The 56261-nt window shown below is 63.0% G+C and carries 62 protein-coding genes (1 of these 62 only partly in view); 56 read left to right on the forward strand and 6 right to left on the reverse strand.

The genetic code is table 11. The features are described 5' to 3' along the window. Positions 1-87: 87 nt before the first annotated feature. A complete protein-coding gene (locus IE116_RS22160) occupies positions 88-1041 on the reverse strand; it encodes an XRE family transcriptional regulator (protein WP_189615467.1) in 954 nt (317 codons plus the stop codon). Positions 1042-1080: 39 nt separating this feature from the next. Here IE116_RS22160 and IE116_RS22165 point away from each other — a divergent pair, with 39 nt between their 5' ends. Further along, positions 1081-1332, forward strand: a complete 252-nt coding sequence (locus IE116_RS22165; protein ID WP_189615470.1) for a transcriptional regulator — start codon at positions 1081-1083, stop codon at positions 1330-1332. Between the two features lie 113 nt (positions 1333-1445). Here the strand turns inward: IE116_RS22165 and IE116_RS22170 are convergent, their stop codons facing one another. Together IE116_RS22170 and IE116_RS22175 are read right to left on the reverse strand one after the other, a co-directional pair. Next, on the reverse strand, positions 1446-1763 hold the full coding sequence (locus IE116_RS22170) for a hypothetical protein (protein ID WP_189615471.1): 318 nt from the start codon (positions 1761-1763) through the stop codon (positions 1446-1448). Between the two features lie 82 nt (positions 1764-1845). Further along, complete coding sequence (locus tag IE116_RS22175) at positions 1846-2076, reverse strand: hypothetical protein (protein ID WP_189615472.1); 231 nt, start codon at positions 2074-2076, stop codon at positions 1846-1848. A gap of 104 nt (positions 2077-2180) precedes the next feature. Here IE116_RS22175 and IE116_RS22180 point away from each other — a divergent pair, with 104 nt between their 5' ends. The 40 genes from IE116_RS22180 to IE116_RS22375 all read left to right on the forward strand — a co-directional run bounded on the left by IE116_RS22180 (position 2181) and on the right by IE116_RS22375 (position 37798). Further along, entirely contained in the window at positions 2181-2486 is a 306-nt protein-coding gene (locus IE116_RS22180) for a DNA-binding protein (RefSeq protein ID WP_189615473.1), read from the forward strand. Further along, on the forward strand, positions 2483-2689 hold the full coding sequence (locus IE116_RS22185; protein ID WP_189615474.1) for a hypothetical protein: 207 nt from the start codon (positions 2483-2485) through the stop codon (positions 2687-2689). The genes IE116_RS22180 and IE116_RS22185 overlap by 4 nt, the downstream gene beginning before the upstream one ends. After that, positions 2683-3153 carry a nuclease domain-containing protein gene (locus tag IE116_RS22190; protein WP_229828700.1) on the forward strand — a complete coding sequence of 157 codons (471 nt, stop codon included), beginning with the start codon at positions 2683-2685 and terminating at the stop codon, positions 3151-3153. The genes IE116_RS22185 and IE116_RS22190 overlap by 7 nt, the downstream gene beginning before the upstream one ends. After that, a complete protein-coding gene (locus tag IE116_RS22195) occupies positions 3150-3503 on the forward strand; it encodes a helix-turn-helix domain-containing protein (protein WP_189615475.1) in 354 nt (117 codons plus the stop codon). The genes IE116_RS22190 and IE116_RS22195 overlap by 4 nt, the downstream gene beginning before the upstream one ends. 1 nt (position 3504) lies before the next feature. Further along, positions 3505-4314 carry a phage replication initiator YdaU family protein gene (locus IE116_RS22200; RefSeq protein ID WP_189615476.1) on the forward strand — a complete coding sequence of 270 codons (810 nt, stop codon included), beginning with the start codon at positions 3505-3507 and terminating at the stop codon, positions 4312-4314. After that, the gene (locus IE116_RS22205; RefSeq protein WP_229828703.1) at positions 4295-5026 is read left to right on the forward strand and encodes a hypothetical protein; all 732 of its coding nucleotides are present in this window, start codon (positions 4295-4297) and stop codon (positions 5024-5026) included. The genes IE116_RS22200 and IE116_RS22205 overlap by 20 nt, the downstream gene beginning before the upstream one ends. Then, entirely contained in the window at positions 5019-5456 is a 438-nt protein-coding gene (locus IE116_RS22210) for a RusA family crossover junction endodeoxyribonuclease (RefSeq protein WP_189615477.1), read from the forward strand. The genes IE116_RS22205 and IE116_RS22210 overlap by 8 nt, the downstream gene beginning before the upstream one ends. After that, positions 5450-5698 carry a hypothetical protein gene (locus IE116_RS22215; protein WP_189615479.1) on the forward strand — a complete coding sequence of 83 codons (249 nt, stop codon included), beginning with the start codon at positions 5450-5452 and terminating at the stop codon, positions 5696-5698. Before IE116_RS22210 ends, IE116_RS22215 begins: the two co-directional genes overlap by 7 nt. A 154-nt stretch (positions 5699-5852) precedes the next feature. Then, positions 5853-6233 carry a hypothetical protein gene (locus IE116_RS22220; protein WP_189615481.1) on the forward strand — a complete coding sequence of 127 codons (381 nt, stop codon included), beginning with the start codon at positions 5853-5855 and terminating at the stop codon, positions 6231-6233. Continuing rightward, positions 6233-6763: a hypothetical protein gene (locus tag IE116_RS22225; protein ID WP_189615483.1), complete on the forward strand. Its 531-nt coding sequence runs from the start codon at positions 6233-6235 to the stop codon at positions 6761-6763. Before IE116_RS22220 ends, IE116_RS22225 begins: the two co-directional genes overlap by 1 nt. A gap of 125 nt (positions 6764-6888) precedes the next feature. Then, on the forward strand, positions 6889-7500 hold the full coding sequence (locus tag IE116_RS22230) for a hypothetical protein (protein WP_189615485.1): 612 nt from the start codon (positions 6889-6891) through the stop codon (positions 7498-7500). Between the two features lie 191 nt (positions 7501-7691). Then, positions 7692-8171, forward strand: coding sequence for a hypothetical protein (locus IE116_RS22235; protein WP_189615486.1), 480 nt, complete (start codon positions 7692-7694; stop codon positions 8169-8171). Positions 8172-8246: 75 nt separating this feature from the next. Beyond that, positions 8247-8633, forward strand: a complete 387-nt coding sequence (locus IE116_RS22240; protein ID WP_189615488.1) for a cupin domain-containing protein — start codon at positions 8247-8249, stop codon at positions 8631-8633. Continuing rightward, positions 8626-8958 (forward strand): HNH endonuclease, encoded by a 333-nt coding sequence (locus IE116_RS22245; protein ID WP_189615490.1) that lies wholly within the window; start codon positions 8626-8628, stop codon positions 8956-8958. Before IE116_RS22240 ends, IE116_RS22245 begins: the two co-directional genes overlap by 8 nt. A 211-nt stretch (positions 8959-9169) precedes the next feature. Beyond that, a complete protein-coding gene (locus IE116_RS22250) occupies positions 9170-9730 on the forward strand; it encodes a terminase small subunit (RefSeq protein ID WP_189615492.1) in 561 nt (186 codons plus the stop codon). Positions 9731-9798: 68 nt separating this feature from the next. Then, the gene (locus tag IE116_RS22255; protein WP_229828708.1) at positions 9799-11433 is read left to right on the forward strand and encodes a terminase large subunit; all 1635 of its coding nucleotides are present in this window, start codon (positions 9799-9801) and stop codon (positions 11431-11433) included. 7 nt (positions 11434-11440) lie between these two features. Beyond that, positions 11441-12718: a phage portal protein gene (locus IE116_RS22260; RefSeq protein WP_189615497.1), complete on the forward strand. Its 1278-nt coding sequence runs from the start codon at positions 11441-11443 to the stop codon at positions 12716-12718. Next, entirely contained in the window at positions 12696-13538 is an 843-nt protein-coding gene (locus tag IE116_RS22265) for a head maturation protease, ClpP-related (RefSeq protein WP_189615498.1), read from the forward strand. Before IE116_RS22260 ends, IE116_RS22265 begins: the two co-directional genes overlap by 23 nt. A 2-nt stretch (positions 13539-13540) precedes the next feature. Next, a complete protein-coding gene (locus IE116_RS22270) occupies positions 13541-14776 on the forward strand; it encodes a phage major capsid protein (RefSeq protein WP_229828712.1) in 1236 nt (411 codons plus the stop codon). Between the two features lie 43 nt (positions 14777-14819). Beyond that, positions 14820-15068 carry a HeH/LEM domain-containing protein gene (locus IE116_RS26010; RefSeq protein ID WP_229828715.1) on the forward strand — a complete coding sequence of 83 codons (249 nt, stop codon included), beginning with the start codon at positions 14820-14822 and terminating at the stop codon, positions 15066-15068. 2 nt (positions 15069-15070) lie between these two features. Continuing rightward, entirely contained in the window at positions 15071-15415 is a 345-nt protein-coding gene (locus IE116_RS22280; protein ID WP_189615502.1) for a head-tail connector protein, read from the forward strand. Further along, on the forward strand, positions 15416-15748 hold the full coding sequence (locus IE116_RS22285) for a phage head closure protein (RefSeq protein WP_189615504.1): 333 nt from the start codon (positions 15416-15418) through the stop codon (positions 15746-15748). A 3-nt stretch (positions 15749-15751) separates the two neighbouring features. Then, the gene (locus tag IE116_RS22290; RefSeq protein WP_189615506.1) at positions 15752-16237 is read left to right on the forward strand and encodes an HK97-gp10 family putative phage morphogenesis protein; all 486 of its coding nucleotides are present in this window, start codon (positions 15752-15754) and stop codon (positions 16235-16237) included. Then, a complete protein-coding gene (locus IE116_RS22295; RefSeq protein WP_189615508.1) occupies positions 16227-16583 on the forward strand; it encodes a DUF3168 domain-containing protein in 357 nt (118 codons plus the stop codon). The genes IE116_RS22290 and IE116_RS22295 overlap by 11 nt, the downstream gene beginning before the upstream one ends. Before the next feature lie 63 nt (positions 16584-16646). Further along, positions 16647-17303: a phage tail protein gene (locus IE116_RS22300; protein WP_189615510.1), complete on the forward strand. Its 657-nt coding sequence runs from the start codon at positions 16647-16649 to the stop codon at positions 17301-17303. A 19-nt stretch (positions 17304-17322) separates the two neighbouring features. Beyond that, positions 17323-17637, forward strand: a complete 315-nt coding sequence (locus IE116_RS22305; RefSeq protein ID WP_189615512.1) for a phage tail assembly chaperone — start codon at positions 17323-17325, stop codon at positions 17635-17637. A gap of 62 nt (positions 17638-17699) precedes the next feature. After that, positions 17700-17960 (forward strand): DUF1799 domain-containing protein, encoded by a 261-nt coding sequence (locus IE116_RS22310; protein ID WP_189615884.1) that lies wholly within the window; start codon positions 17700-17702, stop codon positions 17958-17960. Beyond that, complete coding sequence (locus tag IE116_RS22315; protein WP_189615514.1) at positions 17953-20892, forward strand: phage tail tape measure protein; 2940 nt, start codon at positions 17953-17955, stop codon at positions 20890-20892. The genes IE116_RS22310 and IE116_RS22315 overlap by 8 nt, the downstream gene beginning before the upstream one ends. Position 20893: 1 nt before the next feature. Further along, the gene (locus IE116_RS22320) at positions 20894-21265 is read left to right on the forward strand and encodes a hypothetical protein (RefSeq protein WP_189615515.1); all 372 of its coding nucleotides are present in this window, start codon (positions 20894-20896) and stop codon (positions 21263-21265) included. Next, on the forward strand, positions 21262-21738 hold the full coding sequence (locus tag IE116_RS22325; protein WP_189615516.1) for a DUF1833 family protein: 477 nt from the start codon (positions 21262-21264) through the stop codon (positions 21736-21738). The genes IE116_RS22320 and IE116_RS22325 overlap by 4 nt, the downstream gene beginning before the upstream one ends. A 2-nt stretch (positions 21739-21740) precedes the next feature. After that, a complete protein-coding gene (locus IE116_RS22330) occupies positions 21741-22181 on the forward strand; it encodes a hypothetical protein (protein WP_189615517.1) in 441 nt (146 codons plus the stop codon). Further along, a complete protein-coding gene (locus IE116_RS22335; protein WP_189615518.1) occupies positions 22157-28195 on the forward strand; it encodes a host specificity factor TipJ family phage tail protein in 6039 nt (2012 codons plus the stop codon). Before IE116_RS22330 ends, IE116_RS22335 begins: the two co-directional genes overlap by 25 nt. A gap of 66 nt (positions 28196-28261) precedes the next feature. Further along, positions 28262-28885 (forward strand): hypothetical protein, encoded by a 624-nt coding sequence (locus IE116_RS22340; RefSeq protein ID WP_189615519.1) that lies wholly within the window; start codon positions 28262-28264, stop codon positions 28883-28885. Next, a complete protein-coding gene (locus IE116_RS22345) occupies positions 28882-30216 on the forward strand; it encodes a hypothetical protein (RefSeq protein WP_189615521.1) in 1335 nt (444 codons plus the stop codon). The genes IE116_RS22340 and IE116_RS22345 overlap by 4 nt, the downstream gene beginning before the upstream one ends. A gap of 67 nt (positions 30217-30283) precedes the next feature. Continuing rightward, positions 30284-30553: a hypothetical protein gene (locus IE116_RS22350; RefSeq protein ID WP_189615523.1), complete on the forward strand. Its 270-nt coding sequence runs from the start codon at positions 30284-30286 to the stop codon at positions 30551-30553. A 64-nt stretch (positions 30554-30617) separates the two neighbouring features. After that, entirely contained in the window at positions 30618-30932 is a 315-nt protein-coding gene (locus IE116_RS22355; RefSeq protein WP_189615525.1) for a hypothetical protein, read from the forward strand. A gap of 1 nt (position 30933) precedes the next feature. Then, positions 30934-31212, forward strand: a complete 279-nt coding sequence (locus IE116_RS22360; RefSeq protein ID WP_189615526.1) for a hypothetical protein — start codon at positions 30934-30936, stop codon at positions 31210-31212. Continuing rightward, positions 31209-31781 carry a glycoside hydrolase family 19 protein gene (locus tag IE116_RS22365; protein ID WP_189615528.1) on the forward strand — a complete coding sequence of 191 codons (573 nt, stop codon included), beginning with the start codon at positions 31209-31211 and terminating at the stop codon, positions 31779-31781. The genes IE116_RS22360 and IE116_RS22365 overlap by 4 nt, the downstream gene beginning before the upstream one ends. Beyond that, positions 31778-32287, forward strand: a complete 510-nt coding sequence (locus tag IE116_RS22370; RefSeq protein WP_189615530.1) for a hypothetical protein — start codon at positions 31778-31780, stop codon at positions 32285-32287. Before IE116_RS22365 ends, IE116_RS22370 begins: the two co-directional genes overlap by 4 nt. Before the next feature lie 579 nt (positions 32288-32866). Next, positions 32867-37798 carry a DEAD/DEAH box helicase gene (locus tag IE116_RS22375; RefSeq protein ID WP_189615532.1) on the forward strand — a complete coding sequence of 1644 codons (4932 nt, stop codon included), beginning with the start codon at positions 32867-32869 and terminating at the stop codon, positions 37796-37798. Between the two features lie 229 nt (positions 37799-38027). On the opposite strand, the gene IE116_RS22380 is transcribed toward IE116_RS22375, so the two are convergent. Continuing rightward, positions 38028-39077 carry an HNH endonuclease gene (locus tag IE116_RS22380; RefSeq protein WP_189615533.1) on the reverse strand — a complete coding sequence of 350 codons (1050 nt, stop codon included), beginning with the start codon at positions 39075-39077 and terminating at the stop codon, positions 38028-38030. Positions 39078-39550: 473 nt separating this feature from the next. Next, positions 39551-40375, reverse strand: a complete 825-nt coding sequence (locus tag IE116_RS22385) for a DUF7946 domain-containing protein (protein WP_189615535.1) — start codon at positions 40373-40375, stop codon at positions 39551-39553. 265 nt (positions 40376-40640) lie between these two features. Between IE116_RS22385 and IE116_RS22390 the strand changes: the two genes are divergently transcribed. The 11 genes from IE116_RS22390 (at position 40641) to IE116_RS22440 (ending at position 50865) form a co-directional block, all read left to right on the forward strand. Beyond that, positions 40641-40883 carry a hypothetical protein gene (locus IE116_RS22390; protein WP_189615537.1) on the forward strand — a complete coding sequence of 81 codons (243 nt, stop codon included), beginning with the start codon at positions 40641-40643 and terminating at the stop codon, positions 40881-40883. A gap of 9 nt (positions 40884-40892) precedes the next feature. Next, a complete protein-coding gene (locus tag IE116_RS22395; protein WP_229828717.1) occupies positions 40893-42395 on the forward strand; it encodes a hypothetical protein in 1503 nt (500 codons plus the stop codon). A 149-nt stretch (positions 42396-42544) separates the two neighbouring features. Further along, entirely contained in the window at positions 42545-43306 is a 762-nt protein-coding gene (locus tag IE116_RS22400) for a hypothetical protein (RefSeq protein WP_189615539.1), read from the forward strand. Positions 43307-43614: 308 nt separating this feature from the next. Beyond that, positions 43615-44280, forward strand: coding sequence for a hypothetical protein (locus IE116_RS22405; protein WP_189615541.1), 666 nt, complete (start codon positions 43615-43617; stop codon positions 44278-44280). Beyond that, entirely contained in the window at positions 44265-44492 is a 228-nt protein-coding gene (locus tag IE116_RS22410) for a hypothetical protein (protein ID WP_189615543.1), read from the forward strand. The genes IE116_RS22405 and IE116_RS22410 overlap by 16 nt, the downstream gene beginning before the upstream one ends. A 7-nt stretch (positions 44493-44499) precedes the next feature. Next, the gene (gene cpaB / locus IE116_RS22415; protein ID WP_189615545.1) at positions 44500-45585 is read left to right on the forward strand and encodes a Flp pilus assembly protein CpaB; all 1086 of its coding nucleotides are present in this window, start codon (positions 44500-44502) and stop codon (positions 45583-45585) included. After that, complete coding sequence (locus IE116_RS22420) at positions 45582-46970, forward strand: type II and III secretion system protein family protein (RefSeq protein WP_189615547.1); 1389 nt, start codon at positions 45582-45584, stop codon at positions 46968-46970. The genes cpaB and IE116_RS22420 overlap by 4 nt, the downstream gene beginning before the upstream one ends. Next, positions 46970-48640 carry a TadA family conjugal transfer-associated ATPase gene (locus IE116_RS22425; protein WP_189615888.1) on the forward strand — a complete coding sequence of 557 codons (1671 nt, stop codon included), beginning with the start codon at positions 46970-46972 and terminating at the stop codon, positions 48638-48640. The genes IE116_RS22420 and IE116_RS22425 overlap by 1 nt, the downstream gene beginning before the upstream one ends. Then, on the forward strand, positions 48637-49485 hold the full coding sequence (locus IE116_RS22430; RefSeq protein WP_229828720.1) for a type II secretion system F family protein: 849 nt from the start codon (positions 48637-48639) through the stop codon (positions 49483-49485). The genes IE116_RS22425 and IE116_RS22430 overlap by 4 nt, the downstream gene beginning before the upstream one ends. A gap of 79 nt (positions 49486-49564) precedes the next feature. Next, the gene (locus tag IE116_RS22435) at positions 49565-50500 is read left to right on the forward strand and encodes a type II secretion system F family protein (protein WP_189615549.1); all 936 of its coding nucleotides are present in this window, start codon (positions 49565-49567) and stop codon (positions 50498-50500) included. Continuing rightward, a complete protein-coding gene (locus IE116_RS22440; protein WP_189615551.1) occupies positions 50497-50865 on the forward strand; it encodes a DUF192 domain-containing protein in 369 nt (122 codons plus the stop codon). Before IE116_RS22435 ends, IE116_RS22440 begins: the two co-directional genes overlap by 4 nt. Positions 50866-50951: 86 nt before the next feature. Here IE116_RS22440 and argH read toward each other — a convergent pair whose 3' ends face one another. Beyond that, on the reverse strand, positions 50952-52373 hold the full coding sequence (argH, locus tag IE116_RS22445; RefSeq protein WP_189615553.1) for an argininosuccinate lyase: 1422 nt from the start codon (positions 52371-52373) through the stop codon (positions 50952-50954). 22 nt (positions 52374-52395) lie between these two features. Between argH and IE116_RS22450 the strand changes: the two genes are divergently transcribed. The 4 genes in view from IE116_RS22450 to IE116_RS22465 are tightly spaced (at most 58 nt apart) and all read left to right on the forward strand, a layout consistent with a single transcriptional unit that may run on beyond the window. Then, the gene (locus IE116_RS22450; RefSeq protein ID WP_189615555.1) at positions 52396-53337 is read left to right on the forward strand and encodes a LytR/AlgR family response regulator transcription factor; all 942 of its coding nucleotides are present in this window, start codon (positions 52396-52398) and stop codon (positions 53335-53337) included. A gap of 58 nt (positions 53338-53395) precedes the next feature. Continuing rightward, complete coding sequence (locus IE116_RS22455) at positions 53396-54541, forward strand: GNAT family N-acetyltransferase (protein WP_189615557.1); 1146 nt, start codon at positions 53396-53398, stop codon at positions 54539-54541. 48 nt (positions 54542-54589) lie between these two features. Beyond that, positions 54590-56212, forward strand: a complete 1623-nt coding sequence (locus tag IE116_RS22460) for an NAD+ synthase (RefSeq protein ID WP_189615559.1) — start codon at positions 54590-54592, stop codon at positions 56210-56212. A 15-nt stretch (positions 56213-56227) separates the two neighbouring features. Beyond that, positions 56228-56261 carry the 5' end (the start) of a P-II family nitrogen regulator gene (locus tag IE116_RS22465; RefSeq protein ID WP_179589587.1) on the forward strand. It continues 305 nt past the right edge of the window, so 34 of the gene's 339 nt are visible here — the first part of the coding sequence; it begins with the start codon at positions 56228-56230; its stop codon lies off the right edge, out of view.

Raw genomic sequence — 56261 nt, forward strand, 5'->3', positions numbered from 1 at the left:
CCCGCCATCGGTGGTCTGCACGCTCCTGGCATAGACGAAAAAAATCCACCGCGAGGGTGGATCGTTTTGTGGGGAAAGGCTGCCGCCTCATAGGTGCTCGGCCTGCATCAGCACAACTTTTCCAAGCGTTATCGTGCGGTCGGTGCACATGACCGGTGGATACGCTGTCTGGTCCGGGTTGTCCGAATGCAGCCACCAATGGTTCACGCGTCGCACGAGGCGCTTCAGCGTGAATTCGCCCTCGTGATTGATGGCAAAAACCTCACCAGTGCGATGCCTGGTGTCCGAGGTGTCGACAATTAAAGTGTCGCCCTCATGCACGCGCGGGAACATGCTCATGCCCCGGGCTGTCGTTGCGAACAGCTTGTCCGCCTGCAGCTGTCGCTTCAAGACCCACTTTCGCGGCAGGTAGATCTGACCGCCATCTCCATCCTCACGGGCGTCAATCGAATAGCCTGCCACGCCCGCGCTGATCTTCACTGACACCCGCCGCACTGCCACGTAGTCAGGATCGTTTGCCGCCTCGGCTGACGCTGCCCGCACGATGGCCGCTGCCTGCTCGCGCTTGCCCTCTTCTGGCTTGGCCGCGATCTCCAATCCGATCCCCAACTGGGCCACTGCCAGCGCGATAGCGCCGTCCAGCTTGAGACGAAGCGCTGGTGGCATCGCCGACACATCCGACGCACTGATCGATTCGAACGGCCACTTCATGCCCGCCGCTCCGGTCGCTGGTGCGTCCTCCGCATCGGCGCCTGGCAACCACCAGGAAACCGGCAGCCCAGTAAGTCCTGCAAGGGTCCGTAGATGCTCTTTGGCGATCCGACCGTTGTTTTTCCAGCCATTGATGGCCTGCACAGAAACGCCACAGGCCTCGGCGACTTCCCGAGCGGAAATGAGCCCCTTGCCAATGGTCGCACGCACCTTCTCAGCAAGGCTGGAGGGTGGCGAAGAAAGCAGGGCGGTGACAGTGTCGGGTGAAAGCATTGCTTGATTGTGCAATTTCACACTCGATGCAAGCAATGGTTGCTTTATATAAAGCATTGATTTAGTATCCGATCAACTGATGCTTTAGGAGTTGCGATGAGCCGCAACCAGGTGGTTGAAAAGGCTGTGCGAGTGGTGGGTGGACAGGCCGCACTGGCAAATGCGTGTGGGGTCAGCCCCCAGGCGGTGAGCCAGTGGGTGAACGGGATCCGTCCTGTGCCGGTCGAGCACTGCCGGGCGATTGAGGATGCCACCCGTGGCGAGGTTTCTCGCCGGGATCTTTGCCCGACCAAATGGCAGTCGATCTGGCCGGAACTGGCGACGCTCCAAGAGGCGAGCCATGGGTGATCACGATCCACAGCCTCTGCAAACCGCTGCGACTTGCCAAGCCAACAGCCAATCCGTTGCCGAAGCCTTCGAATTGGCCACCGCAATCGCTGATGCGGTGGCCACCGAGCTCGCTACCCCTGACTCTTCGCTTCGTCGGGCAGTTCACTCGCGATTCTGCGAAACATCACATAGCTCGCGTCGGCAACCATGAACATGTTTTCCATGCATTCCGAATACGCCTTGCGATATGCCGCGGTTGCGGGAGTGTCGGCCAGCGCGATCGCCTGCGCCTCGGGTGTTTCCTCGGTGATCGCCTTGAAGGCTTCTTTCATTGCGTCCAGGTTCGCCTCGTTCGTCCCGTTATCTGGAAGCGATTTCCCCAGAAGCATGCCGACGATTACTTCGATAGCGGTGATCTTTCCGAGTAGCGCTGCGTTGTTGCTTTCCATGGTCAGTCCCTTGTGTGTGAGGGTGGGGTGTAGGAACCGCCATCGTAGCCGCTCGGGGCTGACCGCCCAATTGCCATACGTCTCAGTGTCCGCTCAGATGGTCGCTGGGGCTGAAGTCTGGCCCGGCCATATCCGTCTCGGCGCACAGCCGCTGAAACACCGCGATGACCGTCAGCTCGCTGCAGTCGCCCAACACTTCGTTCGCAATGTCTTTGGCCTGCTTCAGCAGGCGTTTGGTTTCGGATACAGGCGTGATGCCCATGATGGTCTCCAGCATGTCGGAGAGGTGAGTGTCGCGGGTGTCGTAGGTCATGTGAATGCGGTGATGCCGAGTTGTGGTGAACCGCCAGTTTCCACCGGCCGGCGCGCAAGCGCACGCAGGCTCTTTTGTTCACCCATGAATGAGGTTGTGTCGCTATGAACGCCATTGTTGAAGCCCAAACGCGTCGACCGAGCATCGAGCGCGCGCTCCGTCATTTGCTCACTAACCCGTCCAGCAAGACCGACGCTCGCGAAGCGCTGGGCATGGACGATTCGCAGGTCTCTCGCTTCCTGAGCGGGCAAGCAGGCATACCGATCGACAAGATCGATCGCGCTATCCAGGTGGCTGGCATGGTGCTGGTGCGACCGGATTACTTGAAGGCGCTTTCGCACCTGGCCGATACGGGCGTGAACTGCGCGTGCGCGCTCGCCGGCGGCGGCAACTGTGGGGGCAAGTGGTGAGCGACATCTTTGCATCGCGGCTGGCGATCGCCATCGAGGCAGAGCAGGCCGCAATCCGCTTCCATTGGGCGCGGGAACCGGGCGACGTTGTGCCGGCCAACCCGTACCCGGAAGGATCCGACGCGCACGACGTGTGGAAGGCGCACTTCGACCGCGAGCTGGCATCACACCGTGATGGCACGCCCGAGTCTGCCACATGCTGACGCAGCGCAAACCAATTACGCGCAAGACGCCGATGAAGCGTTCTGCGATTGAGCGCACGTCGGCCGCCCCGAAGATGACCGCACGCCGCAAGCCAAAGGCACGACCCGGCCGTGACCAGGCCGCGCTCGATGCCTGCCGCGGCGAGCAGTGCTATCTGCGCCTCGTCGGTGTCTGCCTGGGCGCGACTGGAGCCGCCACGGTGGTGCCCGCCCACAGCAACCAGGCCGTGCACGGGAAAGGGAAGGGCATCAAAGCGCACGACCGCTTTACGGTGCCCGCCTGTCACGCATGCCACGCCGAGATAGACAGCGGCAACCGAATGACGCGCGTCCAGAAGGCACTCGCCTGGGACACGGCCTATTTCGCCTGGGAGCCGGTGCGCGCCCAGAGAATCACCGCGCTGGGCAAGACCTTGTCCGCGCTTCCCATCAGCAAGATCGTTCCACGAGGGGATCACCTATGAGCGCACAAGCGCAAGCCTGGGCACTGGCCCAGCAAATCGTCACCGAACCGACCGCCCGGCACGTCTTGCTGGTGCTGGCGGGCTACGCGGGCCAAGACGGCCGAGGCGCCCATCCGACCGCTGCTCGCTTGGCCCAGGACACCGGCCTGCACGAGCGCACCGTCCGCGCCAAGCTGGTCGCGTTGGAAGCGGAGAACATCATCCGGCGCGACCGCGAGCTGGCCGCCTACCTGGAGCGCCGCGGCGTGCCCAAGGCGATCTGCTACGACTTGATGCTCGACAACGACACGGCGCCGCCGGTGCCTTTAGTGGCAGTCGGTGCGACGCAGACCATGGACTTGGCGGCCTGACATGAGCATCAAGGTCATGACGATGGTCTTTGACCGGTACCCGGGCAGTGCGGGCGAGATGCTGCTTGCGCTCGCTCTGGCCGATCACGCGAGCGATGACGGCACGCGGGTGTACCCGTCTGTCGAAGCGCTCGCATTGAAGACGCGCCAGTCGGTGCGCTCGGTCCAGTACCAACTGAGCCGCATGCTGAAGTCGGGCTGGCTGGTGCTGGTGAACAGCGGCAACGGTGGCCGTGGACAACACCGCGAATACCGCATTTCGCCCGAGTGGCTAAAGGGTGCAGATATTGCACCCATCGAAAACGGTGCAATTGACGACGCAAAGGGTGCAAACGACGACACGAAAGGGTGCAATCCACAACCGGAAAGGGTGCAACCGGTTGCACCCGCATATAACCGTCATAGAACCATCAAGGAACCGTCAGAACCCAAGGGCGCGCAGCCGCGCTCTGGATTCGATGCAGCCAGCATCATGCTGCCCGACTGGCTGCCCCGGGAGGACTGGAAGCGCTGGGTGCAGGACCGGAAGGACCGTCGCAAGCCGATCACAGCAGCTGCTGCAAAGCTGCACCTGAACGCCCTGGAGGCCCATGTCGCTGTCGGCACCGCGCCCGGCCCAGTAATCGACCACGCAATCAACGCAGGGTGGTCCGGCCTGTTCCCACCGAAAGACGCGCCGCAACGAGTGACGAGCCGAGCCGACAAACAAGCCGAGTGGGCCCGTCAGCTTGATGCTGAAATTGCCAAGGCGCGCGGTCTGGCGACCGAAGAGAAAGACATGGGGATGCTCGATGCTGCCGACATTGGTTAAAGCCCCGGCCGGCGACGATGCCGCCCGCCGCGTCGCTGTCGAGATCATCGACTTCCTCCGGTGCGAATACGGCTCAAAGTTCGACCAGCAGTGGGGCAACGTTGATCCGGCCAAGTTGACCGAGCACTGGGCACAACGGCTCGTCGGCTACACCGCTGGCGAGGTCCGCCGCGGCATCCACGCATGCGCCACCCGGACTTTCGTGCCGACACTGCCCGAGTTCCTGGCGCTGTGCCGCCCAGCGTTGGCGCCTGAGCAGGCCTTCTACGTCGCCGTAGAAGGGCTGCACGCCCGCCAGCGCGGCGAGATTGGCCACTGGCCGCACCCGGCAATTTACTGGGCGGCTGTGCGCATCGGGCAGCACGACATGCTTGCGTCTGGCTATAGCGGCCTCAAGGGGCGGTGGACGAACGCACTGCAGGACGTCATGGGCAAGGGAAAGTGGCAGGACGTCCCCGAGCCTGCTCTGGCGCTAGCTGCACCAGGCCAGTCGACGACGTCCGACGCGGAGGCACGGCAGCAGCTGGCCCGGCTGAACGCCGCGGTGGCTGGCGCCGTCAAGCCGGTACCTGCCCTGGCTGGCGGCCGGGACCTTCGGTGGGCGCATCGCATCCTGGAGCAGGACAAGCAGCCGACTGGCCGTCCACCGTCGATCAGCGTGCAGATGGCCGAGCGTGCCCTGCGCGCGGTTGGGGGGATCCCCAATGGCTGAGATCCAGTTCGTTGTGCCCGGCGTGCCGGTAGGGAAGGGCCGCCCGCGCGCCAGCAAGACGAAAGTGGGCGTGCGCATGTACACGCCGGCCAAGACTGTCAGCTATGAGGCTGTCGTGGCCTATGCCGGGCGCCAAGCGATGGCCGGCCGCGATCCAGAGCAGGGCGCGGTCGCGGTGGCCCTGACCATCGTGGTGCCGATACCCGCCTCGTGGTCCGGCGCCAAGCAGGAGCGCGCCGCCGTGGGCGAGGTCATGCCGACCACGAAGCCGGACATCGACAACATCGAGAAGGCGATCTTCGACGCGCTGAACGGTATCTGCTGGCGCGACGACGTGCAGGTGACCGACGTGCTGAAAAGCAAACGGTATGGCCGTCAGCCAGGCGTGCGCGTAACCATCAACCCACTGGAAGGGACAAAGGCATGTTGATCAAACGGATCGAGAACGCCTCGCGATTGCTCGGGGCTCCGCCAGATTGGGACGGCAAGGACATGACATGCGGCGCGTTGCCGGTCATGGACGTTCTTACAGCGGAAGGCACCTTCATGGTTTCAGCATGGGAGCCCACGCCCACCGAACTGGCCGCGCTCGCCGCTGGCGCCACGTTGAAGCTGTGGATCCGCGGCAGCTCGCACCCGGTCGTCGCAATAAGCGTGGGTGACGTCGCATGAGCGTCTTCCATCCTAGCAAGCCAAATCCGCGCAAGCCAGCGCCCGCCAAGCTGGAGGCGCCCGCGTTGAAGCGCAGCCGCGCTATGTCGTTCGCCGTCGACCGCCTCCGCGAAAGCCGCGCCACCACCGACCAAACTAAGCAGGAGCCCAAGTCGTGAAACCCCACATCAAGCTGGTACGGAAGGGCCTCTGGTCCTGCACTGGCGGCATTTCCCGCAGCGGCGTCAGTCCACGCCAGGCGTTCGACCGGTGGTATGCAGCCGTCGCCCTGATCGTGCCGGCAGCCCGGCTCCCGGTCTTCAAGCTGCCGCCGCCGCGCGTTGCCACGCCCATGACTGTGCGCCCGGATCACATCGAAGCCGCAGCCGGCGCCGCGTTGCTGGGCTACAGCGAGTCGATGGTTCGACGCGTGGCCGGTACCGTTCAGACGCGCCCATATGTGCCGCCGAAGGCACTACGTATCAATCAAGCCCGGGCGGCTGCCCACCAGCCCCCGATGATGTCCATCTCAAGCCGTGCAGGAGACTTGCGCTGATGTTCCACTCACCTGAAGAAGCGCTCGCGGTCGCCTTCACCATCACCGAGCTACCGATCGAACCGAAGAATGCAACTCAGCTCATCGTCGAAGCGCTGCGGGAGCGGTATGGGCTACAGATGCGACGGGTGCCCACCGGTCTGACGCCTCACGACTGGCACGCCCAAGCGGTGATGGTGCTGGAGTTCACCAAGCGAACTTTGATCAAGCGACCTGATCTTTGGAATGCGATCGTTGCCGAATACTCGCCACGAGTCGACGGCGCTCTGGCTATTCAGGCCGTGACCGGAATGTTGCTACCGGGATTGGGGTCTGAAGAACGTCTGCTCGCAGATCTCCTAGTAATGCGCCAATTCCGGGGCAGGCCAAGTCTCGAAACGATTGCAGTGCATTTTTCTGTGTCGCGACGAACGGTTGGCCGCAGAGAACGATATTGGAAAGAGCAAGTTGGACCGCTCCGCCAGAGAGCATTGCAAATGCTAGTTGCGCCGATGGTCGAAGCTGGCCTAGTGGACACCACCTCCGGATAACTGGATTCAAAATCCGACTTTGCGTGATAAGCCAAGGTGGAACTAATGCATCGGATTCGTCCAGATTTGCATCAGATGGTTTGCTGATGCTCATAGACTAAGGACCAATGATCGGGGAGAAGACCATGATACGAAACGCTGCAGCGAGCGCTACGATTGCATTTTTGACGGGCTGCGGCGGTTCCCTATACGTTGCGGACGAAAACTGGAACGCTCAACCCGGAATTCCATTCAGAGCAACGGAGGTTTATGTCATGCGGGGAGTGCTAAACAAACATACTGAAGGCAAGGATTGCGACAACACTCCTTTCGTCCGCACTTTGCCATTGCCTGCGGGTGCTCAGTATTTCGTCGCTTTCAAGGGAGCGATGCTTGCCAAATCAGAGTTCTCGGTAAATTTCGGGCCGAATGGCACCTTGTCCTCAGTGACACTTAATTCTGAACCGGGCGCTTCTGAGACGCTTAGAGCAACCTCCGATTTGTTGAAGTATGCGTTACCTGTGGCAACAGCCGCAACCGGCGGCGGCTTGCTCGGAACTACTTTTAATGTGAGCACACCTTTTCCTGTTTCGCCGGAAGTTGCTAAGATGATGAAAGAGATGGCGAAGCGCGATACTGAAATCTCGCCGCCGGACGGTGCGGAGCCTCCTAAGGCGCCGCCCAAGATTGCGTGTAATAGTGGGGAGGACAAGGTAACACTTTTGCCGCTCTCAGCCGACCTAGAAAAGTATCGCTAAGTCGCATGGGTACGGACAAAGGACGGATACATAGACTTTTGCCCCAGCTTATGCCAGAATGTAGCAAGCTTGAAATAAGTATGACCAAAGCCCGCATGTCTCACGACGGCGGGCTTTTAGTTTTGGGGGCGCTGCGTGTTTTAAAGCGCTGCGATACAGTAGTCGCAGCACAGTTCCCCGAAAGGTAAAACATGAATTCATACGAAGTGGCAAAGCACGCCGCTGCTGCGGCTCTCAGCGAGCTGGAGGCCGGTCTTGAAGCCAAGAGACAGGCAGAAGCTGCAGAGGCAGCGCGAGTAGCTGCAATACTTGAGCCTGCTTTAGTAGAGGTCCGGCGTGTTTTTGAGTCGTATCGGGATCAGTTGAGCGCCGACGGGTTCACCGCTACCTTCGATACGCGGGAAGCGCATCCGCAAAAAATTGGGCTGGAAATTCAGTTTGACGGTCCACTCGCACGGCTCTCGCGGACCTACCGCAGGATTTATGTGACTGCTGAGATTCAGGGTCAACGTGTCATGATGACAGCTATAACCATCATGTCGTCTGGTTACAAACGGCCCGACATCGGTTCGTGGCAACTGGCGTCGGAAGACGATCTGTTGTCCTTCGGCGAGACGCTAGAGCTTGCCTGGGCAAAAATCTTCAAGACTGTATTTGAGCCACGGAAGTAATACCACGGTAGTGTCCGCGCGACAGGAATTGAAGCCCCGAGTGGAGACCGCCGGGGCTTTTTTTATGGAGATACGATGCAGTCCCGCTCATCTGATTCCCCGCAAATACAGGTCCAATCCGATCTAGTCCATGAGACCGTTTTCAACGCGAAAGTTTCTGGCAAGGATCTCGATGATTTGATTGTGTCGGGTGTCATGAGGCAGATCGGCCGGCCTGTGATGGACCGCACCGGCGTGACGTGGAAGGTGGTGCATCGCAATGAGACGACTGCCACGGAAGGCACGCGGCAGATCGCCGAGGTAACGATTGTGGTCGACCATCGCACTGATGCTGTACTCGATACATCGACAGTGCATGTTCGGCCTGGCGATGTAGTGTTGCTTCCGCCTGGTCACCACTGGTTAGACATCACCTCGATGGATGGCTGGTGTGGTTACGTGGCCGTGCCGAACGATGCCTAGGCTTACGACGCTCAAGCCCAGGGTGCCTACTCAATTCGGTCGTCTGGCAGTGCAGCAGCCCGGTTCGTGGCGGCCGTCTGGTGCGACAGCGAATGAGCGCGGCTACACGTACAAGTGGCAGAAGGCCAGCAAGGCCTTCCTCGAGGAACATCCATTGTGCCAATACTGCGAGCGTGCAGGCTTCATCACGGCGGCGCGGTTGGTCGACCACATAGTGCCGCACCGAGGTGACCAGTCGCTGTTCTGGAGTCGGTCGAACTGGCAGGCACTCTGCCGCTCGTGTCATAGCGGCGAGAAGCAGCGCGAGGAAGCAGAGGCGCGCTAGGCGGCGTCTTGTGAAGGGATGCCCGACGCATGAACGGCGGCCTGATCGCCCCGCCACTGGCCCCCAGCCCCGTCCCTGACCCCACCGGTCAAGGGAGGGGGGGGTCAAAACCTTGGGGTCGCCGGATTCCTAGACCACCTGTCCCCGCACGCGCAGAATTTTTTTCTGTTCTGGGGGTTTTGTTTAATTAGCTTGTTAAATCCATATGCCTTTGACCCCCAAGAAACGCGCGTTCGCCGTGGCTTGGGCCCGGGGTGCGTCCCCGAGCAAGGCCGCGGTGGATGCTGGGTACAGCGAGAAGACCGCGCCGGCCGCTGGATCTCGCCTGACCAAGGACAAGCACGTGCTCGCTGAAGTCGCACGCCTGGGCCTGCCGGTACCGGCGTCCAGCAAGGCCGGGCGAAAGCGCAAGACGCCAGTGCTGCCGGAGCCTGCGTGTGGTTACACCGGGCCGGACGGCGTGAAGACGTCCGATGCCCCGGCGGCTTGGCCTTTCGGAAAGGAGCCTCCGGTGATAGCGCCTCCAGTACAGGAGCCGCCGCCAGCCGACGCAGCCACGTTCGAAGATCCGCTGGAATACATCAAGCACGTCGTCAACGACCCCGCAGCCGAACCAAAGGAGCGGCTCGACGCCGCGAAAGCGTGGGCGTCCTACGTTCATGCGAAGAAGGCTCCGGCAGGAAAGAAGGAAGGTCGCAACGACGCAGCGGCGGCGGCCGCTGGCGGCGCCAACCCTTTCGCGCCGCGCCGGCGGCTTGAAGCGGTGAAATAGTGGCGGCCCCGACCTGGACGACAGCATGCCCTGACTGGGAGCGGCGCATAGTCGCAGGCGAGTCGCTGGTGCCGTTCTCGCCACTCTTTCCCAGCGAAGCGTCCGCCGGGCTCGCGGTGTTCAACGAGCTGCGCGTGGTCGACATGCTTGGCAAGCCGACGGTGGGCCAGATCGCGCGGCTCTGGATCAAGGACTTTGTCGGTTCGATCTTCGGCGCGCTGGACCCAGAGGCTGAACGGCGGCTCGTGCGCGAGTTCTTCATGTTGATCAGTAAGAAGAACTGGAAAAGTGGCTTGGCCGGTTTGTCGATGCTCACCGCGGAGACGCTGAACTATCGTGACTCGGCGGAGTTCCTCGTCCTGGCACCCACGATTGAGGTAGCCAATAACTCATACAAGCCGGCCCGCGACGCAATCAAGGCTGACGAGAGGTTGGATGCGCTGTTTCAGGTGCAGGATCATCTGCGCACCATCACGCATCGAGTGACCGGCGCCACCCTCAAAGTCGTGGCAGCGGACAGCGAGACGGTCTCAGGCAAGAAGACCACCGGCCTGCTAGTGGAAGAGCTGTGGATGTTCGGCAAGAAGCCCGGCGCCAAGAACATGCTCATCGAGGCGCAGGGCGGCTTGGCGTCGCGGCCGGAAGGGTTTGTCATTTATGTGACCACCCAATCGGACGAGCCACCCGCCGGGGTGTTCGACGAGAAGCTGCAATACGCTCGCGGGGTGCGGGACGGAAGAATCGAAGATCCTCAGTTCCTTCCTGTGCTCTACGAGTTCCCGCGGCAGATGTTGAAGGCCAAGCAAGAACGCGATCCAAAGAATTTCTATGTCACGAACCCGAATCTCGGGGCCTCCGTCGACATCCCGTTTCTGGAGCGGGAGTTCAAAAAGGCGGAGGTCGAAGGCGAGGCGTCGATTCGGGCGTTCCTTGCCAAGCACCTGAACGTCGAGATCGGGCTGGCGTTGCGCAGCGACCGCTGGGCCGGCGCGGACTTTTGGGAGGCGGCCGGCGAGCCGGCAGTCGCTTCGCTCGATGGCTTCCTGGAGCGCTGCGAGGTGGTGACGGCCGGCATCGACGGCGGCGGCCTGGATGACTTGCTCGGGTTGACCCTCACAGGACGCGAGAAAACAACCCGCCGATGGCTGAGCTGGTCGCACGCTTGGGCCCACCGGATCGTGCTGGAACGGCGCAAGGACATCGCATCCGCATTGCTGGGTTTCGAGAAGGACGGAAACCTCACGATTGTCGACCAGCCTGGCGATGACGTGACTGCCGTTGTCGAGGTGATCGTGCGGGTGCGTGATGCAAATCTGCTGGCGCAAGGCCAGGCTATCGGCGTCGACGCTGCAGGAATCTCAGCGATTGTCGATGCGCTGACCGACCCCGAGGGTGCCGCTTTTTCCATCGAGCAAATCGTGGCGATCTCGCAGGGATGGAAGCTGAACGGGGCCATCAAGACGGCCGAGCGCAAAGTTGCTGGCGGTGAACTTCTGCACGGTGCGACACGCTTGATGGCCTGGTGCGTCGGTAACGCACGGATCGTGCAGAACGGGAACGCGATATCGATCACGAAAGCAGTGTCGGGGACGGCCAAGATCGATCCGCTGATGGCGCTATTCAACGCAGTGTCGTTGATGGCGCTCAATCCCGCAGCGCCGAGGAAGTCGGTATACGAGTCACGTGGCGTTCGCCACATCTAGGAATCACATGGGACTGTTCGACTTTATCCGGTCGCGTAACTCGACGGAGGCGCAGGTGCGCCCAGCGCGAACGGCGCGTGCCGAGAACGCTCCCGGCCACGTGTTCACCGGCCTGGACGATCCCGCCCTGCTGGAGATGATGCGGGGCGGCCATGCGACCGCGTCCGGCGAGTACATCAGTGCCAGTAGGTCGCTCCGGAATATGTCGGTGCTTCGGTGCGTGAGTCTCATCTCCGAGACGATCGGCATGCTTCCGCTGAATTTGATCGAGAACGGCCCCGATAAGAGGTACGCCACCGAGAACCCCGTTTATCGGTTGCTGAAGGTGGAGCCCAACACGTGGCAAACGCCCTATGAATTCAAGTCAGGCATGCAAGCCAACGCCTTGGTTTCGGGTGACGCCTACGCCCGCGTGGTCTGGTCATTGGGTCGCCCGATCCGGCTCGTGCCGATGGAGCCCAGCCGGGTAGAGGCCAAGCTGACCGACGACTGGCAGATGCAATACGTCTACTCGCGCAAAGACGGCGGCCAAGTGACTCTTGGCGCGCACGAGGTTTTGCATCTACGAGACCTGTCCCTCGATGGCATCAACGGGATGTCGCGGGTGAAGCTCGCTCGTGAAGCGCTTGGACTGGCTGCACAGGCCGAGCGTGCTGGCGCCAGGCTGTTCAAGTCGGGCGTGATGGCCGGCGGAGCGATCGAGGTACCGACTGAGCTGTCGGAAGAAGCCTATCTGCGCATGAAGGAATCGATAGCGGAGCGTCACAGCGGCGCCGAAAACGCGGGCAGCTGGATGGTCCTCGAGGAGGGAGCGGCGGCGAAGAAGTGGGCAAACACTGCCTCCGAGGGCCAATACCTGGAGAACCGGAACCATCAGATCGAGGAAGTGGGCCGCGCGTTCGGCGTGCCTCGGGCGCTCATGATGATGGACGACACCAGCTGGGGTACCGGTATGGAGCAACTCGGCATCTTTTTCATCCAGTACGGGCTGCAACATTGGTTTACCGCCTGGGAAGAAGCAATCAAGCGAGTGCTGCTTTCTGCTGAGGAACGGGACCGCTACCACGTGAAGTTCAACGAAAGGGCGCTTCTGCGCGGCACGCTGAAGGACCAGGGCGACTACCTCGCCAAGGCGTCCGGGTCAGGCGGCCATGCTCCCTGGATGTCGCAGAACGAGGTCCGTGAGGTGCTGGACCTGCCTGAATCAGATAGTCCCGGCACGAGCGATGTTCGGCCGCCGAGTTCACAGAAGGAAAAAACGAATGAGCCTCCTAAAACTGCCTGAAATCCGAGCAGATCAGCGCGTGGGCGCAGCGCAGTTCGATGTTCGACCCGAGGCGCTCGAGCGCTGGGAGCCCGGTGTCCGTGCGGCCGCTGACAGCGATGCGTCTATCTCCGTCTATGACTCGATCGGCGAAAACTGGGATGGTACCGGCGTTACGGCCAAGCGCATCGGCGCCGCACTGCGCAACATCGGACAGCGCGACGTGACCGTCAACATCAACAGCCCGGGCGGCGACTTTTTCGAAGGCGTGGCCATCTACAACCTGCTGCGTGAGCATCAAGCCCGCGTAACCGTCCGCGTGATGGGCGTGGCTGCCTCCGCTGCTTCGATCATCGCCATGGCTGGCGACGACATTCTGATGGGCGATGGCGCCTTCCTGATGATCCACAACGCGTGGGCTGTTGCGATCGGCAACCGCCACGATCTGCGTGAATCGGCCGATTGGCTGGAACCGTTCGACGAAGCCATGGCAGACGTTTACGCAGCCCGGACCGGCCTCGACGCCAAAGCGATCGCCAAGCTGATGGACGATGAGTCGTGGATTGGCGCTTCTGTCGCGGTGAAAGACGGCTTCGCCACCGGCCTAATCGAGCGTGCCGCGATCGCCCACGACAGCGGCACTCAGGCGCAGGGCTCCCGCAAAGCGCTCGCGATGGTCGAGGCGTCGATGGCTCGCGCTGGTCACTCCCGCTCTGCCAGGCGCGACACCCTCAAAGCCCTTTTTTCCGGCACGCCGAGCGCTGCCGATCAACCTGCCATGCCGAGCGCTGGCGATCTCGCAGCATCGCTGCAATCCCTTATCACCTCCCTCAAGGCATGACCATGAAACACCACTCCGTTCCCCGCGGTATCGTCCGCGTTCGCGCCGAAGCGCCCCTGTCGGGCGACGTCCAGGCACTGATGGAAAGCCTGAACAAGGCTTTCGCCGACTTCAAGACCGAGCACACCAAGCAGCTCGAAGAAGTGAAGAAAGGCAATCACGATGCGTTGCAGGCTCTCAAGGTCGAGCGCATCAACGCCGATATCGGCACACTGCAAAAGGCGGTCGACACGCTGAACACGCAAATCGCATCCGCCCAGATGGGCGGCGGCGCCGGTGCCAAAGGTCCGAAGGATCCCGAGTACACGAACGCGTTCAGCCAACACATGAAGCGCGGCGACGTAAATGCCGCGATGACCAAGGGCGAAGCCACCGACGGCGGCTTTTTGGCACCGATCGAGTGGGACCGCACCATCACCAACCGCATGGTGCTGGTCTCGCCGATGCGGGGCATCGCCTCGGTGCAGAAGATCTCGGGCGCCGGCTACCGCAAGTTGTTCAATTCCCGCGGCGCAGGCTCGGGCTGGGTCGGCGAAACGGATCCCCGTCCCGAAACGGACACCCCCAAGCTGGCGTCGCTCGACTACATCCCGGGCGAAATCTACGCCAACCCTGCAGCGACCCAGCAACTGCTGGACGATGCGGAAATCGATCTGGAAGCCTGGCTGGCTGAAGAAGTCGAGGGCGAGTTCGCACTGCAAGAAGGCATTGCGTTCCTGACCGGTAACGGCGTCAACAAGCCCACTGGTCTCTTGACCTACGTGGCGGGCAGAACGAACGCGACCAAGCATCCGTGGGGCGCCATCCAGACGGTGAACACCGGATCTGCTGCCGCGATCACGTCGGATAGCCTGATCGATCTGACCACGGCCCTGCCCGGCGAATACACGGCGAATGCTCGCTTCCTGATGAACCGTTCTACTCAGGGTGCGATCCGCAAGCTGAAGGACGGCAACGGCAACTATCTGTGGCAGCCGTCGTTCGTCGCCGGCCAGCCAGCGACCGTGGCAGGTTACCCCGTCACTGAAATGCCGGGCATGCCGGACGTCGCCGCCAACTCGGTTGCCGCAGTCTTCGGCGATTTCAAGCGGGGTTACCAGATCGTGGACCGCACCGGCGTGCGCGTCCTGCGCGATCCGTTCACCAACAAACCCTACGTGCATTTCTACACGACCAAGCGCGTGGGCGGCGGCCTGCTGAATCCTGACGTCCTGAAAGCGCTGAAGGTCGCGGCCTAACAAAACCGCCGGGGCGAAGTCTGCCCCGGCGATGGAGAACAGCATGGCAAAAGTAACGAAGGCGTTTCGCGGCGTTCCTTACGGGGCCGTTTACCCGGTGGAATACCCGGCGGGCGCCGAGATCCCCGCCGAGCTCGAAGCGGGCGCGGCGGCGCTGGGCGTGCTGGACGAAGTGCACACGAAGGACATGTCGGTGGCGGACCTCAAAGCGGCGCTCGATACCCAGGGAATTGCATACGAGGCAAGCGCGAAGAAGTCCGACCTGCAAAAGCTGTTGGATTCGGCGGTCTGATCGTGGCACTCGTGAGCGTCGAGCTGGCAAGGGCGAGCCAGCGCATCGAGATCGGGGAACAGGACGCCCTGGTCGAGTTCTATTTGGGCGCCGCCGAACAGGTTGCGCTCGACTACCTGAATCGGAAGGTCTATTCCAACCTGGACGAGCTTCAGGCAGCGGTGCTAGCCGGTGACGCAGGAGAGAATCCCATCCTCGTCAATGGAGCCATTCAAGCCGGGATCCTGTTGATATTTGGCCAACTTCATTCACATCGCGAGAACGTCGTTGTTGGCGTGACAGCTGCTGAGCTGCCGCAAGGCGCACGGTCACTGCTGCGTCCGAACCGCATTCGCCCAGGAGTCTAAATGCTACGAGCTGGAACGTTGAACAGGCGTATCACGATTCAGCGCCGCGGCAGCGATCTTGATGGCTGGAATCAGCCGCAGCCGGATTCGTGGAGCGACGTTGCAACCCTCTGGGCAAGCATTCGAACGATGAATGGGCGGGAATTTGCTGCCGCAGATCGTGATGCCTCGTCGGTGACGGCGAGCATTCGCCTTCGATATCGCACCGACCTCACAGCCGGGATGCGGGTGCTGCACGGGTCGACCATCTACAACGTGACCGCCGTATTGCCAGACGAGCTGCGGCGGGAACACGTCGACCTTGCCTGCACGACGGGCATGGGGCAGAGGTGAGCAATGGCCAAGGGCCAAGGCGGTAATCAGGTCAGCATCACCCTCGAGGGCGATCTCAAGGCGCAGCTCGAGCAGTTCGCAGAGAACGTGCGTACGGAGGTCCTCCGACCGACGGTCTACGCCGCGGCGCGGGTGCTTTACGACGAAGTCAGGATCCGCGTACCAGTGGATGAAGGGACCCTCTACGGGGCGGTCTATCACTGGCACAGCGAAAAGGAATCGACCGCCGGCCGCGTCGTGTATTACGTCGGTGTCAATAAGAAGAAAGCGCCGCATTGGCACCTAGTCGAGTTTGGCCACTACCGCACCAACGAACTCGTGAGGGTCAACGGCCGATGGATGGCGACCACGCGGCGCCTCGAGACGCCAGTCTGGGTACCGGCCTATCCGTACATTCGGCCATCCTACGACGCGAAGATCGGCGCGGCTTTGCAGTCGGCGCTTGATCGCGCCGGTGAAAAGATTGAGGAGATCGCCAATGGCGGTTGAGCAGGACATTATCGCGGCCGTCGGCCCGCTGGTCGGGGGCAGGTTATTCCCCGACGTGGCGCCACCCGGAACGCAAGAGCCGTATGCGACTTTTCAGCAGATCGGTGGCCAGTCGCTCGCGTTCCTGGAATCGAAGCTGCCCGACCTTGCCAATGGCCGCTTCCAACTGAACGTCTGGTCGCGGCACCGCTCGGAAGCGTCCACGATCGCGCGTCAGATCGAGCGCGTGATGGTCGAATCGCCGGTACTGCGGGCAGAGGCACTCGGCGGCCTCATGGCTCGTTACGAAAGCGCGACACAGCAGTACGGCGCCCAACAGGATTTTTCTATCTGGTTCCGCACTTAAACGGACCAGCCCCAACGAACCGCCCCATCCGGGCGGTTTTTCTTTTTCTGCCAGGAGCCAGATATGGCCGTAAAACTTCCCAACGGATCGGTCGTCAGCATCGCAAGTGCATACGGCGCGTCGTTTCCCATTTCCGCCTTGAGCAATGCCAAGCCGCCCGTGGCTGCTGCCGCCGCCCACGGCCTCGAAGCCGGTTCCATCATCGTTGTCAACAGCGGTTGGGGCAAAGTCACCAATCGCGTGGCGCGTGCTTCGGCACTCACTGCCGACACGTTCTCTCTCGAAGGCTACGACACTACGAACGTTGCTCGCTTTCCGACCGGCGCGGGCATCGGCTCCGCGCGCGAGGTGACCGCCTGGACGCAAATCTCACAGGTGCTCGATGTGGCGTCGTCCGGTGGCGACCAGCAGTTCTACACCTACGGTTTCCTGGAAGACGATGGCGACGATCGGCAGCAGCCCACCAACCGCACGCCGTTCACGTTCACGTTCACGCTGGCCGATGACCCCGAAATGCCGCATCACGACGTGCTTTTGGCCGCCGATGAGTCGAAGGCCCCGCATGTCATTCGGATCGCCGTGCCCGACCGCGGCGTGCTGCTCTGGAACGCGTACGTCGGCTACAGCGGCATTCCAACCATGACGCGAAACCAAGGCATGACCTGCGCTCTGTCGCTGTCCTTGGAATCCCGCCCGATGCGCTACCGCGCGTCGACCTGAGATCGAAGGATAGATAAGCATGGCTCGCAAATTTGCGTTGACCGCGTCGCCGACGTTCAAGTTGAAGGTGGACATCCCGATTCCCGGTGCCAAGCCGGAGCCGGTGGAGTTCATCTTCAAGCACCGAACCCGCGACGACTTCCTGGAGTTTCTGTCCATGCTTGCCGGCCGGGGCGACGTCGAGGTGATTCTCGACATCGCGTCCGGTTGGGACCTGGAAGACGCGTTCACCGCCGACAACGTCGCCCGCCTGACGCAGCAGTACCTAGGCGCGGCGAATGCCGTGATCAGTGCCTACACCACTGAATTGCCGGGCCTGCGCCTGGGAAACTGAAGGCGCTGGCGCGGGCACTGTACGAGGAGGAGGTCGACGGCGGACTGCTGCTTGGCGGCTTCCTGCCAGGCGACTGGGAAGACGAGCCGGTCGAGGTCTGGCCTGACAACCAGGCCGCCTTCGATCTCTTCTGCCGTCTGTCGACACAGTGGCGCGCTGGCGCTTCCGGCTTCTACGGGCTCGATTACGGGGTCATGTTCCAAATGATGGCGCGCATGCGCCTGACAGATCCAGAGCGTGACGCGCTCGAGGGTGATGTCCGCGTAATGGAGGCGGAGGCACTGGACGTCATGAATAGCCAACGAGAAAACCTACATGAGTGACGCAACTGTCGCGCGCGGCACGATTCGGCTGGAGGGCGACTCCACCGACCTCGACAACACGATCACGCAAGCGGGCCGCACCATTGATGGCTTGGGCCAGAAGGGCGCGACTGCTGGCAAGAAGGTGTCGGACGGCCTCAAGCAGGCCGGCGCCGGCGCGACCGAAGCGGCAGGCAAGATCGATGCGGCCGGTCGGCGCACCGTCAGCGCACTCGAGCGCGAGGCCGCGCAGGTAGGGCGTACCCGGGCGGAATATCTTGAATGGCTCGCCGCACGTCGCGGCGTAACCACAGAAGCCGCTCCGTTCATTGCCAAGATTCGCGAGGCTGAGAAGGCTCTGCAGAGTCACGGCGACCAGCTGAACAAAACCGGCATCTCGGCGAAGCAGTTCCAGGCGGCACTGCGCGGCACGCCCGCACAGCTGACGGACATTGTGGTTTCGCTGCAGGGCGGCCAGGCGCCGCTCACGGTGCTGCTGCAACAAGGCGGGCAGCTCAAAGACATGTTCGGCGGGGTCGTGCCGGCGGTCAAAGGCTTGGCAACCGCCACGCTGTCGCTGATCAATCCGTACACCATCGCCGCTGCAGCGATGGGCGCGTTGGCGCTTGTTTACAACCAGGGCGCCAATGAGCAGCAGCGGTTTGCCAATGGGCTGGCGCTGACGGGCAACTACGCTGGAACCACAGCCAGTCAGTTGTCGGACATGGCGCAAGAAATCGGCAACTCGGTTGGCTCGCAGCGCGCTGCCGCCGACGCGCTGGGTCAACTGGTCGAAACCGGCCAGCTCGGCGGCCCGGCGCTCGAAAGCATGGCGCGCTCGGCCGTTGCTGCCAGCGAAGGGCTGGGAAAGGCGGTCAAAGACACCGTTGCCGACTTCGTGAAGCTGCGGCAGGACCCGGTGAAAGCGATCGAGGAACTGAACGGGAAGTACCACTTCCTCACGGCGGCCGTGTACGAGCAGATCCTGGCGCTCACCGAGGAAGGTCGGAAAAACGAAGCGGCGGCGCTCGCGCAGCGGACGTACGCGGCGGCGCTTGAGACCATGAGCACGAAGGCCAAGGCAAACCTGGGCACGCTCGAATCGGCCTGGTCGTCGCTCGGCAAGATCGCGCGATGGGCGTGGGATGGGATGTTGAACATCGGACGTGAGTCCACCCTGACCGACACGATCACGGCCGCCGAGGCCAAGCTCAAGCAGCTGCAAGACGGGGCGTACGAGCGGGGTGCGGCCAGGCGGGTGGCGCAGGTCGAAGAGCAACGCAAGCTGCTCGAAGGCCTCTATGCGCAACGGGACAAGGCCGGGAAGGATGCGGCAGCGCAGGGCAGCAACACGAAGCGTGACGAGGCGGGGATTGAGTGGGCCAAGCAGTCGCTCGAATACCGCACGAAAGCGCAGAAGGTAGAGGCGGAGATCGCTACCGCGCGCGCGCTGGGCGTTGCCGCCGGCAAGAGCGAAGCTGAGATTCAGGAGCGAATTGCCCAGATCCGGGCGAAGAACCAGACCAAGAACGCCGGCGCAGGCCAGATCCAGAAGGCAGATCTCGCTTTCGACGTCGCGGATATCCAAGCCCGGTACTCAATTGCGACCTCTGCGGCCAGCACCGCTGAGCGGACGCTGGACGCGGTCCGGGCAGCCGGGCTTATCTCGGAGCGTGACTACTACTCCCAAAAACGGGCGTTCATCACCGCCAACGCGGAGACGCAGCAGGCGGCGCTTAAAGAGGAAAACGCTCGGCTTCAGGCCGACAAGGCGACGGGCGCGGACCGAATCAACAACGACCGCAAGATCGCGCAGAACACCGCAAAGATGGCGGAGATCCGTGTCAAGGCCTCGGCCGACGTTGCCATCTCGACGCTGCAGGAGGAGGCGGCAAATACGAGGCTCGCCCAGTCATACCTGCAGGCGCAGCAAGCCGCGCAGGACTTCCTGGCGGCCACGAGCGCACGTTACCAACGCGAACTCGCTGGCGCCGGGCGTGGCTCGTTGTGGCGCGACCAGAACGCCGCCACAAACCAGATCAATGACCGGTACCAGGCGCAGCGTGATGAGTTGCGCAATAACCGGTCGTTGCTCGAGCTCGCCGGCCAGTGGAACGCGCAAGCCCAGCAGCAATACGACCGCCGGCTTGAAATCATCAACAGCGCGAATGGCCAGGCTCTGGTCTTGGATGCCAAGTACTGGAAGGACAAGATCGCGCTGCAGGACAACTGGCAGGTGGGGGCGCAAGAGGCGCTCGCCAACTACGCCGACCTTGCGCGCGACAGGGCCGGGCAGGTAGGCAACGCGCTCACGAACAGCTTGCGCGGCGCCGAAGACGCGGCAGTGCAATTTGCTCGCACCGGGAAGCTCAGCATCGGCAGTTTCGCGGACACGGTGATCAACGAGTTCCTCCGCATCCAGGCAAGGACGGCGATTGCCAAAGGCGGCAATGCGCTGATGGGCGGATTGGCCTCGTTGCTCCCGTCCGTTTTCGGCTCGTTCTCCTCGAATTGGTCGTCGACCAACACGGCGAACCCCTGGAGCCTCTCGTCGATGGGCCTCGACAAGAACGCAAAGGGCGGTGTGTACCAGTCGCCAAGCCTGAGTTCCTACAGCGACCAAGTCGTGAACCGTCCGACGCTGTTCGCCTTCGCCAAGGGCGCCGGCTTGATGGGCGAGGCCGGTCCGGAGGCAATCATGCCACTGACTCGGACGCCCAGCGGTTCGCTTGGCGTCCGGGCCATTGGCGGTGCCGCCGGGGGCATAAAGGTCGAGGTTTACAACAACGGTCAGCCGGTGCGTGCCACGGCGACATCGATTCAGCAACCGGACGGCACGCAGTTGATCCGGATGGTGCTTGATGCCGTCGGCGAGTCGATCGCGGATGGCGTCGGCGCTGTGCCGCGGGCGATGGAAGGTCGGTACGGCCTGCAACGCAACATGGGGTATTGAAATGGCAGTGTTTCCGAGCGATGTCCGCTTCATCCTTGCAGGTGCAGGTATGGCGGAAAGCGTGCTCGTCGAGCGATCCGACCAGGAGCGCGGTCCGGCGAAGGTAAGGCGGGTGGAGTCTGACCCTACGGTGACCGTGTCGGGGACGCTGCTGTTTCGGTCGGCGGCGATCTTGAAGGACTTTCGCAAGTGGTACTACAGCCGCACGGGCGGCAACGCTGGCGCCAGCTGGTTTGACTGGCCTAATCCGCTGACCGGCACTGTCACGCAGGCCCGCATTGTGGCCGCATCGCTCGGTCCTATCACGCCCGTGGTTGGCCGATTCGGCATGTCGACGCGCGCTGCTGCGATCGAATACGTGGAGCGGCTATGACTCTGTCTGCCTCAATGCGAGCGCAGCTGCGGCGCGTAAACGATCCGGATGGGGTGCTGCTGCTGCTGCGCATCGACAGTCCTGACCTGAGCGCGCCGGTACGCGTCGCCGCCGACAACCGGGACTGGCGGATCAACGGTGAAGACTTCGTCGCCTTGCCACTCGATATCACGCTACCGCAAGACGTGCCGAAGGAAAGCGCCCGCGCCCAGATCGAGATGGACAACATCGGCCGCGGAATGATGGCTGAGCTCGAAGGCCTGCCCATGGGCGCGACGCTGGACGTCACGTTGCAGATCGTGAGCCGCGCGGCGCCGGACGTTATTGAGTGGGAATTCACTGCGGCTGCCACGAAGGCGCGCACGACCACGCCTCGCGTTGTCCTCTCCCTCGGCGATGACTGGATGTTCGGCCAGTCAGCCGTACTGCTGCGAGCCGACCCAACAACGATGCCCGGCATCTTCGCAGGCTGAGTATGGCAGTCACGATCATGGACGCGGAGCGGTACGTGGGCAGGCCCTACCTGCCCGGCGAGTTCGACTGTGGCTCTCTTGTGGTCCTGGTGCAGCGCGAACTGTTCGGCCGGCAAGTCGCCGCGGCGCCGGCACAAGAGCGCCCGCAAGGGTTGCGGGGCCAAGCCAGGGATATACGGACCACGCTCGTTCGCAATGTCGCACTCGTAGATGGGCCGGAGACTGGCGGCGTTGCGCTGTTCTGGGAAACGACGGTGCACGGCCGGCCGCCGCTCAATCGCCGGTGGCACGTGGGCATTGTTTTCATGCATTACGGCGCGCCCTGGATCCTGCACTGTGCGAACGAGGTGCACGGCACGGTCCTCGACACATTACAGAACCTGCAACGGCAGGGTCTTCACCTTGATGGATGGTACGGATGGAAGGACCCACCCCCGCGCTGAATCAGATTGCTCTGGCGATCGCTGCGCACCCACTGCGCCCGGAGATCGAGCACCGCGTCACGCCGGCCGGGCGATCGCTGGCTGAGACGTTGGCGGCCGAAGGCGTCCTGCCCGGTGCCTGGGCGGTAAGCGTGGGCGGTGTGGACGTGCCTGCCGAATACTGGCCTCGCGTTCGCGTCAAGCCCGGGCATTTGATTGAATGCCGGGCCGTGGTGCGTAAGCAGGTGCTCCAGATTGCTGCGATCGCAGCGCTGTCGTATTTCACGATGGGCATGGGTGGATTCGCCGCGGGCTCGTTCATGGGGCTGTCGGGCGCCGCCGGAGCGATTGCCGCCGGCACGGCGTTTGTCGCGGGCTCAATTGTCATCAACAAGCTTTTGCCACCCGCGAACGCGAAGATGGGCGGGGGCACCGCCGAGCGAGCGGTGTCCTATGGGATCTCGGGCGGGCGCAATACGGCGCGCCCCTATCAGCCGCTGGGCTTGATGCTGGGCGAATGCAAGGTCGTGCCGGATCTCGCAGGGCAACAGTTCACCTGGTTCGAAGGTGACGACCAGTACCTGAGCTGCTTGCTTCATGCTGGGATCAACTGCGGCAGCGTTCACTCGTTGCGGCTGGGCGATACCTTGTTGTCGGACTATTCCGACGTCCAGGTCACGCGTGTGGGCTTCCCCGCCGGCAACGATGGCCAGATGCCATCGACCTCAGTCGATAGCGTCGCAGGCGGCCTGCTGGATCGTCCAGACGATGCGGAGCCAGAATGGACTGTAAGAACGACCAGCCGCGACACTGTGCGCATCGCCGTGGACATCGAGGCGTCGGTGACATCGATCAACAACTCGGGCAACTGGCAATCGGCCAGTGTCTCGTTCGATGCCGAGTACCGCCCCACTGGCGGGGCGTGGGTGCCGTTCCTTGACGGTCGCATCTCGCTGACCAACGCCAGCGGCAAGCCGGTCCGGCGAACGCTTACGATCGACGTGCCGGCTGCGCAATACGAAGTGCGCCTGCGCAAGGTCGACCGCAATGCGACGAGCACGCAGCAGCAAAACACCGTCACCTGGACGGCGCTCAAGTCCTACCAGGCTGATACGGCCGATTACGCGGGTCAGGCGCGCGTGCGTGTTGAGGTCAAGGCCACGGGGCAGCTGTCGGGTTCCCTCGATACTGTGAACTGGATCGGCCGTGCCGCGGCCGTGCCAGTGTGGACCGGTACCGAATGGGTTGAGGCGACCGAGCCCGGCGCGGCCGGCATCAGCAACCCGGGTGCGCAGCTGCTGATGCTCATGCGCGGCATCCGACGCCCAAGCGATGGTCGTTTGATCGCTGGCCTGGGCCTGCCGGACAGCAAGATCGACATTGAGAGCCTGAAAGCCTTCATGGTGCGGTGCGCCGCGAAGGGCTTTCGCTTCGACGACTTCGTGCAAGAAGCGATGACCATCGAGGACTTGCTCGAGGCAATCGCGGACGTCGGCTTTGGCCGACTGTCGCGGTCGACCGGAAAGTATGGCGTGGTGTGGCTTGCGGAGGACCAGCCGGTCAGCGGCGTCATCAACATGGCCACGATGAAGGCGCGAAGCTTCTCGGTGGACTATGACCTGCTGCCGACTGCCGAGGAAGCGCAATACGACTTCTACGATGCGCAGAACGGCTACACGCAGCAGTCCGTACGCGTGGTGTCACCGCTGGCCGTCACGACGCCGAACCGGCAAGCCAGCGTCAGCGTGCGCGGCATCAACTTTGCGACCCATGCAGCGCAGCGCGCCCGGCTGATGCTGGGCCAGTCCGCATATGCGCGCAAGTCCATCTCGTGGGAAATGGATCTGGAGTACATGGTTTACAGCACGGGCGCGCTGGTAGCGCTCAGCCACGACCTGACGCAGTGGGGGGCTGGGGGGCGCGTCGTCTCGTTCTCGCGCAATACCGGCAACTGGACGATCGGTCTGGACGTGGAACTGCCGGTCGTCGACGGCGCCGTGCGGATGATGGCCCTGGCACTGCCGCGCGAGAAAACAATGCGTGTGTTCCCCGTTGCGAGCATCGCAGCGGACCGCCGCAGCATCACTGTGGCGCAGGCCTGGCCTGCCGACTTGCCGGCGCCAGGGGAGGGTGCCGACGTTCTTGATACGACCTGGCTGTTCGACATCAAGGCGACGCCCGGGTATCGCTGCCGGGTTGTGGCCGTTCAACCCAATAGCGGTATGACTGGCGCCCGCATCACGGCGGTACCGGAAGCGCCGGAAATGTGGGAATACGTGTGGAATGGCGCGTGGACGCAGCCGGCCGGCGACAGTCTGCTTGCGCGCTTGCCGCCCGTGGCAATGAACGCCGCGGTCAGTGCCGAGCGGGTGCGCCTCGGCGAGACTTGGCGCACGGAATTGACGGTCACGTTCGACGTCGCCGGCAATTACGACCATGCGCAGGTATGGGGCGCCGTCAGCGGCGGTCCGATGGAATTGCTCGAGGCGAACGTGTACGGCACGCGCGCGTCGTGGTTTGCGGACCGTGGCCAACAGTGGACGGTCGAGGTGCGGCCGTTCGACAGCCTTGGGCGCATGGGCACGGTTGCGACGGTGGCGTATTCCGTCGCCGGTGATGTGCCGGCGGAGGTCGCCGACCTTGCGGTCACGATGACGGAGCAGGGCGCCGTCGCGGCTTGGACACGGCCCGACGGCCTGCAGGGCGTGGATTGGTCCCTAACGGAGATCCGGGTCGGCGCAAGCTGGCTCTCCGGCTCCGTGGCCTTCTCCGGGCGTGCGGATAGTTTCAACCTTGGGTGGTTGGCGGCAGGCACCACGACCGTGTGGGCAAGTCACCGCAACACCGCCGGCGATTGGAGCGAGCCCGTGACCGCATCGTTGGCCGTGCTTGCGCCGGACGAGCCGCTCGTCAGTACCGGTCGTGACCAGTCGACCATCCGCCTCGATTGGCAAGACTGCCGTACGTCCCAACCGCTGCGCGGGTACAGGATCGTGCGGGGCGCCGCGCTGGCTGGAGCGGTCGCGCTCGGCACCGTGGCGGCAACGACGTACACCCGCGTCGAAACCGCGGCCGGCCTGCAGCGTTATTGGGTGCTCGCCGAGGACGTTGCCGGCAACCTGAGCGACGCCGGTACCGCGCAAGTCGAAGTCTTGCCGTCCGCCGAGGGTGTGCTGGCGGGATTGGATCTGGCGACGACCGAGCTGGGCCAGCAATTGCTCGAGGTGATCGGCTCGACCGAAGGCCTCAACGGTGAATTGGCCGAGCTGGCCGAGCAGGTACTTGCGATCGCCAACGGCGATGCAGCGCTTGCAGCTGAGATCCTGGCCAGCGAGCAACGGCAGGCGCAGGCGCTTGAGGCGAAGGCCGCGGAACTGCAAGCAGCGACCGCCGCCGTTGCCAACGATCTGCAGGCGCAGGCCGACCAGGTAGCAGCCACGGCAGCAGGCCTTGCTGGCGAGGCGCAGATCCGCGCGCAAGAGACGGCTGACCAGGCGGCGCTGATCGCGGCAAACGCGGCAGCGATCCAGCAGGAGGCGGCCACGCTGGCGGCAGCGCTTGACGCCCAGGCCGGCAACATCGCCGCCAATGCGGCAAAAACAGCGCAGGAGATCGTTGATCGGATCGCACAGGGCAATACCCTCGGCGGGCAGATCTGCAGCGTCAGCAGCGCGGTAGGTACGCAGGCGACCCGCGTAGACGCGCTGGTGTCGCGTGCCGACGGCGTCGACAGCAGCATCGTCACGCTGCAGCAGACCAATGCGGGCCAGGCGCTGCGAATCGACGCGCTGCAGGTGCGCACCGACACGCTGACGACCCAAGTGACGGAAACCGTCGAAGCGACAGGAGATCTGGCGCAGAAGGTCGTCGGCCTGGTCGCCACAGCAGCTGATACCGATTCGGCCGTGCACGACCTATCAGAGGCGGGCAAGGGGTATGCGCGCACGCTGGCATCCTTGCGGGTGAAAACCAGCGAGGCCGAGTCGCTGATCATTGAGACGCGTGAGGTAACGGCGGAGCAGGCAACGCAGCTGCTGCTGATCTCGACCCGCGTGGGCGAGAACGAGTCCGGCATCAGCACGCTGAATCAGACGACAGCCACGCTCGCAACCCGCGCGACTGGTCTGGAGACGCGTGCCAGCAACGCGGAGGGGCGGATCCAGATCGTGGAATCGACCACGGCTGGCCAGGCGTCGCAGCTGACCAGTTTGACTGGGCGCGTGGTCGGTGCCGAGTCGGGTATCCAAACGCTGAACATCGCCCAGGCCGCGCAGGCTTCGCAGCTGACCACGTTGCAAAGCCGGGCCGATGGTGTCGACTCCACCGTCACGGTGCTGAGCCAGACGCAGGCCGGCCAGGCCACGCAGCTGGCGGACATCAGCACGCGGGTGGGCAACGCGGAGGCAAGCGTCTCCTCGCTGTCGCAAACCAGCGCTGGCTATGCCACGCGCATCGGCGCCGTTGAGGTCAAGGCAGGTGACGCGCTCACCCGGGTCGGGCTTGTCGAAGAGGCCACGGCGGAGAGCGCCTTCCGCTTGGTCGACCTGTCCGCCCAGGTCGGCGGCATCGATTCGGCCATCACTGATCTGAGCAGGGCAAGCGAAGGCAGCGCGCAGACGCTGCGCGCCTTGCGGGTAAAAAGTGGGCAGGCAGAGTCGTCGATTCGTGAGCTGAACACGGTGACGGCCACGCAGGCCACGCGCCAAGTCGAGATGCAGACCCAGCTCGGCACGGCCGTGACGAACATCGCGTCGCTCAGCCAGACGACGTCGACACTGGCGACGCAACAGTCGGGATTGACCGCGCGGGTCGACGGCGCCGAGGGCCGCATCTTCAACACCGAAACGGTGCAGGCGCAGCAGGCCTCGCGGCTCAGCACTGTCGAAGTGCAAAGCGGCTCCAACACTGGCCGGATCCAAGGCCTGGAGACGGTGACCGCGTCGACGGCCACGCGCACCGATTCGCTCGAGGCACGTGCGACCGGTTTCAACGCGTCCATCGCAGCGCTGGAACAGGTCAGCCCTGAGCTGGCGCTGATGCTGGTTGAGATGCGCGCGGCTGCCGCCGACCACGACTCGCAGTTTTCCGAACTGCGCAAGGTGTCGGCGGACAGCGTGTCGGCCATGCGTCGCTTGCAGTTCAAGAGCGGCGCAGCCGAGTCGGCCATCGTGCGCGTTGACCGCGTGGCGGCCGGCCTGGCCACCTCGGTCGAGCAGATCTCCGCCCGCACCTCCGGGGTGGAGTCCGACCTCAGCGCAGAGTCGATTGCTCGAGCGAACACCGACGGCGCACTGTCGTCTCGCATCGATACCGTGACGGCCACGGCCAACGGCGCTTCCGCGGCCGTGCAGACGGTGCAGCAGGCCCAGGCTACGACGGACGGAAAGCTGAACGCGATGTACGCGATCAAGGTCGCCGCGACGGCCGATGGCAAGCTGTACCAGGCCGGCATCGGGGTGGGCGTCGAAAATGCACCCGGCGGGATGCAGACGCAGGTGTACGCGCTGGCTGACAGGTTTGCAGTTTTGAATCTCGTTAATGGCGTTGTGGCCACTCCGTTTGTAATCCAGGACGGTCAGGTGGTGATGAACAGCGCCTTGATCGGGAACGCCAGCATTGGGACGCTGCAGCTTGCCGGCGAGTCAGTCACCGTTCCGCGTTTTGTCGCGTTTACGAATAGCACTTACTGGACGCCATATGAGACGCAGGTATTCAGCTACCAGTTGACTTTGCCAGCGGCCGCTACGGTGCTGATTTCGTGCAAGGCCTCACCGGCCCTGGCCGTAGATGCCGATTGGCGGGGCTACTACCGGGTCTATGTCAACGGGGTCGAGCGCTTTGTGCGCAACCACGGATACAAACAGGCCGGCAACTACGCCTTGCCATTTGCCGTGGATCTTCAGTTCTGCATCGCACTGGCGGCCGGGACACACACCATTGCCGGCACATGGCAAGTCAATGCGAACCCTGCTGTTGGCTCGCAGGGACTCTCCCTCACCGGAACAGAACTGTTCGTTCTCGGCACGATGAGATGAGCACGGTAGCGACATTGCCAGCCCGCCTCGCGCGGGTTTTTTTTCGCCCATCGATCAAGGAAGCAGATGGCACTCATAGAAAACCTTTCCCGGTTCGGCTACACGGCCAACACCTGGATCAACCTGAGCGGCGGGGCCGGCAGCGACACGGTGACAAGCCTTTCTGCGACGTCGCGCACCGATGCGCCGCAAGGCATTACCGTTCGCGTGGTGCTCCCTGACGGTACGTTGGTTCCGGTGATGAATTCTCGTTTGCTCGCCGCCAATCAGAGCGTCCGGATCCGCCTGCCCGGCATGTTCCTCGGCCCCGGCCAGTACCTGTCGTGCTACAGCTCCGACACAGTCGAGTGGAACATGACGCTTGCACGGGTCAACGGCGGCCGGCCGCGGACGAACCGTATCAACGCAGCGCCCCCAGTCGGCGCATGGCACGCGATCTCGCCGCCCGGCTATCCGATGGAAATCACCTCAGTGCTTTGCGTGAACAAAACTGAGGCGGAGGCCCGGGTGGGCCTGCGGTTCCGCAATGACAGCGATGGCGGGTTCGCGTGCCTGTTCCTCGATGAGCGGGTGCCGCCGCGCTCCACCTATCGCGCCTCGATTCCCAACTACCTCATCCCGGCGACGCAGTGGCTGGACGTCTTTTCGACGGCCGACTGCGCGTGGTTTATCAGTGGAGTGACCGCATGAGCTACCTCGGACCGATCGACAGTCTGCAGCCTTACCCGTGGACATACGAGGTCGACTTCACGGCGCCGGACGCGGCGGAGCAGTACGCACGCGCCGGCTTCCGCTGCCAACGGGGGACGGAAACCGAGTACGTCGACTCCAACCTGGTGGTGCGCAAGGCTGCGCCCGGCGTGCCAGTCTTCGAGTACGACCCCGTCACTGGCCGCGCGTTAGGGCTTCGCTGTGAGCGCGCACACAATAATTACCTGCACAACAGCGAGAACTTGAACGCCTGGGCGAGCTGGTTCGGTGGCCTGCCGGGTTTGGTGAAAGGGGCCGCCGATCCCGCCGGCGGCAACGAGGCGTGGTCGTTCCGAATTGGCGACCTGCCACAGGGGCCTGGCGCACCTGGCCAACTCTCAGGCGGGATCATCAATACGGGTGTGGTCGTCCCTCCGGAAAACGTCATGCACACCGGCGAGGTCTGGATCCGATGCGACGCTGTGCGTCAGTTCGGCTTTGGCTTCAGCGATGCGGCCGAAACATACGTGGCGACGCCGCAATGGCAGAAGTTCAAGCACACGAATATCTGGTCGAGCGCCAAGGACGTCGGCCGGCTGTTTCAGCTGACGTTCTTTTACGACACCCTCAGTGAGTCAGGCACCACCTCGCCCGACATCCGGTTCTATATCTGGCATCCGTGGATGTGGCAGGGCACCGTCGGGATGAGCTACGTGAAGTCGCTGACGACCGCGCCGTATGCAGCGCCGGATTGGCACGCGTGCGACTTTTACCCGTTCTTCACGGGCTACAACGCCGAGGGCGCGTTCTACATCGAGTGGCAGCGCAAGGGACAGATAGTGAACGCGGGCGGCTTCAACGGCCTTTTCCAGATATCGACGCCCGGCCCGGCCGGCGTGTACAGCTACCACGCTGACGAAGTCCCGACGGATAACCTGATCCATATGATCCAGTACTGGAACGGCAATCGCGCCTCTGTCATTGGCCCCCACCGCAGCACCGGGCAAACCGGGGGGCACGGCATCCAGCGTATGGGATTCGCCTGGTACAAGAGCGGCGGCAACGCCCCGGGCGCGGCCATCAACGGTCAGCCCTACAAAGAAATGACAGGCCCGGAGGCCGTGTCGGCCGGTGTCGTCGGCGTCACGCGCCTGATGCTCGGAACTCGCTGGGATGCTGACCCGATGGACGGCTATATCCGCAAGATCCGCTTCCACCGCAACTTCAATGCGAACGTGCCCAAGGATGCCTTGCCGGTCACGCCGACGCCGCAGGCGCTGTCGGAACTCACGAACGACCGGTTTTTGTCCACCAGCGATTTCGTTCCCTGACCTACCCCCTTCCGATTTTCACCTTGCCCGCTGCGCGCGGGCTTTTTTTCGTCCCGAGGAAACCACCATGACCATTACCCCAATCAACAAGACCGTCGCCTGCCGCATGGAAGCCTTGACCGTCAACGCCGACGGCTCACTGCTGGCCCGCTACACCGTTGGCATCGTCGACGACGCTGGTGCGTACAAGCCGATTGCCGACAAGAACTACATGCTTTCGGCGGCCGACGCGGCGCCGATCCTGGACAGCAAGACCACGAAAGACGGCAAGGCGTTCGACCAGCTGTCGGCGGCGCTCGTGACCGCCCTGAGCCAGCGCCCGGACTGGATTGCCTGACCACTCGCGATCCATTCGATCCCAAGCCCGCCGCGCGCGGGCTTTTTCTTGTCGGCAGGGAGCCATGACGGAATTCAACATCGACGGCCTAGCGGTGAAGCTGGCGGGCGTGGCTGGCGCGCTCGTCAGCATGCGCTATCTCCAGGGCTCGCCCATGGCCCGCATCAGCATGGCTGCCAGCGGCTCGCTGGTGAGCTATTACGCGGCACCACACGTGGCACATCTGACGGGCATGCCCGAGGGGCTGACCGGCTTTCTGCTCGGCGTCTTCGGCATGGCCATTGTGAGCCGCGCGTGGGAGGGCCTGCAGGTCGTTCCCATCGGCGCGCTATGGCAGGCCGTCATCGACCGCATTCGCGGCCGTACGGGAGGTGCCTGACATGGATGCGACGTTCTACATCACCGGCAAGGCGGTAATCGCCTTCCTCTGCTGGCTCACGGTGGCAGCCGGAGCGACGCTGGCTGTCTTCGCTCCGACCATCAACGACACGTTGCTCGAGCGGATCGCGCTGAGTGCGATCGCCATCACCGCAGTGGGCACAGCTGTACGCGTTCTGGCATCCGGCTGGGTGACCAGCGGCGGCACCGCGTTGGCCGTATCGCTCGCCCTGTATGTGGTCGTGGTCGTCATCAAGCATACCCGGAGGTACGAATCATGATCTTGACTACACAGCAGTTGGCGCGCGCCACCGACGCTCCGATCGCCCGCGCGGCACTATGGCTGGGGCATTTGAAGACGGCAATGCAGGCCTTCCAGATCAACACGCCGCGCCGTGGCGCCGCCTTCTTGGCCCAACTGGCGCACGAATCTGGGAGGCTGGTGTACGTCCGCGAATTGTGGGGTCCGACAGTGGCACAGAGCCGCTATGAAGGCCGTGCCGACCTTGGCAACAGCCAGCCAGGTGATGGCAGCCGGTACCGCGGACGTGGCTTGATCCAGACGACGGGCCGGGCGAATTACGCAGCGACCCGAGACGGTTTGCGAAAGGCAGGCTACGCCGCGCCCGACTTCATCACCGAGCCGGCGCGTCTTGAAGAACGCGAGTGGGCTGCGATGTCAGCGGCGTGGTTCTGGACCGATCACAAACGCCTCAACGCTCTCGCGGATACCGGCACTGCGGCCGACTTCGTGACCATCACCCGCCGGATCAATGGTGGCATCAATGGCCTAGCTGACCGGCAGAACCTTTGGAAGGGCGCGAAGGCTGCGCTGCAGGTGCCGGAATGAGCCCGCTCAGCACCCTCGGAATAGGTGTCACGATCGGTCTGCTGGCCGGTGCAGCAGCGGGATGGACGGCGCAAGGCTGGCGCGGGACCGCGAAGGTACAGACGCAGGTCGCGCTGGTGGCCACCGACCGCGCCGATGCGGCAACGGCCGCGCGCACTGCCGAGGCAGATCAGCGCCAGATCGAATTCAACCGGATGAAAGCGAATGCACAAGTCACCTACAACGACCAAGCCCGCCGCGATGCCAATGCGCAGGCTGCTCGCGATAATGCCGCTGCTCTTGTCGGCCTGCGGAACGCCCTTGCAGCAGCAGAATTCCGCGCCGCCAGTGGTCAGGCCGGCGGCTATCCCGGCGCCCGCACCGGTGCTGATGACCCCAGCACCCTACGAACTGTGGCGGACGAGTGCACAACAGCGTTTGAAGAGATGGCAGGAAATGCTATCGGGATCGGCGTCACACTGACCGGACTGCAAGACCACGTCAACGCGCTCCACATGGTGCCATGATTAAAAAGGACCTAAGCAGTAGGCTCAGATGCATCTGTGAGCTTGCGTGAGGCCGCCAGAAGAGCATCGATACGTTGCAGAAAAAAGGTCATGTCGCGAGCACCATTTCGCGCCAACGCCCGCGGTGGGTACGGCGTAATCGGCCCGGTGGCGCTGCACACTGACACGGCAGGATTATCGGGATCGATAAGTCTTCTCCCCCCAACTGTGTCGATTGCCCAAGGCATCTCATCCGGCCGTGCTGGCTTTGACTTGGCCACTTCAAGGCCAAGCAGCACACCTTCGAATCTTCATGTGATCCACACGCTATCGCATATCACGTCGGCTTGCCGAGCTCCGCTGCACGCATGAACTCGCGCGACCCCTTCAAACGCTTGGTCATGACCAAGAAATTGGAGGGGGGGGTCTATTGCAGGATAGGCAGTTGCCGGCAACTGTCGCACTGAACTCACCATTCGCCCGCCAAAAACGACGGCTAGCGCGAACCCAGCGGGATGCGAAGTAAAGGGCGTTGATTCACGGTAACACGTCGTGAGTCTGGTAAAACGACGAAACACCGCAGAGAGAGAACCCAGAAACGTGACCGCACTCAGCCAACTGCTCAACACCTACCGCAACACAGCCGTCTCAGAACGCGAAAAAGGCACCTACTTTGAAGAGCTGATGGTCTGCTACCTGCGCAACGAAGCCACCTACAAAGACCTGTATGCCAAGGTGTGGACATACGCTAACTGGGCGGCCGAGCAAGGTCTGGGAAGGACCGATGTAGGCATCGACCTGGTCGCGCAGACCCACACGAGCGAAGTTCACGCGATCCAATGCAAGCTGTACGCGCCCGACTACAGGCTGCAAAAGGCCGACATTGACAGTTTTTTCACCGCGTCGGGCAAAAAACCATTCACCCACCGCCTAATTGTCTGTACCACCAACCACTGGAGCGCCAACGCCGAGGATGCGCTGATTGGCCAGCAGCCGCCCGTCAGCAAGATTGACCTAAGCGACCTGGAAAACAGCCAGATCGAGTGGGCGCAGTACCAGCCCAAACAAGCGCCCGTTCTCAAGCCCAAAAAAGCGCTTCGCCCGCACCAGCAAAGCGCATTGAATGCCACTCTGGCGGGCTTTGAGCGCGAGAGCCGGGGTAAGCTCATCATGGCCTGTGGCACTGGCAAGACGTTCACCAGCCTGAAGCTTGCCGAAGCCTACGCAGGCGCGGGAAAGCGCGTGCTGTTCCTGGTGCCCAGCCTGTCGCTGCTGTCGCAGACCCTGACCGAATGGACGCAGGAGAGCGCTACGCCCCTGCACAGCTTTGCCGTGTGTTCCGACAGCGACGTGGGCAAGAAGCGGAAGAAGGACGACGACACGGTTCAAACCTTCACCCACGAGTTGCGCTACCCGGCCACCACCGACGCCGCGCGGCTGGCATTGGAAATGGGCAAGCGCCATGACGGCGCGCACATGAGCGTGGTGTTCAGCACCTATCACTCAATCGACACCATCAGTAGGGCTCAGAAGGAACATAGCCTACCCGCGTTCGACCTCATCGTCTGCGACGAAGCTCACCGCACCACGGGCGCCACCTTTAGCGACGATGACGAAAGCAATTTCGTCAAGGTGCATGACTCCAGCTTCATCCAGGCCACCAAGCGCCTATACATGACAGCCACGCCGCGCATCTACGGCGACAACGCCAAGGTAAAGGCCGAGACCGACAACGTGGCGCTGTGCTCCATGGATGACCCGCTGCTGTACGGGCCAGAACTGTATGTCATTAATTTTTCCGAAGCCGTTCGCCTGGGCCTGCTGTGCGACTACAAGGTAGTGGTGCTGGCCATTGAAGAAACACACGTCAGCCGTCGCCTTCAAGAGCTGCTGAAAAATGACAACAACGAGCTGCGCGTGGACGATGCGGCCAAGATCATTGGCTGCTGGAAGGCGCTGGCCAAGCAAGGTATGCACAACGATCTTGTGGGCGACAGCGAGCCCATGAAGCGTGCCGTGGCCTTCTGCCAGGTCATCGAGCACAAGAAAGGGAGCAAGACGCACAAGGTCAGCTCCAAGCAAATTGCAGGCATGTTCCAGGCCGTGGTGGAGGCCTACCAGGCCAGCGAAACCGACCTGAGCGAAGAGCAAACCAATAGCCCCGACCACAACCTGGCCTGCGAGGCTGAGCATGTGGACGGCAGCATGAGTGCCAGCGAAAAGGAGGCCCTCCTGACGTGGCTGAAGGAAGAGCCAGCCGAGAGCACCTGCCGCGTCCTGAGCAATGTGCGCTGCCTGAGCGAAGGCGTGGACGTACCAGCGTTGGATGCGGTGCTTTTCTTGACCCCTCGTAACTCACAGGTAGACGTGGTGCAGTCTGTGGGCCGAGTCATGCGCATGTCTCCCGGGAAAAAACGCGGATATGTGGTTCTTCCCGTGGTGATCCCGGCCGGAGTGGAGCCACACGAGGCGCTGAATGACAACCAAACTTACAAGGTGGTGTGGCAAGTTCTGCAGGCCCTACGCTCCCATGACGACAAGTTCGATGCCCTAATCAACAAACTTGATCTGATTGGCCGCGACCCGGCCAAAATGGAAGTCATCGCCATCACCGACAAGGTAGAGAAAAAGCAGTCCGGCAAGGGCAAGGACGGAGGCGACAGCGCAAGCAAGACGCGCAAGAAAAATAAGGATGCCGGGCGCAACGGCTTTAGCATCGGCAACCCCAACGTCCACGGCCCCAGCCAGGAAGAATTGCAGGGCAACCTGCAATTCGAGGTGGGCGAGGTGGAAAAAGCCATCTACGCCAAGCTTGTGCAAAAGGTAGGCAACCGCCACCACTGGGAAGACTGGGCAAACGACATTGCCAAGATTGCCCGCACCCACATCGACCGCATTCAGGGCATTCTGGAGAACCCTGCCAACACTACGGAAAAGCTGGCCTTCGAGGCCTTTTCTGCAGAGCTACGCGACGACCTGAACAATAGTATCAGCGACGGCGAGATCGTGGAAATGTTGGCCCAGCACCTCATTACTAAGCCGGTGTTTGATGCTCTTTTTGCAGACTACAGCTTTGCCGAGCACAACCCCATGTCCAAGGCCATGCAGGAGGTGTTGGAGGCCTTGCACGAGCACCGGTTGGACAAGGAAGCCGACACGCTACAAAAATTCTACGACAGCGTGAAGCTGCGCGCCGAGGGCATCGACAGCGCGGAGGGCAAGCAAAAAATTATCGTTGAGCTGTACGACAAGTTCTTCCGCAACGCCTTCCCCAAGATGACGGAGCGGCTGGGAATCGTATACACGCCTGTGGAAGTGGTGGACTTCATCCTACACAGCGTCAACCACCTGCTGCAGCAAGAGTTTGCCCAGACATTAGGCAGCAAGGGCGTACACATCATCGATCCCTTCACCGGTACCGGCACCTTCATCACCCGGCTTCTGCAATCGGGCCTTATCAGCCCCGAAGAGCTGGCTCACAAATACAAGCACGAGATTCACGCCAATGAAATCGTGCTGTTGGCCTACTACATCGCCGCCATCAATATTGAGGCCAGCTACCACAGCCTGGCAGGCGGCAAGTACGTGCCCTTTGAAGGCATCTGCCTGACCGACACCTTTCAGATGTACGAAAAGGACGACTTGGCCAGCGCCCTGACGGTGGACAACAGCGCGCGGCGTAAACGGCAGAAACAGCTGGATATTCGGGTGATTGTGGGCAATCCGCCATATTCAGCAGGGCAAACCAACGCGAATGACAACAACGCCAATATCGAGTACCCACAACTCGATACACGCATTCGTACAACTTATGCCGCACGGTCAAATGCAACCAACAAAAACGCCTTGTATGACAGTTACATCCGCGCCATTCGCTGGGCATCCGACCGCATCGGTAATGCGGGGATTATTGGCTTTGTGACCAATGCAGGTTTTCTGGAAGCAAATACCGCTGATGGCCTTCGCAAGTGTTTGTCGGAGGAGTTTTCCAACATTTATGTGTTTCATCTGCGGGGTAATCAGCGCACCAGCGGAGAAACTTCACGCAGGGAAGGCGGCAAGATTTTTGGCAGTGGCAGCCGCGCTCCGATTGCTATTTCACTGCTTGTCAAGAACCCGCAGACTGCAGAGCACGGGCGCATCCATTTCCACGACATTGGCGACTACCTGAGCCGGGAAGATAAGCTCGAAAAAATCGAAGCCTTTGCCAGCGTGGCAAGCATTTCTGACTGGCAGGTCATCACCCCTGACGACCATGGCGACTGGCTCAAGAAGCGCGATGACGGTTTTGCAAAATTTGCTGCTATAGGCGATAAAGATCATCCTTTGGCACTGCGGATTTTTGACAGTTACTCAAGAGGTATTGCGAGTGCTCGCGACGCCTGGGTTTACAACTCGAGTCGCCAGACTGTGGAATCAAAAATGTCAGGAATGATTGACTTCTATAATTCAGAAGTCGACCGATTTAACCTAGCACACCCGGGGCTTGATAAGAAGGCCCGTGAAACCAAAATAGATGAGTTCATTGACGCTGATCCTGAAATAATTAGCTGGAATCGGTCATTGAAGCAGGAGTTAACAAAGGGTCGTAAATTTTCATACGAAGCAACTTCCATTGCACTATCGCTGTATCGTCCATTTACCAAACAGTGGCTTTACTTCAACCGACGATTCAACGACATGGTTTATCAGATGCCGCGCATCTTCCCGGATGCTGATGCTAAGAACTTGGTCATCATGACCACCGCCAATGGGGCGAAGAGCTTTAGCCTCACAATAAGCACTGTCTTGCCTGACCTCAATTCGATGGAGGCTGGTGCGCAGTGCTTTCCGCTATACCTCTACGATGAAGAAGCGGTTCCAGACAGTGCTACCAACGACATGTTCTCCGAACAGACGGCAGCGCCCCGCAAGCGCCGTGATGCCATCACCGATGCCGGACTGGTCCACTTCCAGGAGGCCTACCCAGGCGAAGCTATCAGCAAGGAAGACCTGTTCTATTACGTGTACGGCCTGCTGCACTCACCTGACTACCGCGAGCGCTACGCCGACAACCTGAGCAAAGAGTTGCCGCGCATTCCCCGCGTTAGAACCGCAGTGGATTTTTGGGCCTTCAGCCTAGCGGGCCGATCACTGGCAGACCTGCACTTGAGCTACGAAACTGTGACGCCCTATCCCCTGACCATCGAGGCCAAGGGGTCGCTGACGGATGCCGACTACCGCGTAGAGAAAATGAAGTTTGCCAAGAAGGGTGATAAGAGCACCGTGATATACAACGGCAAGATCACGCTGCGCGGCATCCCAGAAGCCGCCTGGGACTACGTGGTCAACGGCAAGGCCGCGCTGGACTGGGTCATGGAGCGCCAGAGCGTGAGAACCGACAAGGCCAGCGGCATCGTCAACGACGCCAACAACTGGGCCATCGAGACCATGGGCAACTACAAGTACCCCCTGGAGCTATTCCAGCGCGTGGTGACAGTGAGCCTGGAGACACAGAAGATCGTAACTGCGCTGCCGAAGCTGGATACCTGAGCTGATTAAGAGTTAATTCGGTACAGTACAGGTACACAGGTCAGTTTTCGCCGATTTCGCAAGACTTCACTAACTAACTGATCTGTAAGTACTTTTTACTACTTCAACCTACGCTCAGCTTCACACTGCTTACCCAGACCAAGCACCTCACACAGCGACTCAAAATCCCCTGACTAATGCTGCGCGTCGAAGGCGAGCGGAAACGGCCATTTCGGCTTGGAAAGGATCTTTACCCGTGATGCGAGGCTCTGTGGCAGTTAGGACAAAGCGCCTGAACGTTCTCCAGCGTATCCTGGCCGTCGTCGGCTAGCCGTCTGATGTGGTGCACTTCTAGGTACGGGCTCCCATCGCTACTGCGTAGAAACGGAGCTGGTGCTTTGCACATGTCGCAAGTTCCATTAGCGCGCCGCAAAGCAGCAGCGATTACGAACGGATCGCGTTGAAAGGCCGTGACCTGCGTGACAAATTTTCTGGGTAACGGCGGCGCGTTATTAGCACGAGCCTCCAGTTCCCTATGCGGCAGAGCCAGTGCCTCCTGCACCTGCCTTTTAAGCAGTTGGTCTGCTACCGAGGCGCGCATCGCATTCGACAACGAATTGTCCATATCCCGAACCAACTCAAACCACTTGGATCCGTCCACCTCCCGATGGATCGCTTGGTATCGAAAGGCCCCGTAGAAGGTGAATCGATCTGTAGACTCGTCGCGCGCAAACGTTAGTATCGGCAGACCGGGCGTGTCCAGGATCGCCTTGTTCGCTGCGAAGTGCTCGCCGAACTTCCCGTTGATGTCCTTGAGAAAATATTTAAGCCGTTCACCGCGTTCAAACCATGAGTTTGCGTACTTGCCACCACTCATCGTCGCTTTGATTACGACAAGCTTGGGAGCGCCGTCCGCCTCAACGACAAACATTCCGCCCGATCGCGGGTCATAAGCGCGGACGAATATGAGGATGTCAGAGCCGGGATATTGTTCACCGATAACGAAATCCGACGGTCGAGTAGAATCGCCGCCCCAAAGCTCAAATCGGTCATTGAAGCTCTGACGGATGTCCTCGAACGTCTTCAGGCCAATCGTTTTCATCTGCCGATGGGTGTCCGAAGACTTGACCTGGTCGAACCTCGACAGGTAAACAGAAAGATCACCCACGCGTTTGAAGTTGCTCAGTTGTCGACTTGCGTAGCTAATTTTCTGTTTGATATTTGCTTGAAGCGTACTCGCTAAGGCAGGTTCGATTACCTGACTGCGCACGAAATGGATCGCTTGCTCGATTGGTTGCATGGCGTATTGAGACCGAGAGATGCTGAAACTGTGTGCAGGGACTTTAGCTCACCAAGGCAGCGATAAAGGGATTTTTGTGGCGGCGCCAGCACCGACGCCAAGGTCAACGATGTCGTTCATCAAGTAGCAGGAACTCTCGCGAACAAGTCCTCAGTTTTTGGAATTGCAACGCCGCGGCACCCGTAGAATCGACACTCAAAATCGAAAGTTTGGAACGGCGAATGACCCCGTAAGCCGCGCGAACATGGGCTTAGCGCCCCGGCCTGTCACGCCGGGGGTCACGCTTGCTCATCAATGCATTGGCGCGCTGGATGGCGAGGCTTGACTGCCTCCGCAAAGCGTTCCGCATTTGCCTGTGCTCACTGGTGGCGAACTGTGTTTGAATGCGGAACGAATTAGCTGGAGAGGTCTGGATTCCTGGCTTTGTGTACGGAACTTAAAAGCCCCCAACATCAAAGTCTGCACCGATGCCGTTAAGCTGGGGCGCGGCGAACTTTCGTGATCACGTAGCGTTTCAGGTCGCCACGTGCCGTGAAAAATCGTTGCACATCGAGCAGCAGCTTGCCATCAAAGCCACGACTAGGTTGGTGCATTGACCAAGTGAGTCGAGCTCTCTCTCGTCCAGTTAGACGTGGGTCCAAACTGAACGGGACCGTGCGCTGTTCGTCGTCAGAAAACAATCTGCCGAAACCACTGAGGCGGTTGTATTTTGTGACGTTGCCCAGCAGATCTACTACAAGCTCAGGTGCAGGGGTCACCGTCACGTATGCCATGCTGGCGTCATCCAGCCGCAGTATTTCGCCTACGCGTGGACGTAACACGGATATGGTCATCGGGCGGTCACGATGGATCGGTCGATGCAAGTCGTGCAGTGCAGGTTCAAGTCCCGAAGAAATTTCACCGAGGAAGGGTTCTTGTCGGTCGGTATAGCTGCGCACATAGTGCGTTGCGGGCTGATGTGGTGCCTGGCCCAGTGCAGCCGACCAAGTCCATTTCATAAAGTCGTAGAAAGCCGACGACACTACGCTGAGACCGATCGTAGACGCGACCGGATTTTCCAGTGCGACACTGACAATCTCTGTAAAACTGCCGCGTTGTGGGCCATGTAAATAAATTTCGGCCCCATGAACCCGGTCGGCACGCGTGCGGACGTCTTCTTTGTTGATAAAAGCGTGGGTGGTAATCGCGAGCGCGCGCGATAACCCACGTAGCGATTCGGCAGCATCGTAAATGTTGAGCTTGCCGTCTTCTGCTAATCCACCGTTGTACGAAATCTTAAATTCAAGGGTTGTCGCCACGCACTTGTCTCCTGAAGCCACGGGCGACTTTAAGCGACGTAACCGATTATGACAATCTCGGTGTTTCAGCCCGGCCTACTGAGCCGGGTCTCGAGCATTGCAACAGGTGTCCATTTAACATCCGGCTGCGTTTTCATGTGTCTAAAACAACAAAGCGCTACCTGTAAAATCAAGGGCTTGCGACAGCCGGTACAGTGCAGACAAAAAGACATCGGTAAGTAATAAAGGCTGACAGATCAAGGACTTACGGCGTTTTTAAAGTGTATTGACCGAATACATCATCATCGTCGCGCTCATTTCCGTCGCGGCAATCGCGGTGTACCAGCTGTTCGGGCAGGTCGTGCGGTCGCAGACGGCAGCCATGGTGCGCGAGATCGCGGGCGAGGATGGCTCGACCGAATCCAAGGCGGCACAAACGGCTGCGTCCACTGCCAAGGCCCAGGCGGCCGCGCGCTCGCTCAAGTCGTTCACCGGCAACTCGGCGCTGGCCGGTTCCGGTTCGAAGTAAGCCGCGATCATGCCTGTGTCGTGCGTCCGGAATCCGTTGCCGGTCCGGCAGCCGCGGTGGATAGGGCTTGCGCGGCCCGTCCACTCGCCCATGCAGGGCCAGGCGCTCGTCCTTGCCCTGTTCCTGCTGGCGGCGGGCGCGGCGGGGCTTCTCCAGCTGTTCAACAGCGGGCAGGCCATCCAGGACAAGACCCGGTTGACGCATGCTGTGGATGCGGCCGCCTACAGCGGCGCGCTCGTGCAGGCCAGGGCGCTCAATTTCCTTGGGTATGCCAACCGGGCGCTGGTCGCGCATCAGGTGGCCATGGCGCATCTCGTGACGCTTGCCGCCTGGGCGCAGTTTGGCGATGCGCAGGGCCGGCGCGTGGCGCGCAGCAATCCGCCGGCCAGCTTGATTGCCGGCTTCTTCGGTCCGAGTCAGGGGGCCGCTTACCTGAGCGCGCGCGGACTGGGCGGGCGGATCGGTGCGCAGGCGCAATGGGGCAGCGGCGGCCTTGCGCTGGCGTATGCCGAACACGATCGTGTCGTCCATGACGTGCTGGTGCGCGCCCAGGTCGCGGTGCAGCAGTCGCTGGCCGAGTCGCGACGCGAGGCCATGCGTGCCGTCCTGGCTGCCAACGACCACGAGACGCCTGCCGTACTCGATCCCACCTTGTTGTCCGACACCTTGCCCGGCTACGTGCTGCGCTACGGCGGTCAGGCGCGTGAACGTCTCAAAGCCCTTGTCGAGGCCAGCGTCGAACCCTATGGGTTTCTGGCAGCGCGCAACGACGTCGATCGCAGTCTGCTGCCCATCGACAAACGTTGCCCGCTTGCCCGGCATGAACTGCGTCGGCGCGGGTCGACCGCGTTGCGGGGTCTGGATACCTGGCGCGCCCTGGATACCCATTCCTATCACGCGCTGCGCTCGAACAAGTGGATCGGATGCTACTACCGCGAGTACCCGATGGGCTACGGCATGGTGAGAGGGGTAGATTCGCCCGCCGACGATGACATCGAGTATGTCGATCAGCCGCCCGAAAATTTCAGCGAAGAGTCTTTTTGGCGGTGGGTGCAGCGCATGCGTAGCTGGACCCTGCTCAACGTGCTGACCAACCCGTACGCGAGCTCGCTGGCGGTATCGGGGCAGGCGTCCTGGCCCGGACGAGGACTGCCTTCTTTTGCAGAAATTGCCGGGGCGGGTGTGCCTGGCGAAGCTTCGAGCCTGCGATTTGCAGTGCGGGTGTATCGCCCTGTTGAGGGGGCCCCGCGCCCGGCTGCGACGTCGGCGACGGCTGTGGCTGACGGCGCATCAAGCCTGTCCGGCGCGGGCGCGATGCGAATGGCCTCACCAGCTGCTGGAGGCGTCGTGGCCGCCATTGCGGCCGCCGAGACCTTCTATGAGCGCCCGGCAAGACGGGCAGATGGCCGGCATGAAATGGCGAGTCTCTTCCAGCCTTACTGGCATGCGCGACTGACGCCGGTGCGGGACGACGAACGTATGCGGGCCCGCAGTCTGCAAGGGGGACGGTGATGGTGCCGATACATGGTGCGCAGAAGCGGCTCCTTGTGATCGCGGCGGAATGTGTTGGTCCGGATGGGTCGGCGTCTGCGGTCGGCCCCACGGCCGCCAGTCCATGCAGGAATTTCCGGGTCCGCGTCACGTCGCAGGCCGGGCAAGCCATGGCCGAAGCTGTCGTCGGGGTTCTGGTGCTAGGCGTTCTGCTGCATGTGGTGGCGGCCACGGACCGGGTGCAGGATCTGGCGCTGCGTGCGTCCATGGCGGGCCGATATGCGGCGATGCTGCTGACACGGAACGAGGTAATGGCCGACGGCGATCTGGCTCGCGATGTCCGTGAACGTTTTTTTGCCGGGCCGTGGCACCGTTGGCAGACCCGTCAGGGCGACGCGATGTTGAGCGACGCAACCACATCGGTGCGCGTCACGGTAGGCGAGCGTTCAGTTCATGCTGGGACACAGGTGGGGCAGCATGACCTGCAGGCGACGACGCTGCGGCAGGAAGTCCTGCAGCGTGATCGCGGCATGGACGTCGCGACGGTAGCGGTGATGCCGCGACTGGGCCGCACCAAGGCACCCATGCCCGAGCCCGGATGGAGTCCCGGCCTCAACCTCGGCCTTCACCCCGGCCTCACCCCCTGGGCGTCGATGTCGCTTCGCCTGAACCGGCACACCGCCATCCTGACGGATGCCGGGCACGCGACAAGTGACCGGGGCGTGACTGAACGCCTTCAACGTGCGCCTCAGACCTGGGCGGCATCGGCCGCGCAATCGACGCGCGTCGGCAAAGAGGTCACGCAGCAACTGTCAGGGATCGACCGCCCTTGGGGACGGCCGCTGCCGCAGTTCGATTGGTTGACGCCGTGGGAGACGCTGGTGCCTGCAGATCGACTCAGAAAATGGGAGGACCTGTCATGGGACCGATGACGGCAGGTTCCGCCCGTGGTCATGTCGTTGAGGCGAGCGCCCGCATGTTGTCGGTGCATTCCTCGCGATCGGCAACCGGCATGTCGTTCGCACATTCCTCCCGATCGACGACCAGTGGTCCCGTGGGCACGCGCGCGTGCGTGGTCGTCGGGGCGTTGTGCTGCGCTGCCCTTGCGTCTCCAGCCTCTCGAGCGTCTCCAGCGCCTCCAGTGGGCGAACGAACGTCCGCCGAACCTTCCAGGAACGTCGTCGGCCCGGCGGACACAAGCGATGAGACCTTGCCATTCTCCTTCCCGGCTGGTGACGAAGTGTCCGCGCCGACCCGCTACTGGCGAGACGGGCGCCTGCTGGTGACCCATACCTTCCGATCCCAAAAGGCATTGCCCGTTGTCGCGGCAAGGCTGGCTGCGCAAATGAACGCCTCCCCGACCTTGATGACCGTGCCAGGCGGGCTGTTGATGTCCAGCCTGCACGGCACGATGTGGTGGTCGGTGCATCTTCACGACGCAGGTCAGACCGGCACGTCCGGCACGATCGTGGGAAGCCCGGTGCGGCTCGCCGGCGACGGCATGACACCGGTTGCGCCTGCGTCGCCTGCATTGGCCCGCTGGATACCGCCGGGGGGAATGCGGGTGCTCGATACGCGTGCGGTCCACGGCACACGGTGCCACATCCATCAGGTGCTGACGTTCGCTGCGCCGGCCGCTTCGACGCTCGCCAATTTCGACATCGCGTTGGACCGCGAGGGGTGGGCGCGTCAGCCTGGTTCGACAGCCAACGCCGTCCGGCACTGGCATCGCAAGGGCACGAGTCTGGAGCTGATTGTCGTGGCGCGGGACGGGGGGAGCGGGGCGGTGTTGCACCTGACCGCGCCTTTGCCGCGTGCGTTCTTCGCCGGGTCGTTCTTCGGCCATCCCGCATTCGCGCCTGCCCCTTCATCCGCCAACTTGGAGCCGCCATGCAAGGACCTCTGACCTTCCGGCATCCCGATCACGGCTGCTGCCGCGGTGCAGCCCGCAGTCAGGGCCAGTCCGCCGTCGAGTACCTCGTGATCGTCAGTGTGCTGCTCGGCGGCGTCTGGGGAGCCGGGCTGTTCGGCGAGCAGGGCGGCTTGTTGGCGCTGCTGCTGGACGCACTGCGCGGGTTCCATCACCGATTCACCACCACCTTGTCTCTACCTTTGTGAGTCCGGCATGGCGCGTTTCCGTATCGAAAAGAAGTGGGGCATGCTCGCGGTCGCGTTGACGGCAGGGGCGGTCGCGGCGTGGCTGAGTCAGCGATATGTCCAGGCGCGGATCGAGCAGGTTGAAGCGGGGGCCCGCAAGCCGCAGATCGCCGTCTTGGTCGCTGCCGAAGACTTGCCCGCAGGCGCTCGCCTTACCCACGACAGCATTGCGGTGCGCGACATGCCAGGTGAGTGGACGTCCGACAGCGCCTTGACGCCGGAGCATGCCGAGTCGATCCTGTCGTCGTCCCTGTCGCATCCGGTGCGGCGAGGCGAACCGATTCTCTGGGCGCATGTGGAGGCAGCGCGGGCGCGCAGCCTCGCGGACAAGCTGGTGGCCGGCCGCCGTGCAGTCACGCTGCCGGTCGACGACATGTCGTCCGTGTCCGGCCTGTTGCAGCCCGGTGACCTGATCGACCTGTACGTTTCGTTCGATCACCGCGGCAAGCCGGTCACGGTGCCGCTGCTGCAGGGCATGAAGGTGCTTGCCACGGGCCGGCAGGTCGAAGCGGATACCCCGGGATCGACCTCGGCGTTGACTCCCGACAGCGGCCGGTCATTCTCGACCGTCACGCTGGATGCCTCTCCCGAAGAAGCCGTGAAGCTCATTGCGGCGCGTCAGAACGGCACCGTCACAGCCATGCTGCGGGGCGCCACGGAAAGCAAGGCGCCCGCATCCGCCTACCTGGGGGACCTCGGCAAGTTGCTTGGCCTGCAGGAACCGGCGCCTGAGCGTGCGCCGCCCCGACGCGCGCAGGTCCCGATCATCTACGGCGACCGCACGCCGCGCAGCATTCCGAAGCTGGGCGAGGCGTGGCCCGATCGCGTCCCTGCAACCATCGAAGGCGGACTTGGCATGGGCGATGACGCGGTGTCGGCGCAGGCAGATGCGCCTGACGCAGCAAATCCATGGGCCGCGGCCGGCTACGGTCCGGCCAGGCAAGGGCCGGCGAGCAGAGGGCCGGCACCGGCGCTCGACGCAACGGCGCCTGCGGAGGAATCGGTCACCCGCGCGCCCGGCCAGGCAGCGCGAACCGACGGAGTCCGCCCATGATCCCGCTGCGCGTGCGGTGCGTGCACGGGCTGCAGGCCGCCGTGCTGTCCATGGTTCTGCTCGTGACCGCTACTCATGCCGCTGCGTCAGCATCCGTCCCGGCGGCGCAGGTCGACTCGGAAGACATGGAGCTCTTCGTTGGCGAGACGCTGGTGCTGCCCACACCCGGTGTCGCCCGCATTGCCGTCGGCAATGGCCGCGTCATCCATGCAGCAACCGGCGACGACAAGGAAGTCATCCTGTTCGGCAACGCACCCGGCGAGTCGTCGCTGGTCGTGTGGAATGCCGAAGGCGTTGCGCGGCGCCTGCGCATTTCCGTGGTCGCAACGCAAGCGCGGCGAGTGCAGCAGGAACTGGCCGCCTTTCTTGCGCGGATCCCCAATGCCCGCAGCATGGTGGTCGGCGACAAGGTCATCATCGAAGGCGACGACCTGTCGGATGCGGACCAGGCCAAGATCGCCGTGCTGGCCAAACGTTATCCCCAGATCGTCGACTTTACCGAGCAGGTCGGGTGGGAACGCATGATCATGATGGACGTCAAGGTGGTCGAACTGCCGCGTTCCACCATGGAAGAACTTGGCGTGCGTTGGGATGCGGCGACGACGGGCGGGCTGACGGCCGGCGTCGCCTGGGATACCGCCGTGGGCAGCCGCTTCCGGGCGGCAGCCGAGGCCGCCTCGCCGGGCGAATCGATCCGCCCGGGCGGCAGTGCAATCGCGCGGCCCTTTCCGATCAGCGCGCCGGCGGGGTATCTCGGCGCCAACGCGCTGCTGTCCTCGCGGCTCAATGCCATGGCCAGGAAAGGCGATGCACTGATTTTGGCCGAGCCGCAATTGTCCGCGCGCAGCGGTTCCACGGCGCGCTTTCTGGCCGGTGGCGAAGTCCCGTATTCGACCACGGATCGCAACGGCGCAAGCAACACGGCCTTCAAGCCCTACGGCGTAACGCTGCAGATCACGCCGCGGGTGGACCGGACCGGGACGGTGCGGTCGGTGATCGATGTCGAGGTGAGCACGGTCGACCCCTCCGTGACGGGCACCGGCGGCCCCGCGCTCAAGGTGCGCCGCACGTCCACCGAATTTAACGTGCGCCCCAACGAGACCCTGGTGCTCAGTGGTTTCCTTTCGCTCGAGCAGGCCGAAGAGGTCAGCAGTGTGCCCGGACTGTCGCGCCTGCCGCTGCTCGGCGCCTTGTTCCGGTCGACCCGCAGGCAGCGCGCCGATACGGAACTCGTCATCTTCGTCACACCGCGTGTGGTGACGGCGGCCAATCCGGATCTGCGCGAGCAGGTACGCCGCGCGGATGCCTTGATCGATGACGCCATGCCGTCGCGGCGCTTGCTCATTCCTGTCCACCCGGACGTCTTTTTTACGGAGCCCCAATGATGTTGCAGATCGAGATCCTGGACGAAGACAGCCAGCCGCGCCGCGTCGAAGTGGTCGCACCCGCGCTGGTCGGGCGCAGTGACGCATGCGCCGTCCGCCTGCGCAACTGGCGAGTGGCGCGGGTGCATGCCCGCCTGGTGCAGTACCCGGAAGGTGTCTTTATCGAAGACCTCGGCTCGTTTGGTGGCACGACGGTCAATGGCAAGCGTGTCGTGCAATACGGGCCGTTGGTCAATACGGACGAGGTGTTCATCGGCGCGTCGATGCTCAAGGTCCTCGACGTCGTTCCGATGGCGGCTGCAATGGCCGCCGAGCCGCCTCGGCAAGCCTATGCGCCATCGAGGCCCACGCCGGCAGAACCCGCGCTGCGCCCGCATCCGTCCGAAAGCGAGTGGCGTCGCCGCCTGCATGGCGGGCTGCTCGACGCGCTCGACCTGCGGCGTCGCGACATGGCCGGCATGAGCGATGCGATGCTGCGAACCGAAGCCGACAGCGTCTTGAGCGCGCTCATCGCGGAGTCCGACATCCCCGATGCCCTGGACCGCGATCAGCTGCGGCGTCAGGTGGTGGACGAAGCGCTGGGCCTGGGCCCGCTCGAAAGCCTGCTGGCCGATGCCAGCGTGTCCGAGATCATGGTCAATCGTCATGACGAAATTTGGGTGGAGCAGGGGGGCCAACTCCGCCGCCATCCCAGCGGGTTCAGCAGCGATCAGTCGGTGCTGGGCGTGATCGAACGGATCGTTGCACCGATCGGGCGGCGGATCGATGAAAGCTCGCCGATGGTCGATGCACGCCTGCGCGACGGATCGCGCGTCAACGCCATCATTCCGCCGCTGGCGCTCAAGGGGCCATCGTTGACGATCCGCAAGTTTCCGGCGCGCCGGCTCACCATGCAGGACCTGGTTGCTGGCGAATCGCTGGACCGGTCGATGGCCACCTTCCTGCAGTCGTGCGTGATGCATCGCAAGAACGTCGTGGTGTCCGGCGGCACGGGGTCCGGCAAGACCACGCTGTTGAACATCCTGTCGAACTTCATCCCGGCCGGTGAACGCGTGATCACCATCGAGGATGCCGCCGAGTTGCGCCTCGACCATGAACACCTGGTGTCGCTCGAAGCCCGGCCCGCCAACCTGGAAGGCCGGGGCGCCGTGGCCATCCGGGACCTGGTCCGCAACGCCCTGCGCATGCGGCCGGATCGCATTGTCATCGGTGAATGCCGCGGTTCGGAAGCGCTCGACATGCTGCAGGCCATGAACACCGGGCACGAAGGCTCGTTGACAACGCTGCATGCCAACACACCGCGTGATGCCCTGTCTCGGCTTGAAACGCTGGTGCTGATGGCGGGCATGGACCTGCCGCTGGCCGCCATACGCGAGCAGATCGCGTCGGCCGTGGACGTGATCGTGCAGCAGAGCCGCAGTCCGGCGGGCCGGCGGCGGATCACTGCGATTGTCGAGGTCAGCGGCATGGAAAGCGGCAAGATCCAGCTGCAGGAACTGTTCCGCTTCGAACGCAAGGCGGTGCGCAGCGACGGCATCGAGACCGGCGAGTTTGTCGGCTGCGAGCTGATGCCGACGTTCCATGACGCCTGGCGCAGCGCCGGCATCACGCTCGACGCGTCGTTGTTCTGCGGCCGCACGGCGGTGGGCGAGGACAGGGCCCGATCATGAATGTCGTGTTGATCGCCCTCCTTGTGATGGTGTGCACCGCAATCGCCGCGTGGGGCGTGCAGCTCGCGATTGTCGATGCGCTCAAGCGGTATCGGGCGATGTTCACCGAGACGGCGCGCATCGACATGAGCGAGCTTTTTCTTTTCTTCGACACCGAGCGCTTGTGGGGCGTGAACCTGCTGCTGGCGTGCGTGGCTGCTGCGGTCAGTGGCCTGCTCTTTCAGAGCGTCACAGTCGGCCTCGCGGCGGGGTCGGCGTGGTTATGGGTGCCGCGTCATGCCGTGCGATGGCTGAAGCGTCGCCGCCTGCGGCGTTTCGACAGCCAGTTGCCTGATGCGCTGCTGGCCCTGGCCGGCGCGTTGGGCGCGGGGGCCAGTCTGCAGTCAGGGCTGACGCAGGTGGTGGCCGAGGGCAGGTCGCCGCTCGCCCAGGAGTTCGGGCTGATGCTGCGGGAACAGCGCTTCGGCGTCTCGCTCGATGAGGCCCTGGCCCATCTGGACGACCGAGTGCCGACAGAGGCCGCCCATCTCGTGGTTGCGGCCTTGCGGATCGCGGCCGATACGGGCGGCAATCTGGCGGAGACCTTGTCGCGGATCGCCGGCACTTTGCGCGCGCGGCTGCAGATCGAAGGACGTATCCAGGTGATGACCGCGCAAGGGCGCTTGCAGGCCCGGGTCGTGGGAGGATTGCCTCCGCTGCTGATCCTGGTGCTCTATCAATTGGAGCCCGATGCCATGCGGCAACTGTGGACGACCGCGACCGGCGGCGCGGTCCTGGCAGTGATCGTGATGCTGGAGCTGGCCGGCCTGTGGTTGATACGCCGCATCGTGGGGATCGATGTATGAGCACAGACGCAGGCGTACCGACCGAAGCGCACCGTGGCATGCGCGGCACCCGTCGCCGCCAACCCATGAGCCAAGACGCATGACCACCGCCGACACGACGTGGGAGGCATTTGCTCCCTCAAGCGGCTTCGACCCTGCTGGCTGGGCGGCGGCGTTGGCCGCCGGCGTCAGCGTGACGTTGCTTGTCTGGCTGGCCTATCGTTTCGTGGCCGACACGCCGCCTGCCGGCGCGCAGGGCCGCGACCAGCCGCCTCCGGCGTTTCGCATGACGTGGTGGCTGATTGCGGCGGCCGCGCATTACACCGCGCCGACGCTGTCATGGCGGTATCGGCGCGTGTTGGACAAGCGGCTGATCTCCGCCGGACTGGATCAGGCCCTGGAACCCAGACATATCCTTGCTGCACAGTGGTTGATTGCCATCGCAGTGGCTGCTGTCATGGCCCTGCTGCACGCGCTGACAGCGGGTGCGCCAGGCGTGACCGGCGCGCTGGTGATGGCGGCCGCGGCTGGGCTGGGTTGGACGTGGCCACGGCTGTGGTTGCGCGACTGCATTGCGTCGAGGCAGCGTGCGCTGCTGCGCGCCTTGCCCTTCATGCTGGATATGACGACCCTGTGCGTGGAAGCGGGTCTCAACCTGTCCGGCGCCCTGCAACAGGCAGTGCGCAAAGGCCCGCCGGGTCCGCTGCGCGACGAACTGCAGCGTGTGCTCGGCGACATCCGGACCGGCGTGCCGCGCGCCCAGGCATTGCGGGACTTTGCCACCCGGGTCAATGCGCCGGCCGTGACCGCATTGGTCGGCACGCTGGTCCAGGCCGACACGCTTGGCATGAATTTGGCGCAGATCCTGCGGGCGCAGGCGGATCAACAGCGCAGCGATCGGTTCCTGCGCGCCGAAAGGCTCGCCATGGAAGCGCCGGTCAAGATGCTGTTCCCGCTCATTGCGTTCATCTTCCCCTGCACGTTCGTCGTCATCGCATTTCCGATCGGGGTCAAGCTGCTGGAGCTGTCGCAATGAATCATGGCCTGTCCGAAGACCACGCACCCCCGCAGGATCCGTTGGCGCCACGACCTGCGAACGCCGGGCAACCTGTGCAATGGCGTCACGCCCGCACCTTCCGGGCCCGGTTGATCGGCCTGCTGGGCCAGCCGCCTCTCCAGCCTCACGAAGCGCTGCGAATCACCCCGTGCGCAGCGGTGCATACCTTCGGCATGCGCCAGGCGATCGACGTCGTGTTCGTGGGAAGAGGGGGAATGGTGCTGGCAGTGCTGCCGCAGGTGCCGCCGTGGCGCATCGTCTGGCGGCGTGGTGCCCTGGAGGTGGTGGAGACCGCAGCGGGTTGCGCGCAGGGCTGCGGCTTGCACGCTGGGGCCTGGATATGAGGTTCCGACCACCTTGCGCTGGCTTGTCAGCCCATCACAACAAGCAAGCGCGCCAGACCGCGCGCCTGCCTGCCGATGGCCTTCGATTACTTGCGCGTTTCGTCCAGCACGCGTTGCGCTTCCTCGCGCACGCGGGCCGGGGCGGTGCCGCCGATATGCGAGCGCGATGCCACGGAGCCTTCCAGCGTCAGGACGGCATGGATGTCCTCGTCGATCGACGGATGGAACACACGCAACTCTTCGACCGTCAGGTCCGCCAGGTCGCACTTGCGGTCCACGCAGGCCCGGACGGCCAGGGCAACGGCCTCGTGCGCATCACGGAAGGGCAGCCCCTTCTTGACCAGATAGTCGGCCAGATCGGTTGCCGTCGAAAACCCCTGCAGCGCGGCGGCGCGCATGGCGTCCTTCTGGACCTTGATGCCCGCGGCCATGTCCACAAAGATGCGCAGGGTGTCGCGCACGGTGTCGGCCGTGTCGAACAGGCCTTCCTTGTCTTCCTGGTTGTCCTTGTTGTAGGCCAGGGGCTGGCCTTTCATCAGGGTCAGCAGGGCAACCAGGTTGCCGTTGACCCGGCCGGTCTTGCCACGCGCCAGCTCGGGCACGTCGGGGTTCTTCTTTTGCGGCATGATCGAGCTGCCGGTGCAGAAGCGGTCGGCCAGGTCGATGAAGCCGACGCGCGGGCTCATCCACAGCACCAGTTCTTCGGACAGGCGCGACACGTGCGTCATGATCAGCGCGCCGGCCGCGCAGAATTCGATCGCGAAGTCGCGGTCGGACACGGCGTCCAGCGAGTTGCGGGCGACACCGTCAAAGCCCAGCGTACGGGCGACCCGTTCGCGATCGATCGGGTAGGACGTGCCGGCAAGCGCGGCGGCGCCCAGGGGCAGGCGGTTCACACGCTTGCGGCAATCGATCAGGCGTTCGGCGTCGCGGCCGAACATTTCAGCGTACGCGAGCAGGTGGTGGCCGAACGTGACGGGCTGCGCGACCTGCAGGTGCGTGAAGCCCGGCATGATGGTGTCGGCGTGTTCGAGGGCAATGGTGGCCAGCGCGAAGCGCAACTGGTGCAGCAGGTCGACGAGGGTGTCGATTTCGCCGCGCAGCCAGAGGCGGATGTCGGTGGCGACCTGGTCGTTGCGCGACCGGCCGGTGTGCAGGCGCTTGCCCGCGTCGCCGACCAGTTCGGTCAGGCGGCGTTCGATGTTCAGGTGGACGTCTTCGAGATCGAGCAGCCATTCGAAACGGCCGGCGTCGATTTCCGTCAGGATGGAGGCCATGCCGCCACGGATCGCATCCAGGTCTTCCTGGCTGATCAGCTTGACGGAATGCAGCATCTCGGCGTGGGCCAACGAGCCCTGGATGTCGACATGCGCAAGGCGTTTGTCGAAGTCCACCGACGCGGTGTACCTTTTGACGAGGTCCGACACGGGTTCGGAGAAACGGGCGGACCAGGCTTCGGCTTTTTTGGCGAACTGGTCTTGGGGGCGGGGGTCGGTGGTTTGGGACATGGGGCGGATTATAAAGCGGGTTATGACACTACCTGAGTCGACATTGCGAGTATCGCCGCCGGCGCGGTCGGGCACGAGCGCCCCCAGGTTGTTGATCGTGGACCGCGATCCGGCGGCCCGGCGGCGGCTGCGCACGCAACTGCGCGCACTGCATCGGCGTTTTCCGGTGCAGATCGTAGCCGAAGCCGACGACGGACGCAGCGCGCGGGAAGTGCTGGACACGACGGCGGCGCAGTCCGCGCCGCACATCGTCCTGCTCGATGTCGTGTTGCCCGATGGCAGCGGACTGGCCTTTGCCGAAGAATTCCGCAAGCGCCCGGCGGCGCCCCAGATCATCCTCATCGGTCCGAGCGACGACGCGCTCAACGACGCCGGGATGCTGGATGTGGCCGCCACCCTGCGCCGTCCGGTCCGCGCGGACCAGCTCGAAGGGGCGCTGCGAACGGCCGCTGCGCGCCATGTCGCCATGATTCACGCCGCCGCGCCCGCCGGGATGCACGCCGGCGTGGCCGGCATCGGACATAACGTCGGACATAACGTCGGACCAAACGTTGGACCAAACGTGGGCACTGCCGCCGGACCTGCCGTCAGCCACAGCCACTTTCTTCCCATCGTCCCGCAAAGCGGACGTGACGCCGTTGCCGTCGACGACATCCTTTTCCTGCGAGCCGAACTCAAATACGTCCTCATCCGCACTCGCGATGCCGACTACCTGACCGAACAGCCGCTTACCCGCCTTCTTGGCGATCACCCGGACCGTTTCGTCCAGGCCCATCGCGCGGCGCTCGTCGCACGGCAGGCCATCGCCGGCGCAAGGCGCGTGGCCGCAGGCGAACGCGACCCGGCGGCCGACGCCTACTGGGAACTCCTGTTGCACGGGACGGCCGAACGGATTCCCGTGTCGCGGCGGCGCTGGCGCGAGATCCGGCCGCTCGTTGCCGGATTGTCCCTGGATCTACAATAGGGTTGCCTGGCGCCCCGCACAGAGCACTCGCACGGCATACCCATCCCCCGGAGGACCCTTGGCGGATATCAAGATTGAGGTCGTGGATTCCTTCGAAGGGGTGGATCCCGTGGCATGGGACGCTCTGACGCAGGGCAATCCCTTCGTCAGCCACGCCTTCCTGCACGCCATGCATACCACCCACTGCGCGGTGCGGCGGACGGGCTGGCAGCCGCAGTACCTGCTGCTGCGCGACGGCAATGGGGAAGGAAACGGGCTGGCGGGCGCCATGCCGCTGTACCTCAAGGGCCATTCGCGGGGCGAGTACGTGTTCGACCACGCCTGGGCCGAAGCCTTCGAGCGGCATGGCATCGATTACTACCCCAAGCTGTTGTCGGCCGTGCCGTTTACCCCGGTTCGCGGGCCGCGCCTCATGGCCCGCGACGCTGCCAGCCGCGAAGCCCTGGCCCATGGCGCGATCACCCTGACCCAGAAATACGGCATTTCGTCGCTGCATGTGCTCTTCCCGGACGCCGACGACGTGATCGCCTTGCGCGCCGCCGGCTATCTGCTGCGTGAAGGCATCCAGTTCCACTGGCACAACGCCAGCTATGACAGCTTCGACACCTTCCTGGCCGGAATGAATCACGACAAGCGCAAGAAGATCCGCCAGGATCGCCGCCGCGTGACCGATGCCGGCGTGACCTTCCGCCACGTGCAGGGGTCGGCGATCACCCAGGCGGACCTGGACTTCTTCTACCGCTGCTACGCCAGCACGTATGAAAACCACTGGTCGTCGCCCTACCTGAACCCCGAATTTTTCCGGACCCTGCTGACGCAGATGCCGGACGCGGTGCTGCTGATCCTGGCCGAGCGGGATGGCGTGCCGATCGCCTCGGCGCTGAACATCCTGGGCGACGGCGTGCTGTATGGCCGCTACTGGGGCAGCACCGAGTTCGTATCGGGCCTGCACTTCGAGACCTGTTATCTGCAGGCGATCGAATTCTGCATCAGGCACGGTGTGCAGACCTTTGAAGGCGGCGCGCAGGGCGAGCACAAGATGTCGCGGGGCCTGTTGCCGACGCCGACCTGGTCCGGCCACTGGATCGCGGACGAACGCTTTGCCGAGGCCATCGCCGACTTTCTGGAACGCGAAACGAAGGGCATGGGGCGGTACCTGGACGAACTGGAGTCCCACACCCCCTTCAAGGCCTCGGCCGCCTAGGGCGCGTGCGATAATCGGCGGCGTCAACCACGGTCGGATCTCAGGGCGATGACAGTCAAAGTCGCGATTGCACAAATCAACTGCACGGTCGGCGATTTCGTCGGCAATATCGCTCGCATTGTCGCGATGGCCGAGCGCGCGCACGCCCACGGCGCCGACATCCTGGTCACACCCGAATTGTCATTGTGTGGGTATCCGCCCGAAGATCTGCTGCTGCGCCCCGAATTCCTCAAGCGCTCGCACGATTTTCTGGGCCAGCTGCGTCAGCAACTGGCCACGTTGACCGGCCTGCACGTCATTGTCGGCCACCCCGAATGCGAAGACGGCAAGGTCTACAACTCGGCCAGCGTGCTGATCGATGGCCACTGCATGGGCGCTTACCGCAAGCACGAACTGCCCAATTACAAGGTGTTCGACGAGCAGCGCTACTTTTCGCCCGGCGTCCAGCCTTTCGCGTTCGACGTGAAAGGCATCCGCTTCGGCATCAACATCTGCGAGGACACCTGGTTCTCGCGGGCGCCCGAAGCCGCCGCCGACCTGGGCGCCGACGTCCTGCTGGTGCCCAATGCGTCCCCCTTCCATCTGACCAAACACATGACCCGCGTCGAAACGATGCGGGAACATGTGTCCGAAACCGGCTTGTCGCTGGTGTACGCCAATCTCGTGGGCGGGCAGGATGAGCTGGTGTTCGACGGCGCGTCCTTCGTGCTCGACACACAGGGCGCCGTGGCCGCGCAGCTTGTGGCCTTCGAAGAAGTCCTGGAAATCGTCGAATTCAACGGCGCCGAACCGGTGCGCCAGCCCTATCCCGAACCCTTGAGCGAAGAAGCGCTGGTCTATGGCGCGCTGGTGCTGGGCGTGCGCGACTACCTGAGCAAGAACGGCTTTCCCGGCGCGCTGATCGGTCTGTCGGGCGGGATCGACTCGGCGCTGGTGCTGGCCGTGGCCGTCGACGCGCTGGGCGCCGACAAGGTCCGCGCGGTCATGATGCCGTCGCGATACACGGCCGACATCTCCTGGACCGACGCCCGCGACATGGCCGAACGCCTGGGCGTGCGCTATGACGAGCACCCCATCGCGCCAATGGTCGACGCCTTCGAGCAGAGGCTGGCCGGCGAATTCGAAGGCCGCGCGGCCGACGCCACCGAAGAGAACATCCAGGCACGCGTGCGGGGCACGCTGCTGATGGCGTTGTCCAACAAGTTCGGGTCGATTGTGCTCACGACAGGCAACAAGTCTGAACTGGCCACGGGGTACTGCACGTTGTACGGTGACATGGCGGGCGGCTTCGCCGTCATCAAGGACATCGCGAAAACGCTGGTGTATCGCCTGTGCCGCTGGCGTAATACGGTATCGGACGTCATTCCCGACCGCATCATCACCCGTCCGCCGTCGGCCGAGCTGCGCCCTGACCAGACCGACCAGGACAGCCTGCCGCCCTACGACGTGCTGGACGCGATCATGCAGATGTATATGGAAGAGAACCGGTCTGGCGCCGAGATCGTGCGCGCCGGCTACGCCATCGCCGACGTCCAGCGGGTCACGCGCCTCATCCGCATCAACGAATACAAGCGCCGCCAGTCACCGGTCGGCATCCGTGTCACGCACCGGGCCTTCGGGCGCGACTGGCGCTATCCGATCACCAATCGATTCAACGAAGTGTTTGAGTAACCCAGGGGTTCTGCCATGAAACAAGTCACCGCCATCATCAAGCCGTTCA

Origin of the sequence: Pigmentiphaga litoralis, from assembly GCF_014651835.1 — a bacterium.
Classification (GTDB): domain Bacteria; phylum Pseudomonadota; class Gammaproteobacteria; order Burkholderiales; family Burkholderiaceae_B; genus Pigmentiphaga; species Pigmentiphaga litoralis.

Coding starts and splice junctions, on each gene's coding strand:
- IE116_RS22265 (WP_189615498.1), top strand. CDS start 12,696: ATGAGCCTCCTAAAACTGCCTGAAATCCGAGCAGATCAGCGCGTGGGC.
- IE116_RS22430 (WP_229828720.1), top strand. CDS start 48,637: ATGAATGTCGTGTTGATCGCCCTCCTTGTGATGGTGTGCACCGCAATC.
- IE116_RS22230 (WP_189615485.1), top strand. CDS start 6,889: ATGATACGAAACGCTGCAGCGAGCGCTACGATTGCATTTTTGACGGGC.
- IE116_RS22460 (WP_189615559.1), top strand. CDS start 54,590: ATGACAGTCAAAGTCGCGATTGCACAAATCAACTGCACGGTCGGCGAT.
- IE116_RS22270 (WP_229828712.1), top strand. CDS start 13,541: ATGAAACACCACTCCGTTCCCCGCGGTATCGTCCGCGTTCGCGCCGAA.
- IE116_RS22305 (WP_189615512.1), top strand. CDS start 17,323: ATGGCTCGCAAATTTGCGTTGACCGCGTCGCCGACGTTCAAGTTGAAG.
- IE116_RS22325 (WP_189615516.1), top strand. CDS start 21,262: ATGACTCTGTCTGCCTCAATGCGAGCGCAGCTGCGGCGCGTAAACGAT.
- IE116_RS22450 (WP_189615555.1), top strand. CDS start 52,396: ATGACACTACCTGAGTCGACATTGCGAGTATCGCCGCCGGCGCGGTCG.
- IE116_RS22355 (WP_189615525.1), top strand. CDS start 30,618: ATGACGGAATTCAACATCGACGGCCTAGCGGTGAAGCTGGCGGGCGTG.
- argH (WP_189615553.1), bottom strand. CDS start 52,373: ATGTCCCAAACCACCGACCCCCGCCCCCAAGACCAGTTCGCCAAAAAA.
- IE116_RS22300 (WP_189615510.1), top strand. CDS start 16,647: ATGGCCGTAAAACTTCCCAACGGATCGGTCGTCAGCATCGCAAGTGCA.
- IE116_RS22290 (WP_189615506.1), top strand. CDS start 15,752: ATGGCCAAGGGCCAAGGCGGTAATCAGGTCAGCATCACCCTCGAGGGC.
- IE116_RS22260 (WP_189615497.1), top strand. CDS start 11,441: ATGGGACTGTTCGACTTTATCCGGTCGCGTAACTCGACGGAGGCGCAG.
- IE116_RS22380 (WP_189615533.1), bottom strand. CDS start 39,077: ATGCAACCAATCGAGCAAGCGATCCATTTCGTGCGCAGTCAGGTAATC.
- IE116_RS22440 (WP_189615551.1), top strand. CDS start 50,497: ATGAATCATGGCCTGTCCGAAGACCACGCACCCCCGCAGGATCCGTTG.
- IE116_RS22425 (WP_189615888.1), top strand. CDS start 46,970: ATGTTGCAGATCGAGATCCTGGACGAAGACAGCCAGCCGCGCCGCGTC.
- IE116_RS22410 (WP_189615543.1), top strand. CDS start 44,265: ATGCAAGGACCTCTGACCTTCCGGCATCCCGATCACGGCTGCTGCCGC.
- IE116_RS22285 (WP_189615504.1), top strand. CDS start 15,416: ATGCTACGAGCTGGAACGTTGAACAGGCGTATCACGATTCAGCGCCGC.
- IE116_RS22165 (WP_189615470.1), top strand. CDS start 1,081: ATGAGCCGCAACCAGGTGGTTGAAAAGGCTGTGCGAGTGGTGGGTGGA.
- IE116_RS22200 (WP_189615476.1), top strand. CDS start 3,505: ATGAGCATCAAGGTCATGACGATGGTCTTTGACCGGTACCCGGGCAGT.
- IE116_RS22395 (WP_229828717.1), top strand. CDS start 40,893: ATGCCTGTGTCGTGCGTCCGGAATCCGTTGCCGGTCCGGCAGCCGCGG.
- IE116_RS22400 (WP_189615539.1), top strand. CDS start 42,545: ATGGCCGAAGCTGTCGTCGGGGTTCTGGTGCTAGGCGTTCTGCTGCAT.
- IE116_RS26010 (WP_229828715.1), top strand. CDS start 14,820: ATGGCAAAAGTAACGAAGGCGTTTCGCGGCGTTCCTTACGGGGCCGTT.
- IE116_RS22170 (WP_189615471.1), bottom strand. CDS start 1,763: ATGGAAAGCAACAACGCAGCGCTACTCGGAAAGATCACCGCTATCGAA.
- IE116_RS22245 (WP_189615490.1), top strand. CDS start 8,626: ATGCCTAGGCTTACGACGCTCAAGCCCAGGGTGCCTACTCAATTCGGT.
- IE116_RS22315 (WP_189615514.1), top strand. CDS start 17,953: ATGAGTGACGCAACTGTCGCGCGCGGCACGATTCGGCTGGAGGGCGAC.
- IE116_RS22320 (WP_189615515.1), top strand. CDS start 20,894: ATGGCAGTGTTTCCGAGCGATGTCCGCTTCATCCTTGCAGGTGCAGGT.
- IE116_RS22160 (WP_189615467.1), bottom strand. CDS start 1,041: ATGCTTTATATAAAGCAACCATTGCTTGCATCGAGTGTGAAATTGCAC.
- IE116_RS22370 (WP_189615530.1), top strand. CDS start 31,778: ATGAGCCCGCTCAGCACCCTCGGAATAGGTGTCACGATCGGTCTGCTG.
- IE116_RS22175 (WP_189615472.1), bottom strand. CDS start 2,076: ATGACCTACGACACCCGCGACACTCACCTCTCCGACATGCTGGAGACC.
- IE116_RS22205 (WP_229828703.1), top strand. CDS start 4,295: ATGCTGCCGACATTGGTTAAAGCCCCGGCCGGCGACGATGCCGCCCGC.
- IE116_RS22350 (WP_189615523.1), top strand. CDS start 30,284: ATGACCATTACCCCAATCAACAAGACCGTCGCCTGCCGCATGGAAGCC.
- IE116_RS22340 (WP_189615519.1), top strand. CDS start 28,262: ATGGCACTCATAGAAAACCTTTCCCGGTTCGGCTACACGGCCAACACC.
- IE116_RS22345 (WP_189615521.1), top strand. CDS start 28,882: ATGAGCTACCTCGGACCGATCGACAGTCTGCAGCCTTACCCGTGGACA.
- IE116_RS22295 (WP_189615508.1), top strand. CDS start 16,227: ATGGCGGTTGAGCAGGACATTATCGCGGCCGTCGGCCCGCTGGTCGGG.
- cpaB (WP_189615545.1), top strand. CDS start 44,500: ATGGCGCGTTTCCGTATCGAAAAGAAGTGGGGCATGCTCGCGGTCGCG.
- IE116_RS22210 (WP_189615477.1), top strand. CDS start 5,019: ATGGCTGAGATCCAGTTCGTTGTGCCCGGCGTGCCGGTAGGGAAGGGC.
- IE116_RS22335 (WP_189615518.1), top strand. CDS start 22,157: ATGGAAGGACCCACCCCCGCGCTGAATCAGATTGCTCTGGCGATCGCT.
- IE116_RS22225 (WP_189615483.1), top strand. CDS start 6,233: ATGTTCCACTCACCTGAAGAAGCGCTCGCGGTCGCCTTCACCATCACC.
- IE116_RS22180 (WP_189615473.1), top strand. CDS start 2,181: ATGAACGCCATTGTTGAAGCCCAAACGCGTCGACCGAGCATCGAGCGC.
- IE116_RS22360 (WP_189615526.1), top strand. CDS start 30,934: ATGGATGCGACGTTCTACATCACCGGCAAGGCGGTAATCGCCTTCCTC.
- IE116_RS22190 (WP_229828700.1), top strand. CDS start 2,683: ATGCTGACGCAGCGCAAACCAATTACGCGCAAGACGCCGATGAAGCGT.
- IE116_RS22240 (WP_189615488.1), top strand. CDS start 8,247: ATGCAGTCCCGCTCATCTGATTCCCCGCAAATACAGGTCCAATCCGAT.
- IE116_RS22330 (WP_189615517.1), top strand. CDS start 21,741: ATGGCAGTCACGATCATGGACGCGGAGCGGTACGTGGGCAGGCCCTAC.
- IE116_RS22435 (WP_189615549.1), top strand. CDS start 49,565: ATGACCACCGCCGACACGACGTGGGAGGCATTTGCTCCCTCAAGCGGC.
- IE116_RS22420 (WP_189615547.1), top strand. CDS start 45,582: ATGATCCCGCTGCGCGTGCGGTGCGTGCACGGGCTGCAGGCCGCCGTG.
- IE116_RS22365 (WP_189615528.1), top strand. CDS start 31,209: ATGATCTTGACTACACAGCAGTTGGCGCGCGCCACCGACGCTCCGATC.
- IE116_RS22195 (WP_189615475.1), top strand. CDS start 3,150: ATGAGCGCACAAGCGCAAGCCTGGGCACTGGCCCAGCAAATCGTCACC.
- IE116_RS22215 (WP_189615479.1), top strand. CDS start 5,450: ATGTTGATCAAACGGATCGAGAACGCCTCGCGATTGCTCGGGGCTCCG.
- IE116_RS22235 (WP_189615486.1), top strand. CDS start 7,692: ATGAATTCATACGAAGTGGCAAAGCACGCCGCTGCTGCGGCTCTCAGC.